30 protein-coding genes, 1 tRNA gene and 1 pseudogene are annotated in these 43,384 nt (G+C 66.4%); 17 read left to right on the top strand and 15 right to left on the bottom strand.

The window, feature by feature from the left end:
• Both JNL31_RS17025 and JNL31_RS17020 read left to right on the top strand, forming a co-directional pair.
• A partial coding sequence (locus JNL31_RS17025; protein ID WP_294975839.1) for an EamA family transporter occupies window positions 1–203 on the top strand: 203 nt, incomplete at its 5' end.
• 31 nt (window positions 204–234) lie between these two features.
• Entirely contained in the window at window positions 235–645 is a 411-nt protein-coding gene (locus JNL31_RS17020; RefSeq protein ID WP_294975837.1) for a VOC family protein, read from the top strand.
• Here JNL31_RS17020 and JNL31_RS17015 read toward each other — a convergent pair.
• The 3 genes from JNL31_RS17015 to hisB form a co-directional block, all read right to left on the bottom strand.
• On the bottom strand, window positions 642–1,550 hold the full coding sequence (locus JNL31_RS17015) for a glutaminase (RefSeq protein ID WP_294975833.1): 909 nt from the start codon (window positions 1,548–1,550) through the stop codon (window positions 642–644). The genes JNL31_RS17020 and JNL31_RS17015 overlap by 4 nt on opposite strands.
• Window positions 1,547–2,185: an imidazole glycerol phosphate synthase subunit HisH gene (hisH, locus tag JNL31_RS17010; protein WP_294975829.1), complete on the bottom strand. Its 639-nt coding sequence runs from the start codon at window positions 2,183–2,185 to the stop codon at window positions 1,547–1,549. The genes JNL31_RS17015 and hisH overlap by 4 nt, the downstream gene beginning before the upstream one ends.
• A gap of 69 nt (window positions 2,186–2,254) precedes the next feature.
• A complete protein-coding gene (hisB, locus tag JNL31_RS17005) occupies window positions 2,255–2,842 on the bottom strand; it encodes an imidazoleglycerol-phosphate dehydratase HisB (protein WP_294975827.1) in 588 nt (195 codons plus the stop codon).
• 226 nt (window positions 2,843–3,068) lie between these two features.
• Here hisB and JNL31_RS17000 point away from each other — a divergent pair, with 226 nt between their 5' ends.
• The 4 genes from JNL31_RS17000 (at window position 3,069) to JNL31_RS16985 (ending at window position 7,259) form a co-directional block, all read left to right on the top strand.
• Complete coding sequence (locus tag JNL31_RS17000; protein WP_294975825.1) at window positions 3,069–4,514, top strand: mannose-1-phosphate guanylyltransferase/mannose-6-phosphate isomerase; 1,446 nt, start codon at window positions 3,069–3,071, stop codon at window positions 4,512–4,514.
• Between the two features lie 38 nt (window positions 4,515–4,552).
• The gene (locus JNL31_RS16995; protein WP_294975822.1) at window positions 4,553–5,401 is read left to right on the top strand and encodes a hypothetical protein; all 849 of its coding nucleotides are present in this window, start codon (window positions 4,553–4,555) and stop codon (window positions 5,399–5,401) included.
• Window positions 5,402–5,426: 25 nt separating this feature from the next.
• Complete coding sequence (locus JNL31_RS16990; RefSeq protein WP_294975819.1) at window positions 5,427–6,008, top strand: isopropylmalate isomerase; 582 nt, start codon at window positions 5,427–5,429, stop codon at window positions 6,006–6,008.
• Window positions 6,009–6,566: 558 nt separating this feature from the next.
• Window positions 6,567–7,259, top strand: a complete 693-nt coding sequence (locus tag JNL31_RS16985; protein WP_294975816.1) for a sugar transferase — start codon at window positions 6,567–6,569, stop codon at window positions 7,257–7,259.
• A 413-nt stretch (window positions 7,260–7,672) separates the two neighbouring features.
• Here the strand turns inward: JNL31_RS16985 and JNL31_RS16980 are convergent, their stop codons facing one another.
• Window positions 7,673–7,993 (bottom strand): hypothetical protein, encoded by a 321-nt coding sequence (locus JNL31_RS16980; RefSeq protein WP_294975813.1) that lies wholly within the window; start codon window positions 7,991–7,993, stop codon window positions 7,673–7,675.
• Window positions 7,994–8,317: 324 nt separating this feature from the next.
• Between JNL31_RS16980 and JNL31_RS16975 the strand changes: the two genes are divergently transcribed.
• On the top strand, window positions 8,318–10,141 hold the full coding sequence (locus tag JNL31_RS16975; protein ID WP_294975810.1) for an ABC transporter ATP-binding protein: 1,824 nt from the start codon (window positions 8,318–8,320) through the stop codon (window positions 10,139–10,141).
• A gap of 7 nt (window positions 10,142–10,148) precedes the next feature.
• Here JNL31_RS16975 and JNL31_RS16970 read toward each other — a convergent pair whose 3' ends face one another.
• Window positions 10,149–11,651, bottom strand: a complete 1,503-nt coding sequence (locus JNL31_RS16970) for a hypothetical protein (RefSeq protein WP_294975808.1) — start codon at window positions 11,649–11,651, stop codon at window positions 10,149–10,151.
• A gap of 179 nt (window positions 11,652–11,830) precedes the next feature.
• Here JNL31_RS16970 and JNL31_RS16965 point away from each other — a divergent pair, with 179 nt between their 5' ends.
• Entirely contained in the window at window positions 11,831–12,802 is a 972-nt protein-coding gene (locus JNL31_RS16965; RefSeq protein ID WP_294975806.1) for a glycosyltransferase, read from the top strand.
• A 125-nt stretch (window positions 12,803–12,927) separates the two neighbouring features.
• Here the strand turns inward: JNL31_RS16965 and JNL31_RS16960 are convergent, their stop codons facing one another.
• Together JNL31_RS16960 and JNL31_RS16955 are read right to left on the bottom strand one after the other, a co-directional pair.
• Window positions 12,928–14,163, bottom strand: coding sequence for a glycosyltransferase (locus JNL31_RS16960; RefSeq protein ID WP_294975804.1), 1,236 nt, complete (start codon window positions 14,161–14,163; stop codon window positions 12,928–12,930).
• A 21-nt stretch (window positions 14,164–14,184) separates the two neighbouring features.
• Complete coding sequence (locus JNL31_RS16955; protein ID WP_294975801.1) at window positions 14,185–15,000, bottom strand: glycosyltransferase; 816 nt, start codon at window positions 14,998–15,000, stop codon at window positions 14,185–14,187.
• A gap of 265 nt (window positions 15,001–15,265) precedes the next feature.
• On the opposite strand from JNL31_RS16955, the gene JNL31_RS16950 reads away from it, so the two are divergent.
• Complete coding sequence (locus tag JNL31_RS16950; RefSeq protein WP_294975799.1) at window positions 15,266–16,060, top strand: WecB/TagA/CpsF family glycosyltransferase; 795 nt, start codon at window positions 15,266–15,268, stop codon at window positions 16,058–16,060.
• An 83-nt stretch (window positions 16,061–16,143) separates the two neighbouring features.
• Window positions 16,144–17,052 (top strand): glycosyltransferase family 2 protein, encoded by a 909-nt coding sequence (locus JNL31_RS16945; protein ID WP_294975841.1) that lies wholly within the window; start codon window positions 16,144–16,146, stop codon window positions 17,050–17,052.
• A 54-nt stretch (window positions 17,053–17,106) separates the two neighbouring features.
• Here the strand turns inward: JNL31_RS16945 and JNL31_RS16940 are convergent, their stop codons facing one another.
• The 6 genes from JNL31_RS16940 to JNL31_RS16915 form a co-directional block, all read right to left on the bottom strand.
• A complete protein-coding gene (locus tag JNL31_RS16940) occupies window positions 17,107–18,447 on the bottom strand; it encodes a hypothetical protein (protein ID WP_294975797.1) in 1,341 nt (446 codons plus the stop codon).
• A gap of 7 nt (window positions 18,448–18,454) precedes the next feature.
• The gene (locus JNL31_RS16935; protein ID WP_294975795.1) at window positions 18,455–19,054 is read right to left on the bottom strand and encodes a polysaccharide biosynthesis/export family protein; all 600 of its coding nucleotides are present in this window, start codon (window positions 19,052–19,054) and stop codon (window positions 18,455–18,457) included.
• A 166-nt stretch (window positions 19,055–19,220) separates the two neighbouring features.
• A complete protein-coding gene (locus JNL31_RS16930) occupies window positions 19,221–20,168 on the bottom strand; it encodes a hypothetical protein (protein WP_294975793.1) in 948 nt (315 codons plus the stop codon).
• The gene (locus JNL31_RS16925; RefSeq protein WP_294975792.1) at window positions 20,168–20,815 is read right to left on the bottom strand and encodes a 4'-phosphopantetheinyl transferase; all 648 of its coding nucleotides are present in this window, start codon (window positions 20,813–20,815) and stop codon (window positions 20,168–20,170) included. The genes JNL31_RS16930 and JNL31_RS16925 overlap by 1 nt, the downstream gene beginning before the upstream one ends.
• Window positions 20,812–25,356, bottom strand: coding sequence for a MupA/Atu3671 family FMN-dependent luciferase-like monooxygenase (locus JNL31_RS16920; protein ID WP_294975791.1), 4,545 nt, complete (start codon window positions 25,354–25,356; stop codon window positions 20,812–20,814). The genes JNL31_RS16925 and JNL31_RS16920 overlap by 4 nt, the downstream gene beginning before the upstream one ends.
• 13 nt (window positions 25,357–25,369) lie before the next feature.
• Window positions 25,370–31,705 carry a type I polyketide synthase gene (locus JNL31_RS16915; RefSeq protein WP_294975789.1) on the bottom strand — a complete coding sequence of 2,112 codons (6,336 nt, stop codon included), beginning with the start codon at window positions 31,703–31,705 and terminating at the stop codon, window positions 25,370–25,372.
• A 413-nt stretch (window positions 31,706–32,118) separates the two neighbouring features.
• On the opposite strand from JNL31_RS16915, the gene JNL31_RS16910 reads away from it, so the two are divergent.
• Genes JNL31_RS16910 through JNL31_RS16900 form a run of 3 tightly spaced genes read left to right on the top strand, consistent with a single transcriptional unit; the run spans window position 32,119 to window position 35,557 of the window.
• A complete protein-coding gene (locus tag JNL31_RS16910) occupies window positions 32,119–33,198 on the top strand; it encodes an AAA family ATPase (protein WP_294975787.1) in 1,080 nt (359 codons plus the stop codon).
• A complete protein-coding gene (locus tag JNL31_RS16905) occupies window positions 33,188–34,747 on the top strand; it encodes a Wzz/FepE/Etk N-terminal domain-containing protein (RefSeq protein ID WP_294975785.1) in 1,560 nt (519 codons plus the stop codon). The genes JNL31_RS16910 and JNL31_RS16905 overlap by 11 nt, the downstream gene beginning before the upstream one ends.
• Window positions 34,748–34,753: 6 nt before the next feature.
• A complete protein-coding gene (locus JNL31_RS16900) occupies window positions 34,754–35,557 on the top strand; it encodes a CpsD/CapB family tyrosine-protein kinase (RefSeq protein ID WP_294975784.1) in 804 nt (267 codons plus the stop codon).
• 87 nt (window positions 35,558–35,644) lie between these two features.
• On the opposite strand, the gene JNL31_RS16895 is transcribed toward JNL31_RS16900, so the two are convergent.
• A tRNA-Gly gene (locus JNL31_RS16895) sits at window positions 35,645–35,719 on the bottom strand.
• A 299-nt stretch (window positions 35,720–36,018) separates the two neighbouring features.
• Between JNL31_RS16895 and JNL31_RS16890 the strand changes: the two genes are divergently transcribed.
• Both JNL31_RS16890 and JNL31_RS16885 read left to right on the top strand, forming a co-directional pair.
• A complete protein-coding gene (locus JNL31_RS16890) occupies window positions 36,019–36,270 on the top strand; it encodes an EF-hand domain-containing protein (RefSeq protein WP_294975783.1) in 252 nt (83 codons plus the stop codon).
• Window positions 36,271–36,432: 162 nt separating this feature from the next.
• Window positions 36,433–36,630: a CsbD family protein gene (locus JNL31_RS16885; RefSeq protein WP_294975781.1), complete on the top strand. Its 198-nt coding sequence runs from the start codon at window positions 36,433–36,435 to the stop codon at window positions 36,628–36,630.
• 154 nt (window positions 36,631–36,784) lie between these two features.
• On the opposite strand, the gene JNL31_RS16880 is transcribed toward JNL31_RS16885, so the two are convergent.
• Complete coding sequence (locus tag JNL31_RS16880; protein WP_294975780.1) at window positions 36,785–40,225, bottom strand: pyruvate carboxylase; 3,441 nt, start codon at window positions 40,223–40,225, stop codon at window positions 36,785–36,787.
• A gap of 200 nt (window positions 40,226–40,425) precedes the next feature.
• Here JNL31_RS16880 and JNL31_RS16875 point away from each other — a divergent pair, with 200 nt between their 5' ends.
• Window positions 40,426–42,813: an ATP-dependent helicase gene (locus tag JNL31_RS16875; RefSeq protein WP_294975777.1), complete on the top strand. Its 2,388-nt coding sequence runs from the start codon at window positions 40,426–40,428 to the stop codon at window positions 42,811–42,813.
• Between the two features lie 183 nt (window positions 42,814–42,996).
• Window positions 42,997–43,384: pseudogene (locus JNL31_RS16870) on the top strand (nucleoside/nucleotide kinase family protein); the annotation flags it as partial.

Raw genomic sequence — 43,384 nt, 5'->3', positions numbered from 1 at the left:
TGGCCTATCTGATCTTCTTCCGCATCCTGGCCGAGGCGGGGGCGACGGCGGTGTCGCTGGTGACGTTCCTGATCCCGTTCTCGGCGGCGGCCCTGGGCTGGCTGGTGCTGGGCGAGAGGCTGGAACCCCGGCACTGGCTGGGGCTGGGGCTGATCCTTGCAGGGCTGGCGATGATCGACGGGCGGATTTTCCGGCGGCGTTGACCGGGGCTGGCCATAGGCGCAGGATCGGGGGATGCGACCGGAAGCGATCCTTGAGACGGCCCTTTACGCGCGCGACCTTGTGGCGGCGAAGGGGTTCTATGGCGATGTGCTGGGCCTGTCGGTGATTGCCGAGGTGGCGGGGCGGCATGTGTTCTTCCGGGTGGGGGCGGGAGTGCTGCTGGTCTTCGATCCTGCGGCGACCGAGGTGCCTTCGCACAACCCCGCTCTGCCCGTTCCGGTGCATGGCGCGCGCGGGCCGGGGCATGTGTGCTTTGCGGCGTCTCGCGAGGAGATTGCGGTCTGGCGCGCGAGGCTGGCGGCGGCTGGCGTGGCGGCGGAGGCGGAGTTCGACTGGCCGAACGGGGCGCGGTCGCTGTATGTCCGTGACCCGGCGGGCAATTCGGTGGAGTTCGCCGAGCCGCGGCTCTGGGCGGAAAGCTAGCCGAAGATCGACCAGCCGGTGCGGCGGGCCAGCATCTCCAGCGCCTCGGTGCCGAGCTGCGAGTTGCCCTGGGCGTTCAAGCCGGGCGACCAGACAGCGATCGAGGCGCGGCCGGGCGCGATGGCGAGGATGCCGCCGCCCACGCCGGACTTGCCGGGCAGGCCGACGCGGAACGCGAATTCGCCCGAGCCGTCGTAATGGCCGCAGGTCAGCATCAGCGCGTTGATGCGGCGGACCCGCTCGGGCGCAATGAGGTGCTGGAGACCGGCCAGGAAGCGGCCGGAGCGCGCCAACTGCTCGACGGTCATGGCGATGGCGCATTGGTGGAAATAGGCGCCGAGGACATGGTCGGGCGGGTTGGTCAGGTTGCCCTGCGAGGCGAGGAAATGTGCGAGCGCGAAGTTGCGATGGCCGGTCAGGGTTTCGGACCGGGCGACCGATTTGGCGATGTGGATGTCCTCGTCCCCGGCGGCGGTGCGGATGAAGGTGAGAAGCTCTGCCAGATATTCGCGCGGGGGACGGCGGCCGAGGGCTGCATCGGTGGTGACGATGGCGCCGGCGTTGATGAAGGGGTTGCGGGGGATGCCGCCTTCGCTTTCCAGCTGGAGGATCGAGTTGAAGGCAAGGCCCGAGGGTTCGCGCCGGACCCGGGTCCAGAGCTGGTCACCGAGACGGCCGAGCGCGATGGCCAGGCCGAAGACCTTGGAGATCGACTGGATCGAGAAGGGCACGGCGCTGTCGCCGACGGAATGCTGGCTGCCGTCGGCGAGGAGGACGGAGATGCCGAACTGGCCGGGATCGGCGGCGGCAAGCTCGGGGATGTAGCCGGCCACCTGGCCGCGGTCGCTGCGCGATGCCATCTCGGCCGCGATCTCGGCCAGATGTTGCGCGATGTCGCTGCTCACGGCGTCCAGCGCAGGAAGTTGCCGATCAGGCGGAGGCCCGCGGCCTGGCTTTTCTCGGGGTGGAACTGGGTGCCGAGGATGGTGTCGCGACCGACGATGGCGGTGATCGGGCCACCGTAGTCGCAAAAGGCGAGGCGATGGGCCGGGTCGGTCACGCGGAAGTGGTAGGAGTGGACGAAGTAGGCGTGCTCGCCGGTTGCGATGCCGTCGAGGACAGGATGGGGCCGTTCGACGATGAGGTCGTTCCAGCCCATGTGCGGGACTTTCAGCGCGCGGTCTGCGGGTTCGATCTTCACCACGTCGCCCGGAATCCAGCCGAAGCCATCGGTCAGGCGGTATTCGTGGCCGCGGCTGGCAAGCATCTGCATCCCGACGCAGATGCCGAGGAAGGGGCGGGCCTTTCGGATCACAGCGTCTTCGATGGCTTCGAAAAGCCCGCCGTAGGCGCCGAGTGCCGCGCGGCAGGCCGGGAAGGCGCCGTCGCCGGGCAGGACGATGCGGTCGGCGCGGGCCACGTCGTCCGGCTTCGAGGTGACGAGGATTTCGCCGCCGCCGACCTCCACCGCCATGCGCTGGAAGGCTTTCTCGGCGGAGTGCAGGTTGCCGGAATCGTAGTCGACGAGGACGGTGAGCATGTCTTTATCCGGTGCGCGGGCGGAGGGTGCGGGAGCCTCCGGCGGGGATATTTGGGCCAGTATGAAAGGCTAGAGCGCGCCCTTCGTGGAGGGGAGCGCGTCGCCGAGGCGGGGGTCGGGTTCGACGGCCTGCCGCAGCGCGCGGGCAACGGATTTGAACGCGGCCTCGGCGATGTGGTGGCTGTTGAGGCCGTGCAGCTTGTCGACGTGCAGGGTGATCCCGCCGTGTGTGGCGAGGGCCTGGAAGAATTCGCGCACCAGCTCGGTGTCGAAGGTGCCGATCTTCGCGGTCGGGAAATCGACGGTCCAGATCAGGAACGGCCGCGCGGAGAGGTCGAGCGCGGTGGCGATCTGGGCATCGTCCATCGCCAGCCGGAAATGGCCGTAGCGGCGGATGCCGCGCTTGTCGCCGAGCGCTCTGGTCAGGGCCTGGCCGAGCGCGATGCCCACATCCTCGACCGTGTGGTGGTCGTCGATGTGCAGGTCGCCCGTGGCACGCACGGTCAGGTCGATCAGGCTGTGCCGGGACAGCTGGTCGAGCATGTGGTCGAAGAAGCCGATGCCGGTCCGGCAGTCGTGCTTGCCCGTACCGTCAAGATTGAGGAAGACGGAAATGTCCGTCTCGGCGGTCTTGCGGGTGACGGTGGCTTCGCGCATGGGCATCCCCTTGGTGTCGCTGCCTTATAGGGCGCGGGGGCGGCGAGGGGAAGGCGGTTCCGGGGGGCCGGGCGTCCGGCAGGTCCGGATCGCGCGGTTGCAATCACGGGGCAAATGCTATCCCCTTTGCCCGAATCTGGGCATAATATGGCCCAGACTTGCCGCGAAACATTGGTATGGGCCGGGACCAGTCTTGTCCGGGCGAAAGTTGGAGTTGCTTCAGGGCATGCCTGAGATTTTCCCAGTTCTTCTGTGCGGTGGGTCGGGCACCCGCCTGTGGCCCGTGTCGCGAAAAAGCTTTCCCAAGCAGTTTGTGCCGCTGGCCGGGCAGGGGACGCTGTTCCAGGCGGCGGCCAGCCGGATGCTGGGGGCGCCGGGCGTGGAAAGCCCGCTGGTCATCACCAACGCTGATTTCCGCTTCATCGTGGCCGAGCAGCTGGCGGTTGAGGGCATCCGGCCCGGTGCGATCATGATCGAACCCGCGGCGAAGAATACCGGCCCGGCGATTCTGGCGGCGGCGGTGTACCTGGCGGCGCACCATCCTGACGCGCTTTTGCTGGTCATGCCGACCGATCACAGCATTCCCGACAGCGATGCCTTCCGGGCAGCGGTTCAGGCCGGGGTCCCGAGGGCGGCAGCGGGGCAGATCGTGACCTTCGGGGTACGGCCCGACCGGCCGGAAACCGGCTATGGCTGGATCGAGGTGCGGGGAACGCCAAAGGATGGCGAGGCCCGGCCGGTGCAGCGCTTCGTGGAAAAGCCGCCGCTGGAGCGGGCCGAGGCCATGCTGGCCGAGGGGCGCTACCTGTGGAACGCGGGCATCTTCCTGGCATCGGCCGCGACGCTCGTGGCGGCCTTTGCCGAGCAGGCTCCCGATCTGGTGGCGCCGGTGCAGGAGGCGGTGGCCGGGGCGCGGCAGGATCTGGATTTCCTGCGCCTGGCCGAAGCCCCCTGGGACGGGCTGCGCGACATCTCGGTCGATTTCGCGGTGATGGAAAAGGCGAAGAACATCGAAGTCGTTCCCCTGGGCACGGCCTGGTCCGATCTGGGCGACTGGAATGCCGTCTGGCGCGAGAATCGCGGGGCGCAGGGCGATGTGGTCGCGCAAGGGGCGGTCACGGCGATCGACTGCGAGGGCAGCCTGATCCGGTCCGAGGTCGAGGGCCAGCATGTCGTGGGCATCGGTCTTCAGGATCTGGTCGTTGTCGCGATGCCGGATGCGGTGCTGGTCGCCGACCGGGCGCGCAGCCAGGAGGTGAAGACGGCGGTCGCACAGCTCAAGGCGCGCTCGGTGCGGCAGGCCGAGGTGTTCCCGCGCGATCACCGGCCCTGGGGCTGGTTCGAGACGCTGGCGCTGGCCGACCGCTTCCAGGTCAAGCGGATCGTGGTCAAGCCGGGGGCCGCGCTCAGCCTGCAAAGCCACCTGCACCGGGCGGAGCACTGGGTCGTGGTGTCGGGCACGGCGCAGGTGACGGTGGGTGACGAGGTGAAGCTTCTGAGCGAGAACCAGTCGGTCTATGTTCCCCTTGGCGCGATCCACCGGCTGGCCAACCCCGGCAAGGTGCCCGTTGTGCTGATCGAGGTGCAGACCGGCGCCTATCTGGGAGAGGACGACATTGTCCGGTACGAGGACGTCTATGCCCGGGGCGATGAACAAGGCCCAGCACGCTAACGCAAGGGAAGAGCAGGCAGTATGCAGGAGCAGGCGGTATGAAGGATCAGACGGTGGCGTCCCCCGATATTCTTGAGCGGCTGGCCGTGGTCATGGCGCATCCTGACGACGAGATCCTCTGGGCCGCGTCCGTGCTGCGCGAAGCTGAGCGGATTGTCGTGGTCTTTGGCGAATTGCAATGCAACCAGCCTCTGACAGAGGGTCGTCGGGCGGCGATGGCGGCCTTTCCGCTGCAGACGCTGGACTGGTACGCGATGATCGAATCCGGAATTTCCGACAGCGCGTCCTGGCCCAACCCGAAGGAAACCGCCTATGGGCTGTATCCGCACCGGGCGCTGCGTCATCTGCCCAGCTTTGACGCCAGGCGCTACCGGGCGCAGTTTGCCGAGCTGCAAGGTCGGCTGCGGGTCAGCCTGGCCGGGATGAAGAACGTGATCGTGCATAGCCCCTGGGGCGAATACGGCCACGAGGATCATGTGCAGGTGTTCCGCGCGGTGGCAGGGCTCGCGGGGGAGATGGGCTTCCGGGTCTGGGTTCCTGGCTACATGGCGCACAAGACCGAGGCGCTGATGCACCGGAACCTGCGCTTTCTTGGCCGCCCGACCCCGCCGATGCCGGTCGACGCGGCGCTGGCCGAGGAAATCAGCCAGGTCTACAAACGGACCGATACCTGGACCTGGTTCGACAACTATGTCTGGCCCGAGTTCGAGCGGTTCCTGCCATGGTATCCGGAAGGAGCCCCCGAAGGCGGTGCCGCGACCGCGGCAGACATCCAGCCCATCGTCTTTCCGAAGGTCGATGCGTCCACCCATCCCTGGAAGCGGAACTGGAAGCGCGACGTGATGCGGTCCTTCCTGAGCAGGCTGAACGGCCTGCGCGCCGGGTAAGGGCGGGGGAGCGGGAAAACAGTGGATGAAGACGGTCCTGAGGTGCGCCTTCTCCGAATGGGGGCCCGGACTGGGGGACAACAATGTCATGGGCTGGGTGACGGTCGTCGTCTACCTGGTTGCCGCGCTCGGTTCGTTCCGGCTTCTTGCGGCGCTTGATCGCGCCGATCCGGATACCCCGCGTGAACGCCTGTTCTGGGGCATCTCGGCCGCGGTCATGTTGTTTCTGGCACTGAACAAGCAGTTGGATCTGCAGTCGTTGCTGACCGCGGTTGCCCGGTGCCATGCGCGATTGTCTGGCTGGTATGACTCGCGCCTTGCGGTGCAGGAGTTGTTCATCCTGGGAGTAGCGGCCGCGGGCGTGGTCGGACTTGGGCTCATGGCGCTGCTGATGCGCAGTATCCTGGGCCGGGTCTGGCTGGCGCTTCTGGGCCTGGGCTTCGTCTGTGCCTTCGTCCTGATGCGCGCGGCGAGCTTTCACCACATGGATGCGCTGATCGGCACTTGGGTGCTGGGAATGAAGATGAACTGGCTGCTGGAACTGCCCGGCCCGGCCCTGGTCGCGCTGGTTGCGATGCGCCGTCGCCGTGCGGTTCTTGCCGGGTAGCGAGCGGCCGGACGAATCGACCCAGCAGTCCCCCGTCCGGCCCGTCACGCCCGATCCTGCCACCTTTTTCAGCGGCGACAGGTCGTCACAGGGGGAAAGGGGGAGTTTAACGAAAAATTCACCGTTTCGAGATTCCGCACAATTTCGTGCTTAGAACGAGTGCTCATTTCCGAGCCGTGTTCGTGCCCAAGCGATCGTGCTGCAAAGAGGGGCGAGGCCGGATTTGCCAGGATCGCTAAAAAGCGAAGGAAATCATGACTGTGGTGCCGCAGCGTAAGTGTTGGTCCCGACGGACGGTTCCAGTCCGTTGAAATCTGCCCGGTTGACGCTGTCTCCTCAGCGACGCGAGGATACAACCATAGCGTGTAACCCAATGAGAAGTAACCACTTTCTGTGCGTTATGTCACCGAGCGCCACATTGCGGCATTGGCGCCCGGATGGTAGAAGTCTGACGTGGTTGTTGAGTGGCGAGTGCGACGGTTTGCTGCGGGCTGGCGGAATATGGCCGGGTCCGGGAAATTTCGCTTTGCCATTGGTACCTTTGCGGAGGCGTTGCAGATGGACGTTCGTTCCGGAATAGACGAGCATGAATTTGAGCGGCCGTCTGTCACCGTAAACTCCGGTTGGGTTCGCGCTCGGAGAGAGCCGTTTTATCGTCGCACCCTGAAGCGCTGGATCGACGTCGGCTTCGTGCTGATGGCCGCCCCCTTTGTCGTGCCCGTGCTGCTTGTTCTGGTGGGTGTGCTGAAGGCGACAGGCCACACGCCGTTCTTCACGCAGGAGCGGGTGGGGAAGAGCGGCCGCAGTTTCAAGCTGTGGAAGCTGCGCACCATGGTGCCCGACGCCGAGGCGCGCCTGCAGGAATACCTGCAGAAGCACGACGCGGCGAGAACCGAGTGGGAGGCGTTCCAGAAACTGTCACGCGATCCGCGGATCACCGAGTTTGGCCAGTTCCTGCGCAAGAGCTCGCTCGATGAGCTGCCGCAATTGTGGAACGTGCTCGTTGGCGACATGAGCCTTGTCGGGCCGCGCCCGATGATGATGGATCAGAAGGAGCTGTATCCGGGCAGTGCCTATTATGCGCTGCGTCCGGGCCTGACCGGAACCTGGCAGATTTCCGACCGCAACCAGTCGACTTTTGCACAGCGGGCCGAATTTGATGCCGAGTACGAACGGAACCTGTCGTTCTTCAGGGATTTGAAGATCCTGCTGGCGACTGTGGGTGTGGTGCTCCGGGCGACCGGGAAGTAAGCAACTGCCCAGAGGGAGCGTCGGGCGGATTCTGCCTGATCCATCCGACCATGGCCACGCCTGGAAGCAGAATGAGCGTTCCGGTCAGCGGGTAGGCCAGAACAATGGCCCAGATGGGAAAATCATAGGCATAAAGGAACACCGACGCGCTGGCAGCGCCGAACATCGCGATCAATACCAGCCCCAGCGCCATTCCCGTCTCCCTGGTCGGAGCAATCGTTCTACAACTTTCCCCGTCTCGACTTCAGATTATGCGTCTCGGGGCACAGCGTCGAGACTGAAGAGTGACTGATCGTTTTACCGTACATGTTTCGTTCAAGACTTGGCGAAACTTGGCCGACCTTCCCAAGCTTAATATCGCGCTTTCCGCCGACTGGCGGCTTCCCGCCTCGAAGTCGGCCGACGGCGCGAGATCAGGCCTGCGGCCGCAGAAATTGGGCGGCTTGCGCGGACTGGGTTGCGCGACGCGAAAGGATCGCCGCACTGGTGAGCATCATGAGGCTGCAAATCGCCGGGTAGAGGGCCAGGGCGACCCAGGCCGGAACCGCCAAGGTGAAGGCCACGCCCATCCCCACCAACCCGACTGCTGCGGACAAAAGAACCAGACCTGCAAGCATGTGCTTCAACCCCCACGCGAAGAACATCACCAGATTGCAAGCCCTGCGTGGCAAGATTGTGGCTGCGTTTGGGAGAATCTGCGTTTCATGGATCTGCCAGCGCGGTGTGGCAGGCATGCCACGGGAGCGTTCTTGCGGCTGACAACTCTGGCGAAACTGGACTTTGCAATCATGCAATCCGGGGTGGTGGTGGCCACCGCCCGCGGGGACATGCTCCATAACCCGTTGTAATGGGCTTCATTTCATGGCAATCGAGCTTCGATTTCGGGTGCGGGACCGGGTCCGGAAACAGAGAAACAGGGGCCGCGTCGGACCACGGCCTTGCGGGATGTCGACCTGGGGCATCGGTCGATCGTGGAAAGCGGTTGTGGCGCCGGATTGCCTTTCTTTTGTCATGCCGAAACAGCAAGGTGCGGTGGCCGCAGAGCGTGAGGACAACGAGTGATTGAGACGTACCAAAAGTTGTTCGCCCTGCTCGACGCCCGTGAGAGGCGGAATTTCTGGTGGCTGGCGGTCATCATGCTCCTGGTCGCCGCTGCCGAAATCGGCGGCTTTTCGGCGGTTCTGCTGCTGCTCAACGTTATTTCTGCGCCGGAGAAGATCCAGACAGTGTCCGCGCTGTCCTTCGTCTACACCCGGTTTGACTTTACCAGCCCCTTCGAGTTCCAGATTGCGCTTGCGCTGGTTGTGTTGGGCGTCGTCATTTCCGGACTTGCCATCAAGGCGGCCGGCACCAATGCGACTATCCGCTTTTCGGCAATGCGGAACTGTACCATCTCGACCCGGCTGTTGTCGGCCTACCTGCGGCATCCCTATCCATGGTTCCTGCAACGCAACAGCGCCGAACTGGAAAAGAACATCCTGAACGAAGTTGACGGGCTGATCGAGCGGGTGATCGCTCCCAGCTTGCGACTGGTGTCGAACAGCATCCTGGCGATCTCGATCCTGGGCTTCCTTCTGATCGTCGACCCGCTGGTGACGCTGTTCTGCGGTGGCGTGCTCGGGTTGGTCTATGCACTGATCTACCTGCGGATCCGCGGACAGATGGTGCGCGTCGGCAATGACATGAAGGACGCGCTCGAGGCCCGCTACCTGGTCACGAAGGAGGCGACCGGAGGAATCAAGGACGTGAAAGTCATGGGCCTGGAAGAGGTCTATGTCCAAAGCTATTCGGCCGAGGCCCACAGGTCCGCCAAGGCAATGGCGCGGATGAGGCTGGTCGCGGAAATTCCGCGCTTCATCCTGGAGGCGATCACCTTCGGCACGTTGGTCCTGCTGATCCTGCTGCTGCTGTTCCGCAACGGAGGCAACGTGACCGAGATCGTGCCCACGCTGGGGGTGATCGCGCTTGCCACGATGCGGCTCTTGCCCTCGGTGCAGCAGATCTACTCCGGCATGGTCACCATTCGCAGTGCCCGGCCTGTGCTGGATGCCATCGTCGCCGATTTCGCGGCAAGCCCGCCGCCCTCGCCGACGCCGGCGACACAATCGCCACCGATGCCGCTGGAGCGCGAGCTTGCGCTTGAAGGGGTGAGTTTCGCCTATGACGGCACGGACAAGCCGACGCTGCACGAGGTCAACCTCACCATCCCCGCCCGGACCACGATCGGCATCGTCGGGGGCACCGGCGCGGGCAAGACAACACTGGTCGATCTGATCCTGGGGCTCCTGTCGCCGGACGCGGGCACGATCAGGGTGGACGGTACGGCGCTGACGGCCGCAAACCGGCGGTCCTGGCAGGCGTCGATCGCCTATGTGCCGCAAACCATCTTCCTGACCGACGACACCATCGCCGCCAACATCGCCTTTGGCGTGCCGAAGGCCGAGATCAACCGCGAGGCTGTCGAACGTGCGGCCAAGGTGGCGGCCCTGCACGATTTCATCCTGTCCGACCTGCCCGGCGGATACGACACCCGGGTGGGCGAACGTGGCGTGCGCCTGTCGGGCGGGCAACGCCAGCGCATCGGCATTGCCCGCGCCATGTACCGCGACCCGACGTTGCTGATCATGGACGAGGCAACTTCGGCGCTGGACAATATCACTGAACGCGAGGTGATGGAGGCGGTTCAGCGCATCCGGGCCGACAAGACGATCATCCTGATCGCGCACCGGCTGTCCACCGTGCGGCGGTGCGACACGATCTTTCTGATGGAACGCGGGCGGTTGCGGGCAGAGGGCAGCTATGACGCGCTTCTGTCCACGAGCGAGGTATTCCGGCGCATGGTGGCGGGCGGGTCCCCCGCGGCAGCGACCGAGGTGGGCTGATACGGGGTCAGCGTCGGCCGCCCGTCCGGTGGTCGTGGCGGCCTTCCCTGCCGGTCGGTCCGGTGTCAGGCATCAACCAGGCCGCACGGGGCGGTGCGCCAAAGGGCTGCATGTCGGCTTGCCCGACAGCGCCACTCCTGGCTGCCGCCTCGGCTTCGGGGCCCCGCCACCACAGGACGTGGCCCGCCACCGCGCCCGCCATGAGCCAGACATAGTTGACCAACCCCGAATTCGGCAGGAGGTCGATCAGCGTGGCGCTGAGCGTGACGATCAGGCCGAAGGGAATGAAGGAATCACCCACCGACCGACGCCTGAGGGCGAACAACAGGATCGGCGCGGTCAAGAGCCCGAATCGGCCGAAATAGCCAAGCCAGCCGAAGCCGCAGATCACCAGGAGCCAGATGCCATCGACGACGCTGGTCAGTGCGCCGGTATTCGGATCGTGCAACAGCCCGCGTCCCCAGGTTCCCCAGCCGAGCAGAGGTTTTTCGCTGGCGCGCAACAGGACGGCCTCCTCGTTGTCCAGCCGGAACTTCAGCGAGGCGGCGCGCTCGGTATCGATCGACTGCACGTAGTCATAGACAGCGTCGACGGGAATCCAGCCCGCTCCGCGCAATATCGGGTAGAACATGACCACGGTCGCGACCGCCAGCCCGATGATGAGTTGCGGTCGACGTCCGAGCAGGAAGATCGCCGTCGTCAGCACCAGCGCTATGATCATCGCGCCGAAGTTCTTTGACACGAACAGCACCCCCAGGAGCCAAAACGTCGCCAGGAGCCAGTAGACCGTGGGGCGCCCCTCGCGCCGGGCCTCACGAAAAAGCGTGACGGCGGCGAGCGTCGCGATGCAGAGATAGATACCGATCAGAAGCCCGTGCGACAGGAAGACCACCGGGCGGAAGCCGTCCTCGCGCATGTGCTGCTGGAAACTGTGCGGGAAGAAGCCATAGATCCAGGTGTGCAGTTGCGGGCTGAAGCGCACCTCGAAGAGGATCGGGATGGTATAGGCCAGGCCGCTGATCGCCAGAACCTGGAGGATGGCGTTCAGCCCCGCGCGCGAGTTCAGGTAGCGCAGGCCAAGCCAGAGCGGGATGAGCGACACCAGAGTGTCCGAGATTATGCTCATCGCATCGTACAGGCGCAGGCCGGGCAGGTAAGTGCGGCCGTCGATGACCGGTGCGGTATTCTGTATCACGGTCAGCACCGGCGAGGTGATCACGACCGCGAACAGAAAAAGCAGAACATGCCGCCCGGATCGGGCCGAAGCTGCCGGGTTCGGCGGCTGCGGCGGAGCCATCAGGAAGCAGAGGAGCAGTGCCGGAAGGCTGGCCACCAGCGTTTTGTCGATCGGTGGCACCATAGGGAACTTTATGTAGGTGGCGGTGGGCAACAGCAGGTATCCGCCGATGATCGTCCAGACCAGGGCCTTCTGGAGCGGCAACAGCCGGAACAGCACGATCGCGACAATGGGCCAGATGAAAAGCGCCAGATAGGCAACGATGTTCGGCATACCGACGGGCCTTGCGGAAAGGGGTTGATCCGGTTGTAGCGGGTTCGGCGGTCGAGGAAAATGCAATCCGCGTGCACAATCACGCCGGATCGTGCAGAAGCGCGATCCCGCTTTCCCTTGGAGACAGGCGGAATCTGTGCTTCTTGCAATGAAATGGACCGGAAGTCTGGAAGCGCAGATTGATACAGCGTGATTTGGCGGCGGGCAGTATTGGCGCGGTGGTCATTGGTCGCAACGAAGGCGCAAGGCTCGTGGCCTGCCTTGAGTCGCTCTCCTCCGGGGTCTGGCCGCTGGTCTATGTCGATTCCGGCTCGACCGACGGTAGTGTGGCGGCGGCCAGAAGGGCGGGCGCCGTGGTGGTTGCACTGGATACGTCGATCCCGTTCACGGCGGCGCGGGCGCGCAACGCGGGTTTTGCGAGGCTTCTGGAAGAGGGCACCCCCGAGTTCGTGCAGTTCGTCGACGGAGACTGCCTCGTGCAGCCGGGCTGGTTGCCGGCGGCCCGCGCTTTTCTGGCGGCGCAGCCAGAGGTGGCTGTCGTCTGCGGCCGACGGCGCGAAATGCATCCCGAGGCGTCGGTCTGGAACCGGCTATGCGATGCCGAATGGGATACGCCGCCGGGAGAGGCAAAGGCCTGCGGCGGCGATGCGCTGATGCGCAGTGCGGCGGTGCGGCAGGTCGGGGGCTACGACGATGCGCTGATCGCTGGCGAGGAGCCAGAGCTTTGCCTGCGGCTGCGGGCGGCCGGATGGCGGATCTGGCGGCTTGATGCGGAAATGACCCTGCACGATGCGGCGATGTACCGGATCGGGCAATGGTGGAAGCGCACGCGGCGCGCGGGATTCGCCTTTGCCGAAGGCGCGGCCATGCACGGCGCGGCGCCGGAGTTCCACTGGGTTGCCGAAACCCGGCGGGCGCTGGCCTGGGGACTTGGGTTGCCGGTGACGGGCCTTCTGGGCATGTTCTTCAGCCCCTGGGCGGCGCTGATCCTTGCCGCCTATCCGGTGCAGGTCCTGCGGCTTCAGCGGCGGTTTGGTCTGGAGCGCGCCTTCTTCCTGGTGCTGGGGAAGTTTCCCGAAGCCATCGGTGTCTTGCAGTTCTGGCTAAACCGGCTCTTGCGCCGTCGTGCGGCGCTGATCGAATACAAGTGACAGGCCCCCGAGGTCATGGCCTGACGGGCCGGTCGACCCCGGGGGACGGCAAGGCGCGCACCTTTCCCGGCACCGGGCCTTCCCTGTTTGCCAGCGCGGTCCGGTTTGCGGGTCTCTGGTCGGCATCAGGGCCGCAGCTTGCCCTCGGGCCCGCCTTGCCGGAAGATTTGCGCGAGCCAGGCCCCTTCGTGGGAAATGTCGAAACCGGCTTCCACGGCCTTGCGCCCCGCCTCGCCCATGGCCTGCGCGGCGGAGGGGTTCGCCATCAGCCGCAGGATGCGGTCAAGGATGGAGGCGATGTCGCCCGGCGGCACGGTGTAGCCGGTGACGCCATCCTCGACCAGTTCCTGCACCCCGGCGACACGACTGGCCACGACCGGGATGAGCGAGGCAAGCGCTTCCATGTAGACCACCGGCAAACCCTCGGCAAAGGAGGGCAGGACCAGCATGTCGGAGGTGGCCAGGAGATCGGCAACCTGGCCCTGGGTCATGAAGCCCGCGAAGCGCACCGCCGCTGAAATGCCAAGCTCCCTCGTCCGGGCCTCGGCGGGGGCGCGGGCGGGGCCGTCGCCGGCAAGGGTCAGCGTGGCGTCGGGGTGGACTTTCAGCACTTCGGCCATTGCTTCCACCAGAAGCAGCGCGCCCTTCACCGGGTCGAGCCTGCCGACGAAGGCCACGCGCTTGCCGGTTCCGCCCGGATCGCGACGATAGGCCGCCGGATCGACGCCGCAGTGGACGATGGCGATCTTGCCCCAATGCTTCGGGTCGGAGAACAGCATCAGCTGCGACCGGCAGAAATGCGTGATCGCGACGACGAACCTGGCGCGGGCGATCTTTTCCGGCAGCGCCCAGCGGTCGACCTCGAAGAAGATCGCGGGGCCATGTTCGGTGAAGCTGAAGGGGATGCCGGCCAGTTCGGCAGCAAGGACGGCGACCGAACAGCTGGAGTTGCCGAAATGGTTGTGCAGGTGCTGCACTTTGTTGCGACGCAGGTGGTCGGCCAGGACACCGGCCTCAAGGAAGTAGAACAGCTGCCAGATCAGGGCTTTCAACCCCGGGGACCGCATCCGGATGGCGAGGGCGAGGGTCTTTGCCCAGGTTGCAGGTGAGCGCCGGAAGGCCCGGCCATGCGCCGCGAGGGTGCGCAGCGGGTTCTTTGCGGCGGCTTTGACGTAGAAGGTGCGCGCAACCTCGTCCTGTTCCTCGCGGCCCGGCAAATCGGCGGGCGCGGGCCTGCGGATCGAACAGGGAATGACCTCCACTCCCCGGGCGCGCAACTGCTGGACCTCGCGCAGGATGAACGTGTGCGAGATCTTCGGGTAGTCCCCGGTGAGATAGGCGATCGGCCCGGCATTCGTCACGGTGTTCCGATCCTTTCCTGCCTAGCGCCCGCGTGTCCATTCGCCCGTCGCCGGGCGCAGGCGGACGGCAATGTGAACCGCCATGTACACGAGGAACCCCATTGGCACGCGCAGGGCGATCCCGAGAAGGCCCGGAATGGTCAGCGGTGCCTTGGCCTCGTTCCGGAACAGCGCCGGGTAGCGGTGGCGCAATTCGGTCACGCCGGCATCCTGACGTCGGCGCACCCGGACAAGGTTTCCGAAGCCTTCGACCATGGGCCAGTGATAGCGGGCGGGAACCTCGACCCGTTCCGCGGCTGAAAACTGCAGGCGGACGAAGGTGTCATCCGAGATGATCGCCGGAAACGCCGTCCAGCGCTGCCGACCGCCCGGGTTCACCGCAAAAAGCCCCGCGCCGACTGCGCCCCCCCGGACAAAGGGCAGGCGGCGCCAGACCGAGGCGTAGCAGCGCGTGACCCAGGACCTGGCCCGCGCGATGGCCAGGGTTCCGGTCGCATAGCGCGGGACATCGACCGACAGCGCAGTGCATATCTGACCAAGCAAGTCGGCATCGCAGGTGATGTCGGCATCAAGATACATCCGGCTTCGCCCCTGCGCCGCAGCGTCGCCAAGGTTCAGCGCGTTGAGCTTGCCGCCCTGCGGAACCTCGATCACGCGGAGCGCCCATCCCCGCCTTTCGGCCGCCGGACCATAGCCGCGCGCGATGTCTGCCGTGTGATCGGTGCAGGCATTCGCGACAACGATGATCTCGACGGACCGCGCGGAATCGTCCTGTTGCATCAGGGAATTCATGCAGCGATCCAGCCATGCTTCCTCGTCATGGGCGGGGATGATCACGCTAATATCGCGAAGGGTCGTCAAAAGTGTTGTCCAGGTGCAAGCAAGTGGCCAATGCTGAACGAAAAGCGGAGTGGGATCAAGGCAGCAAAGGCGAAAGCCTTGGACCGCAATGCAATTTTCCATTAGAGATTCGGCTGCTCAAGGACCAGGCGGGCGTCCGGAACGGTGGTCATCCAAGGTGGTGCCGTGGATGGACGCGGTGCGCTGACGGTCGTGTCGCTTGGGTGTCGCAGCGCGGTGGATACGGCGATCAGGAATGGCAATGACGCATGGAACGATGTCTCCGACCGGGCTTGGCCTTCCGTCGGACATGATCAACTTTCCCGACAGCGCGAGCCTTCTGGATGACATCGCCCGCTGCCTTGCGGAAGGGCGGGGCTTTGCCATCGCGACGCTGAACCTGGACCATATCGTGAAGATGCGCCGCAATGCCGATTTCCTGCGCGCCTACCGGGCGCACAGTCACGTCGTGGCGGATGGCAATCCGGTCGTCTGGCTTGCGCGCCTGGCCGGACGTCCGGAGGTGAGCCTCGTTCCCGGTTCGGAACTCATCACGCCGGTCGCCGACCTGGCCGCCCGGATGGGCACGCCACTGGCTTTCCTCGGCTCGACCGAGACGGTGCTGCAGGCGGCCGCTGCGCAGCTCAAGGCGGACCATCCGGGGCTGGTGGTCGCGGCCTGCCTGGCGCCGCCCTACGGGTTCGACCCCGAAAGTCCGGCAGCGGATGCGCTGCTGGACCAGGTCGCCGCGTCCGGTGCGCGCATCTGCCTTCTGGCGCTCGGGGCGCCGAAGCAGGAAGTGCTGGCCGCCCGCGGGCTGGCACGCCATCCGCAGCTGGGCTTCCTGTCGATCGGGGCGGGGCTCGACTTCATCGCCGGGCATCAGACCCGCGCGCCGGTCTGGGTGCGCAGGATCGCGATGGAATGGTTGTGGCGGATGCTGTCGAATCCGCGTCGGCTTGCCCGGCGCTACCTCGACTGCGCGCTTGTGCTGCCCTCGCTGACCGGGCAGGCGCTGGCATCCCGCAGCGCGCGGAAGCAGGGCACTGCCGAGTGAAGGCATCCAGGATGGACAGTGTGAGCGAACCCATTGCAAACCCGACGGTTCTGACCGTCCTTCTGAACTGGCGCACCGCCGAAATGACGCTGCGCGCCGCAGATGCGGCCGAACGCGCGATGGAGGGGGTCGCGGGCGGCATCGTGGTCGTCGACAACGATTCCGGTGACGGGTCGTTCGAACGCATGCGCGACGCCCTGAAGGACCGCCCGCGGTTTCGCGTGGTGCAATCCGGGCGGAACGGCGGCTTCGGTGCGGGAAACAACGTGGGTATCCGGCTGGGCCTGCCCGACGGCAGCCGCCCGGACTATGTCTACATCCTGAACTCGGACGCCTTTCCGGCACCGGATGCGATCCGCCTGCTGCTGGACTATCTGCAACGGCACCCGACGGTCGGGATCGCGGGAAGCTACATCCATGGTCCCGACGGTGAGCCGCATGTCACCTGCTTCCGATTCCCCTCGGTCGCGTCCGAGTTCGAGGGCGCGGCACGGACCGGGCCGATCTCGCGGCTGCTGGCCGGGCGTTCGGTGGCAATCGGCGTGCCCGATGCCACCGGTCCGGTGGACTGGCTCGCCGGGGCAAGCATGATGATCCGCGACGTGGTGCTGCGCGAGATCGGCGACTTCGACGAGACCTTCTTTCTCTATTTCGAGGAAACCGACCTCTGCCGCCGGGCAGCCGAAGCAGGTTGGCCCACGCATTTCGTTCGCGAAAGCCGCGTGGAGCATATCGGTTCGGTCTCGACAGGCATGAAGACCTGGAAACGGGTGCCGGGATACTGGTTTGACAGCCGCTGGTACTACTTCCGGAAATCAGGCGGAACGCCGCGGGCGGTTGCAGCGACGATTGCGCATCTGGCGGGCGGGCTGATCCTTCAGGTACGGCGCCTGGCCCAGCCGAAGATTCCCGCCGGTCCGCCGCATTTCCTGCGCGACCTGAGCGGTCATGCCGCCCGGCAACTGGTTGGGTCCGGAAAGGCGCGACCCTAATGCACAAAGGCGGCCAGACGTGCTGGCCGCCCTTCTGTCAGCGTCAGTCAGCCATCAGGGCCGGAACTGGAAATCGCGGCTCAGCGCCACGAAAAGGTTCGGCGATTCAGAATGGCCGTCGGCATCGTGCCGAACCCGATAGCCGATCCCGCTGTCCAGGGTCCAGGCGTCGGTCAGCCGGTGGCTGTAGCCCGCGCCGAGCGTCACCTGTTCGATCCGTTCGGTCGGCGAGTCGCTCAACTCGTAGCTGATGTCCAGCGAGATCGCCGAGAAGTCGTTGATCGACTTTGCCCAGTTCACGCTGGCCCGCGACGATACGACTTCCTCGTCGTCATCATCGTCAAACGCGACGCTGCGTTCGAGGCTTACACCGATGGAGCCATCCGGCAGCGGGTGACGAAGGCTCAGGCTGCCGATCATGTCGGTGCCGGTCGGATCGGCATGGGTGATGCCAAGCCGGGCCGAGATGACGTTCGCCGGGGTTTCCAGCTCGCGGCCGATTTCGAACGTCTCGCGCTGGCCTTCGTCGGCATCGGTGGTGACACGAAACAATGCCGTCGCAATGCCGACGGGCATGTCATAGGTCAGCCCGAGGCTGAGTTCGGGACCGTCCGCCTTGTCGAGGATGCCGAATTCCTCAATCTCAGAGGTGACGTAGCCGATCTCGGCGGACAGATCGAGCCGCTCGCTGACGGCGTAGTCCAGTCCGGCAAAGGCGGTCCGTTCGTCAAGCCTGTAGTCGCCGACGCTTTCTTCCTCGCGATGACGGTAGCGCAGGCCCACGCGGCCCGTCGTGGTTTCGGTCGCGTGGAGTAGCACCGCGAAATCGGCGCGCGTCTCGGTGGAGTCGACCAGATCCGGATCGCCCGTATCCTGGTAGTCGGTGGTTTCGTGGGCCACCCCCATGGCAAGGCCGATGGAGGAGGTCCGGCCCGTTTCAAGTCGTGCCGACACGCCAAGGTCGGTGCGGGTCCCGGTCTCGTCATCCTCTTCCAGATCGTCGAAAGCGTCGACATTGTCGTTCCGGAAAGTGGCAGTAACGTCGAGCACCGCCGCTGGCACTTCGCGATGGTAGTCGAGCGTCACCGCGGCCCGGCCGAAATCCAGCGCGGTCCCGGAACTGTCGGCGGTGTTCTCGGCGATCAGCGCGCCCGATGCCGAGAAGGCAAGACGGTCAATCGCCGTCTCGCTGATCAGCCCGAACGACAGCACGGTGACGTCGGCAACATCGGTACCGCTGGATGGAACCGCAAGGTCGTCATTACGGACGATCTCAAGCCGGTTCTCGATCCCGAACGTCAGAAGTATCCCGCCGTCCTGCGCCAGGACGGCCGAGGACGACAGGAGCGCGCAGGCGGAGCAGACACCGCCAAGGGCAAGGCCAGTGCGGCGCATGACCCGATTACTCGAAGAGCTTGCGCTGCGGGATGACGATCACGTCGCCAGACATCAGACGCGTGGAACCACCGGCGGCGCCGCGCTCGATCGCGTCAAGGTCGAACTTGTAGACCTTTTCGACGCCGGACTTGTCGACCCGGCGCAGCTGGATGCGCTTTTTCGCAGCGAAGGGAGTGACGCCACCCGCCACGGCCAGTGCCTGCAGCAGCGTGGCACCGGGCTTGACCTCGACCTTCCCAGGCGTTGTCGCGGCGCCGAGGACGTAGATATCCGTCAGGCGCGGCGCGGCAGCGGGTGCGCGTTCGGCCAGCGAGTTGAGGGTCACATAGACGGTGGGCGGGGTGGCGAAGTTCGGGGCCAGGCGGGTGGCCAGATCGGCCTGCACCTGCGCCAGGCTGCGACCGGCAGCTTGGACCGACCCGGCCAGCGGCAGCGATATCTGTCCATCCGGCAGCACGATGGCGGTGCGGTTCAGCGTCGCGTCTTCCAGCACCTCGATCTGCAGGACATCGCCCGCGCGGACTCGGTAGTCCTGAGCCCAGCTGGCGACAGCCAGAATTGGGACAAGGAGCAGGGCGGCGGCGAGGCGGTGAAAGATAGACATCGAAAACACTCCTTGGCGTCCAGTGAAAACGGGCGCGACTGCGACGCGTCAACAGTATTTGTCCCGCACCGGTTCGGAAAGAGGAAATGCATCCGCGAATCGGTGGTTTTGCGGTGCGTGGGTGGCCTGAGGAACGAATGACCGGCCAGGTGGCCTAAATGTCACATCAGGCGGCAATGCCTGACAACCCCAGGGAGACGACGATCCGGGCCGTCGTTTCCTGCATCAGCCGCGCTGCCCGCGCGCCCGGCGCGAGGGCGGGGGTACCATCGGCTTTCCGCAGCGCGGTTGGAAGCCCGACGGGGGAAGCATGGTAGAGCACGGTGAAATGCACCAGTGAGACAAGGTAATTACCCATGTCGTTCAAGTGGATAGGGTCAACTGCGCCATCGCTGCCGCGCGCGAAGAGATCAGTCCGGTCGCGGATGTTGTCGACCCCACCCTGCGCTTCGATCACGCGGACAAAGGCAGCCAGGACCTGGCCCGCGGGAATCAGGTTGATCCGTGTGCCTTGCGGCAGTTCCTGCAGTGCCGGGCCAAGGACCTGACGCAGCCAATAGCGGTCGAGGTCGCGGTCCAGACGTTCCAGCCAGTCGTCGGGATCGTCCAGCCGGTGCCAGGTCTCGTAGAGATACAGCCGGACATCGGGCCGCGCCGCAATCGCCTTTTCCGCCCAGAGCGCCAGATAGGTTGCGCTGTCGAAATAGCGGATCGCATCGCGGATCTCGACCATCTCGGTCAGCACGATGGCGTCATACTCGCCGCTATCCACCGCCTCATGCGCCGGGCGAAAGCGGGAATGGGCGTTCTCGGCCTCAAATCCGTCAATCTCCGCATCGCCCCAATGGGCTTTCAGCGAGGTGCCCCAGCCAAGCTGGCTGTCATAGCGATGGCCCGGCGGGGCCAGTTGGGCAAGCATCGCCGGCATGTCGCGGTTCACGAGACTGTGGCCGAGATGGTAGACCGAAATCGGCCCGGTTGGCGAGGCCAGCTCGCCCGCCAGCCGTTCGCGAACGGCTGCCGCCGAGGGTCGACGCGTCCAGAGATGGTAGATCGCACCGGCGCCAGCAATCGCTCCAAGGCCGCCCACTATCGCCTTGCGCCGGGACGCCATCACCACCCCACCCCCGCCAGAATCATGTCGTCACAGAGTGCAAGGCGGCCCTGCAGGACCTGACCTGCCCGGAACGCCCCTGCATCATCAAGGAAATGGGCCTCGAACCCCCCTGTGACAAGTGTGACCGACACGACGTCGAAGCCGAACATCGCGCGGCGGCCGGTGTCTTGTGCCTTGAACACCGCCTCTTTTGCCGCAAAAATCTGCCTGACAAGGTGTCCGGGCTCCCTGCCAAGCCGCGCCAGCTCTTCTGCCCGGCAAAGGGTCGGCCAGAGGTCGGGCGGGATCGGCGCGTCCTGTTCAAGGTCGACACCAAGCGGCGCGCCGCGCCGGGCGACGGCCATGGCATAGCCAGCGGCATGTGTGATGGAACCGGAGATTCCGGTCGGCCAGTGCGGGGCACGATCCGGACCCATCGGCAAGGGCACGGGCGGCAGACCCAGATCCGCCAGCGCCCGCCGCGCGGCGGTCCGCCCGGCGACGAACTCTGCCACCCGCGCGGGAACAGCACCGGCCATGGCCGCCGCTTCCTCACGCCAGAGCGGGGCATTCGTGCCGCCAATCGGGACCACGGCCGTCGCCACCCCTGGCGGAAACAGCGATCGCAGCGCGGCTTCCAGCGGGGCGGTTCGCCCCCCGGTCATCCCAGGGCCTTTTCCCGCGCCTCGCGCATGGCACGGCGCCGGGCCATGGCATCCATCCGGCTGTCGGCGCCCGACTCGCCCGCTGCGGCCGCAGGGGTGGCCGCGCCGGCAGCCGGTGCGGGAAGCGACTTGCCGATATGCGCGGCCAGCGCCGAGACGACGGGGAAGCGGAAGATGTCGGTTATCGCCAGCCGGTCGGAGTTCAGCACCACCTTCATCTCGCGATGCGCCTGCACCGCCAGAAGCGAATGGCCGCCGAGGGTGAAGAAGTTGTCCGACCGCCCGACCTGCGGCACGCCAAGAACGCGGGCCCAGACAGCGGCGATGGTTTCCTCGACCCCGCCTTCCAGCGCCACGACCGGTTTGGCCGCAGAGGCAGCGGTAGCGAAGGGCGCGGGCAGCGCCTTGCGGTCGACCTTGCCGTTCGGGGTGAGGGGCAAGGCCTCAAGCCGGACGATATGCGCCGGGACCATCACTTCGGGCAGATGTGCGGCCAGCTCGGCGCGCAACGCCTGTTCGTCGACCGGCCCGTCGGCGGTGACATAGGCCACCAATCGCACGTCGCCCGGTTGATCCTCGCGTGCGATGACGACGGCCTGGCGGATGCCGCCGGTCGCTTCAAGCGTTGTCTCGATCTCGCCGAGTTCGATACGGTGGCCGCGGATCTTCACCTGGAAATCGGCACGGCCCAGGTAGTCGAGCTTGCCATCGGCCCGTCTGCGCACCAGATCGCCGGTCCGGTACATTCGCCCGGCGCCTGCGAAGGGATCGGGACGGAAGCGGTCGGCGGTCAGGTCGGGGCGCTGGAAATAGCCCTGCGCCACGCCCTCGCCGCCGATCCACAATTCTCCGGCCTCGCCGTCGGGGGCGGGGGAAAGCCGGTCGTCCAGGACATAAAGCGCCGTGTTGGCAATGGGTTGTCCGATGTTGACCACACCATCCGCGCCCGTCGTCGCCTCGACCGAGGACCAGATCGTCGTCTCGGTCGGGCCGTACATGTTCAGGACCGGCGCGCCGATCAGGCCCGCAAGATCACCCGCGAGCCGCCCCGTCAACGCCTCGCCGCCGACCAGCATCCGCTTCAGTCCCTTCAGCGCCGCGCGGGCCCCGTCGTCTTCCGCCAGCATCCGGGCCATGGACGGCGTGCATTGCAGGTGGGTGACGCCGTGGCGCTGGATCAGCCCCGCCATCGTCTCGTCCGCGCCGGAGCCGGAGCCGGAGTTGGTCAGCCGCAGGACCTCGGCCACAGGCTTCAGACCTTCCAGAACCACTGCGGTCGGGATGCCGTAGTCGATCAGGCAGGCGACCTCGTCGATGTCGATGGCTTTCAGCTCCTCGACCCGCTTCACGGCATCCTCGACCGTGCCGAAGAGGCCCGAATCGTCGAAGTAACGCAGGAAGGCGAAATCGAGGATCGCTTCCAGTTCATCCGGGGCCAGCGACCCAAGGTCGATGTCCATCGGGTTCGTCATGCCCTGCGGCTTCTTGAAGGCGGGGAAGGCCCAGGCGTACTGCTTGATGAGGCCAGCGGCGGAGCGCAGGTAGCTCTTCATCGGTTCGCGTGCAACTTCCCGCGCCGTCTCGCGGTCCGCGGCGAGGTAGGTGTGCAGCATCAGCGTGACCTTGAAACGGGACGGGTCATGCCCGGCCTCGGCCAATGCCTTGCGGTAGAGCTTCACCTTGCCCTCGACCTCGGCGATGGACTGGCCCAGGAGGTGGGTCAGCACGTTGGCGCCCGCGCGACCGGCCTCGCGCCAGGTCTCGGGGTTGCCTGCCGTCGTCACCCAGGCTTCGACGTCCTTCGACACCGGGCGGGGTTGGGTCTTGACCGCGAAGGGCGTGCCGTCCTTGCGCGGAAACTCCACCGCCTCGCCGCGCCACAACCGGCGGACCTGGTCGAGGGCATCGAACAGCGCCTGCCGGTTCGCGGGGGGCGTATTCTCGGGGCGCAGCACGAAGTCATCCGGCTGCCAGCCCGAGGCGAAAGCCATGCCTGCGCGCCCGTTGGTCAGGTTGTCGATCACCGCCCATTCCTCGGCGATCCTCGCGGGATGGTGCAGGGGGGCGACGATGCTGCCCGCCCGGACGCCGATATTCTTCGTGACGGCTGCCGCCGCCGCGCCGGTGACTGCGGGGTTGGGGTAGGGGCCACCAAAAGCATGGAAGTGGCGTTCCGGCGTCCAGACCGCGCAGAAGCCGTTCGCATCGGCGAATTTGGCGCCCTCCAGCAGCAGCTCGTATTTCGAGGGGCCGGGCAGGTCGTCATTGCCCCAGTAGTAGACCGAGAACTCCATCCCCCGCGCGCTGACGCCAGAGGCACCCGCTGTCCCGCCCGAAGGCCGCACCCGGGCTGAATCGTCGGCGAGGACGACGGTGAAACCGTTGGTCAGGGTCCAGAACAGCTCCAGCACCGAGATGTCGAACGAGAGCGAGGTGACGGCCAGCCAGGTTCCGGGGTCGGTGCCGACGACATCGTCCATCCCGGCGCAGAAATTCATCACGTTGCGGTGGGTGACGACCACGCCCTTCGGTCGTCCGGTGGAGCCGGAGGTGTAGATCACATAGGCCGGGTCTTCGGCGGTTGGGCCATGACCGGGCAAGCCCACGGCAGCGGCAAGCCGGGGATCGCGGTCAAGGACCAGAAGGGCAGGCCCCTTCGGCAGCGTCTCGGCCACGGCCGCTTCGGTGACGATCACCGGACACCCCGAATCCTCGGCATAGAGCGCCAGGCGGTCGGCGGGATAGGCCGGGTCCATCGGCACATAGGCCGCCCCCGCCAGCTGGATGCCAAGCGCGCCCGCCACCATGTCGATAGTCCGGCGACAGGCCAGGCCGACCAGACTGCCCTTGCCGACGCCCATCGTGGCAAGGGTGTTGGCGATGCGGGCGGCACGGGCGGCAAGCGCGGCGTAGGTGAGTTTCGCCTCGCCCGCGATCACGGCCACGGCGTCCGGCGTCCGCGCGGCCTGAGCGAGGATCGCCGCGGGGATGGTCAGGCTGCGGTCATAGACGCGAGCGGTGGTCCGGAGCGCACCCTGATAGACCTGCGTTTCGGCCTGCGACAGCGGGCTGAGGTCGGCCAGGTCGGCATCGGGCCGGGCCGCCATCTCGGCCAGGAGGCGGGTGATCCGCTCCACCAGCGTCGCGGCCTCGTCGGGCGAGACTTGGGTCGCGTCATGCCAGAGCGCGTCGCCTGCAAGCGTCACCGCCGTGCCCGCCAGCGGCCCCGCGCCTTCGCTGACCGCCAGACCCGACGGGGTCAGCCCCGTCAGGGCCGGTTCCCGCAAGCCGAGATCGGCGGCAAGGCCGGTTGCGGCCTTCGCGGCGTCCAGCGCCCGTGCGACCCGTTCCTCGGCGGCGATGACTGTCCCGGAGGCATCAAGGCGCACCGGCACCCAGGGCAGCACAAAGCCCGGCGCCGGGTCCTTGCCCGAAGCAAAGGCGATGTCGCCGCCGCTGCGGCCCAAGGCGCGGATCGCGGCGAGGGCAAGCCAGCTGGCCCCGGCGGCGGGCAGGGGAAGCTGCCGCCAGTCGGGGGCGTTGGCTGTCGAAGCGGTCAGCGCCGGATCGGGTTTCAGGAGAAGGCCACGCAGCCGGGCTTCGGCCTCGGCGACCGGAGCAAGTTCGGCATCGAGTGCCAGCGCCTCGTCCGGGGTGAGAGACACCAGGCTTGCCCCCGCGCGCCCTGTGTCGATCGGCAGGCCCTTGAGGCAGGTCAGTGCAGAAAGACGAACCGCGCCCTCGCCGCAGGCCACGGTCAGGCTGTCCGCGTCGCGGGCAAGGACCGCGCCTGCCGCGCCCGATCCGGGCACGACCTCGGCCGCGCCGACGGCCCAGACCTGACCCGGAGCCTCGACCTTCGCAACCGAAAGCGGGTTGCGATAGCCGCCGTGGTCCAGAGCGCGGACCGTCCGCGCCACCGTCTCGGCGGATTGGGTGAAATCGAGCCGCCCCGCCGCGCGGGGCCGATCAGCCCGGCGCCAGATTTTGCGCTGACCGGAGGCTTGCGGGTGGCGCGGCTGACCCCCGGCCTCCATCGCCGTGATGACTTCGGAGAACGACTCCACTGCTGCGGCAAAGCAACGGGCGTTCAGGGAGAAGGCGCTGTCGTCGGCTTCGATGGGAAAGCTGCGCGTCGCAAGCACGTCGCCCTCGTCGATGCCACCGGTCATCAGGTGCCAGGTGATCGCGTGGGTCGCCTCGCCGTTCAGGAGCGCCCAGACCGGGGCGTTCAGGCCCGCGTAGCCGGGCAGGGGGCCATCGTGGAAATTGACGCCGCCCGCCCGTGCCAGCGCCAGCACCGGTGCGGGCACCACCGAGAGGTTCGCGACCGACAGCACCCAGTCGACGACAAGACCGGTGGTCCGCGCAGCCAGCCCGGCGCCCGGCGCGATGACCCTGAGACCGGCATGAGAGGCCCAGGCGGCCACTTTAGGTTCACGCGTGACGACGGCGGCAAGGGCATGTCCCCGCTCCAGCCAGCGCTTGCCACATTCGACCGTCAGGCTTTCGTTGCCGATCAGAAGGGCGGTCAGGGTCATGGGAAATCTCCGGTCACTCGGCAGCAAGTCTATGATCAGGATGGCGGACATCGCCAGCCTCGGCCGCCTGGATCGCGGCCTTCATCCGTGCGGCCAATACGCGCACGTTCGGTTCCAGCACCATGGAATCATGGTCGCCCGGCACTTCCACCACGTCCAGCCGGGGCGCGAAGGGCGTCCACAGGTTGTCGGGGTAGACATATTCCCGGGCGTTCGAGACCCAGTTCCCACCCGTCACCTTGAATCGGCGGTCAAGCGGCGGACGGTAGAGGACGACCTTGCCGTCCTCCCAGCCCTTCAGGTCGTAGACCCCGATGGCGTGGCGGAAGGCGGCCTCGATCGAGGCGTTGTGGAACGAGGGGACGGTCGGGTCAGGCTCGTTCGCGGCCTTGGCCCGGCGCGAGCGTTCCCATTCCCAGCGGCGCCTGGCCCATTCCGCGAGGAACTGCGGGCCGCCTGCGCGGATTTCGGCCAGCTTGATCATCGCCTTGTCGGGCTTCGTCAGGAAAGGCCGTACTGGCAGTGGCGTGTCGAGCAGCACCATCAGCGCCACCTCCTCGCCTTCCGCGCGCAGCTGCCGCCCGATGTCCCAGGCGGTGAGGCCGCCGCCGGAGAAGCCGCCGAGGAGATACGGTCCCTTCGGCTGCACCTGCCGGATTTCGGCGAGGCAAGAGGTGGCGGCTTCCTCGATGGTCATATGCGGCTCGGCATCGCCGAACAGGCCGCGCGCCTGAAGGCCGTAGAACGGCCGGTCGGTGCCGAGGAGGCTCGCCAGGTGGCGCAGGTTCAGGACGTTGCCGAACATGCCCGCGACCAGGAAGAACGGGGTCTTCGGCCCGCCTTCGCCCCGGTGCATGGCGACCAGATGGGTGAACTTCGGCCCCGCCGGGTCGGCCAGCTTGGCCGGGGCGTCGGCGGTCTCTTCCTCCGGCCCGATGCGATCCGCGATCAGGGCGGCGCAGCGGGCGATGGTCGGGGCCTCGAACAGGACCGAGATCGGGAAATCGACCTTCCATTGCCGCCGGATCATCGCGAAGAGCCTGACCGCGATCAGCGAGTGGCCGCCAAGGGCGAAGAAGTCGTCCTCCACCCCCACTTCGGCGACGCCCAGAAGCTCGGCCCAGAAGCCCGCGAGGGTGCGTTCCACGCTGTTGCGCGGGGCCACATAGGCGGTTTCCAGTTCGGGCCGGGCAAAGCCGGGGCCTTCGGCATCTGCGACGATGGGGGCGTTCGCCTGCCGGACGAGGGCATCAAGGTCGAGCGAGGAGACGAGGACCTGCGCGCCGTCGGCGGCGATGGCGCGGAGGAAGGCCTCGGCCCCTTCGGCGGGGCGGATGCCGCCCTGAAGCGCCTGCGCCAGCCGCTGTTCGGCGGGGGAATGGCCGCGCTGATCGTCGTCGCGTTCCACCTCGCGCGGGTTCGGGGGCGCGGGGCGGGCGAGGGCCTCCTCGAAGGCGACCTTGCGGAAGGTGATGCCCTCGACCTCGACCAGCACCTTGCCGGTGGGGTCGGTAAGCGTCACATCGAAGCTCGCCACGTCCTCGGCCGGGTCGCCCGCCAGCCGGACCCAGCTGCGGATTTCGGCGGGAAGCGCGCCATGGATTCGGATGGAGGTCGTCATCACCGGGGCCCAGACGAAGCCTTCCTGCACCTTGGGCAGTAGCGCGATGCCCCAGCCGGTGCCGATGTCGTAAAGCGCCGGGTGGAGCGTGCAGGTCGCGGTGTCCTGCACGGCTTGCGTCGGCAGCGCCAGCGTCGCCAGCCCCTCGCGGTTTCCAAGCGCGGTCGCGCGCAGCACCTGCCAGCGTGGGCCGAAGGCGATGCGGTCCTCTTGCGCCGAGGGCAGGTTCTCCCCCCCGGGCGCTGTGGTCTTGTCCGGGCAGCGGGCGGCGATGGCGGCTAGGTCGATTGTATCCGCCGGCGCAGTCAGGGTGGCGACGCCCATCTCGGCGGTCAGCGCCCAGCCTTGCGGCTCAAGGGCGCGGGCTTGCAGGCGCTGGTTGCCGTCCCGGCCACGGGTCAGGTTGACGCGCAGGTCGCGGGGCAGGTCGGCCTCCAGCCGCAGGGGCCGGAAGACCGTAAGGTCGTTCAGCTGCACTCCCGCCTTGCCGCCTGCCGCCATCAGCGCTTCATGAGCTATCTCGGGCCAGGCGGCGCCGGGCAGGACCGCCGTGCCGTCCAGAAGGCGGTGATCGTCCATCACCCAATGCTCTTTGGTCAGGGTTGCATGAAACCGGGTTTCATCCCCGCCCTTCTGCATCCGCTCCAGCACCAGCTGGCCGGGCAGCGGGGCGCCCGCGTCCTTGCCCTGCCGCTTTGCATCGGCGTCGGCGGCCATGCCGATCCCCGACCAGATCCCCCAGTTGATCGCCGTGACCTTGGTCATCCCGCCCGCCCGGCTGCGGGCGAAGGCGTTAAGATATTCGTTCGCGGCGACGTAGTCCGCCTGACCCGCAGGCGTGATCACGGTGGAGGTCGAGGAGAACAGCACGATCCGGTCGACACTGCCATCGGGGAGGAGCGTGTCGAGAAGCTTTGTGCCATGGACCTTGGGCGACAGGACCGCATCCGCGCTGCCGGGGTCCTTGCCCAGAAGCGGGGCGTCGTCGACCGTCCCCGCCGCATGGACGACGCCGTAGATCGGCCCGAACTCGGCGCGCACCCGGTCGAAGGCCGCGCGCATGTCCTCGGGGTTGCAGACATCGGCGGCGACGGCCATGACCCGGCCAAGGCGTTCCAGCCGCGACAGCACCCCGGCGCGGACGGAACCCGCTTCGGGCACATGCCGCCCGATCAGCGCGACCTTGGCATGGCGGTCGCGCATCAGGCGTTCGGCCACCGTCACCCCGATGCCGCCGAAGCCGCCGGTGATGACCCAGACCGAGCCTTCGGGCACCTCGGCCTGCGGAGGCAGGGGCGAGGGCACCAGCCGGGTTTCCAGCCGTCGGCTGCCCCGGATCGCCGCCACCGTGTTACCCGGCGTGGCGAGCATTTCCTCCAGCACCGCCGAGACGGCTTCCGCCGGGATCGCCGCCTTGCGGTTGTCCGGCAGGGCGACGTCGAGGAGGCTGGCCGTCAGACCCGGCAGTTCGCGCGGCATCACCCGCACGGGGCCAGCCACCGTTGCCTTTTCCGGGTAGGGCAGGGCCTCGGTCCGCACCTGAGCGGCGCCTGAGGTGAGGATTGTCAGGTGGGGCAGGGGCTTCAGCCCGATCTCGCCCATCGCCTGGCCAAGGAAGAACAGGCTCCAGAACCCCTGTTCCAGATTGCGCTGGAAGAAGCTGGAACCGGGGCGGAAGGTCTCCCCTTGCGTCACCAGCCAGAAATGCGCGATCCGCGCCGGGGTCAGGTCGCGCTGTGCCAGGTCGGCAAGGAGGGCGTCATAGCCCTCGCGCCCGTGTTCCGGCGCCAGCGTGTAGGTGTCGTCCGACGTCCGCGCGAAGGCGTCGCCCGCGTGGACCGTCACCACCCGATGCCCGGCGTTGCGCAGGCGCTGGACGGCAGCCCGCGCCAGCCCGGCCTCGTCGGCGAAGACCAGCCAGGTCAGGGGCGCCCCCAGTTCGGTTTCCACATCGACCGGGCAGTCGGCGGGCATCACGCGCCAACCGACCCGGTAGCCGAAATCCTCCACCTTGTCGTGCCGCTGCACGGTCACGTCGGCCTCGGTCACGACCTGGGCCTTGCCGGGGTCGATGAAGTAGCGCGAGCGCTGGAAGGGGTAGGTCGGGAGCGGCACGCGCCGCCGCTTCGCCTCGCCCCAAAGCTGATGCAGGTCGGGCTCAACCCCGCAGGCCCAGAGACGGCCGAGGGTGGCGATGAAATGCCGGTCGTCGCTGACGGTATCTTCCGGGTGGCGCAGGCTGGAGGGCACCGGCTGGCCCCCCATCGCGCCGTTGGCTTGCGCCAGCGAGGCCATTGCCCGGCCGGGACCGACCTCCAGATAGACCCGGTCCGCCTTCTGCCGCAGCGTCGTCGTGCCGTCGGCGAAGCGCACGGTGTTGCGCAGGTGGGCGACCCAGTAGTCGGGGCTGGTGGCTTCCGCATCGGTCAGGATCTGGCCGGAGCGGTTCGAGATGATCGGGATTTGCGGCGGCGACAGCTGCATCCCGGCGAGATGCGCGCGGAAGGCGGCAAGGATGCCTTCCAGCATCTTCGAATGCGCGGCGATGTCGATGGCGATGCGGGTGGTGTCGATGTCGTCGGCCTTGAGCCGTGCGGCAAGGTCCTTCAACCCCGCGTCGGAGCCGGACACGACCGTCAGTTCAGGCGCGTTGATCGAGGCGATGTCGAGATCGCCGAGATATGGCTTAAGCGCGGCTTCCGACAGCGGGACCGAGAGCATCCCGCCCGCGGGCACCGTGTCGAAGAGCTCCCCGCGCAGGCGGACGAGGCCGACGCAGGCCTCAAGCGTCATGACGCCCGCCACACAGGCGGCGGCGTTCTCGCCCATGCTGTGACCGATCAGCATGGCGGGCTTTACGCCCCAGCTTTCCCACAGCTTCGCCAGCGCGACCTCGACGATCAGGATCAGCGGCAGTTGCTTCGACGGGCGGCGCAGCGCCTCGGCGGCGGTGGCCTCCTGCCCCTCGGCGGGTAGCCAGAGGGCGCGCGTCTCGGCTTCCGCATCGCCAAGGGCGGCAAGCCCCCGGTCCATCCATTCTGCGAAGACGGGCTCGGTCTCGTAGAGGTCGCGCGCCATGTTCGGGTACTGCGCCCCGCCGCCGGGGAACATGAAGACGACGTCGGGCGTGTCGCCCAGACGACGCTGGGTGAAGACGCGGCGCGGATCGCCCGCCTCCAGCATCCTGGCGGCTTCCTCGTGGCTTTCGGCCACCAGCACGCGGCGATGTTCAAAGGCGCGGCGGCCCTGTTTCAGGGTCCAGGCGACATCGGCGAGGTTCTGAACCGGGTTTGCCCGAAGATGCGCAGCCAGCCGCGAGGAGGCCTCGCCCAGCGCCGACTGGCTGCGGGCGGAAAGGGTGATCAGCTGGAACGGCCAGTCCGACGGTTCAGAGGCTGCCACGGCTGGCGCCTCTTGCACGACGACATGCGCATTGGTCCCGCCGACGCCGAGCGAGTTCACCCCGGCCCGGCGCGGACCCATGCGGCGCGGCCAGTCGGACAGCTTGTCGTTCACCCGGAAGGGGCTGTTGTCGAAGTCGATGGCGGGGTTCGGGGCCTCGAAGTTCAGGCTGGGCGGCATCTGGCCGTGGTGCAGCGCCAGCGTCGTCTTGATCAGGCTGGCAACCCCCGCCGCCGTGTCGAGGTGGCCGATATTGGTCTTGACGCTTCCGATGCGCGCGAAGCCCTTGGCGTTGGTTGTCCGGCGGAACGCCTCGGTCAGCGCGGCGACCTCGATGGGGTCGCCCAGATAGGTGCCGGTGCCGTGGCATTCGATGTAGTCCACCGTCTCGGCGGGCGTCCCGGCCACGGCGAGCGCAGTCGCGATGCAGTCGGCCTGACCCTCGACCGAAGGGGCCAGATAGCCCGCCTTCGCCGCCCCGTCGTTGTTGACAGCGCTGCCCTTGATCACCGCCCAGATGTGGTCGCCATCGGCCAGCGCATCGTCCATCCGGCGCAGAAGCACCGTCCCCGCGCCAGAGCCGAAAACCGTCCCCTGTGCCCGGTGGTCGAAGGCGTGGCAAACGCCATCGGGCGACAGGACCTCGCCCTCCTTGTAGATGTAACCGCGGCCCTGCGGCAGGTCGATGGTGACACCTCCCGCCAAGGCCATGTCGCATTCGCCGTTCAACAGCGCCTGAATCGCGTAGTGCGTGGCGACGAGCGAGGTGGAACAGGCTGTCTGCAAGCCAAGGCTTGGCCCCTTCAGGTCAAAGACATGGCTGACGCGGGTGGACAGGAAATCCTTGTCGTTCCCGGTATGGCGCAGAAGGAACATGCCGGTGCTTTCGACCAGCGCGGGGTTCGAGCAGAGGTTGAAGTAGAAATAGCTGCCCATGCCGCAGCCCGCGAAGACGCCGATCCGGCCCTTGAAGCCCTCGGGCGTATGCCCGGCGTTTTCCAGAGCTTCCCAGGCCACCTCAAGGAACTGGCGGTGCTGCGGATCAAGGATCGCGGCTTCCTTGGGGGAGAAGCCGAAGAATTCCGCGTCGAAGCGGTCGAAACCCTCCAGCAGAGCGGCCGCCGGGACGTAGTTCGGGTTGCGCAGGGCCGCAGGGTTCTCCCCCGAGGCCAGTATCTCCTCCTCGGTCAGGCGCCGGACGGCCGTGCGCCCCTCGCGCAGGTTGTCCCAATAGGCGCTGATCTCCGCCGCCCCCGGCAGATGCGCGGCCATCCCCACGATCGCAATATCGGTCTCTGCGGGAAGGTCCTGCACCACGTCCTTCATGCGATTGCCCTCTCGACATCCTTCTGGCGGCCAGACCCATCGTCGCCGACCGCAAATTGCGGCGGCCCGGGATGATCTTCCAGCCCGATCCGGGGCAAGAGTGCAGAATGTCTCAGCACAAACTCACCTGTTCTGCACCTTCCCGAAATCCGGGACCCGACCGGGACCATCAACGATTCGTGCGCCGTCAAAATTTCCTTGAGCTTTCCTACATGACTCCGTCTAGATACGCACGGATATTGGGTAAGAAAGTGGCCATACTTGGGGCAAAACCAGCCCTAGCCTGCTGATTTCCATACTTTGTTTCCAGCCCGGCACCAGTAGTCTGGAAGGCGTCGCCATGCCGGGGAAGTTTGCTTATTAGAGAGGGGGCAAGACCCTGTGAGTCCGGGGAATTGCTTTAAGGTGAGTAGATGACGCAGAGCAGATCCCGCAAGTTGTTGTCCCGCATCCTATGGTTCGACCCGGATGCCGGGAACGGGGCGGAGTCTGCACCCGCGCTGCCCGATCCGGTCCTTCAGGCCGAGCAGGTGGACCCGCGTTCCTATGAAATGACGGCCGCCGTCGAAGCCCCGCCGCGTCCCACGACACGGGTACGGACCCGTCTCTTGTCCGAGCCGCCCGTGACCCGCACGCAGGAAATCTATACCGAGCATTTCGGCCTGACGACCCGGCCCTTTGCCCTGACGCCCGACCCGGATTTCCTGTACTGGCCACAGTCGCACCAGCGCGCCTACACGATGCTGGAATACGGCGTCCGCGCCAATGCCCCGATCACGCTGATCACCGGCGAGGTCGGCGCGGGGAAGACCACGCTACTTCTGCATCTTGTCCGATCGCTCGGCTCCGAGATGACCGTGGGCCTGATCTCGAACCCGCACGGCTCGCGGGCCGAACTTTTGCGCTGGGTGCTGCACGCGCTGGACCAGCCGGCCGAACTGGACGAAAGCTACGTCGACCTCTTCTCGCGATTCCAGAACTTCCTCTTGTCGGAATATGCGGCCGGGCGCAGCGTCGTCCTCATCTTCGACGAAGCGCAGAACCTGACGGCCGAGGCGCTGGAAGAGCTGCGGATGTTCATCAACATCAACTCCGGCAAGGACGAGGTGCTGCAACTGGTGCTGATCGGCCAGCCCGAGCTGCGCGACCTGGTCTCGCGTCCCAAGATGCGGCAATTCGCACAGCGCGTCGCGGCCAGCTACCATCTGACGGCGATGGACCTCAAGACCGTGCGCGGCTACATTCCGCACCGTCTGAAGGTTGCCGGCACCGAGAAGCGAATCTTCTCGGCCCCTGCCGTGAAGCTGATCTACGACGTGACAAGGGGCGTGCCCCGGCTGGTGAACCAGCTCTGTGATCTGGCCATGGTCTATGCGTTTACCAGGGGCAAGCAGGTCGTCAGCGCGCAGACGGTCCAGCAAGTCATTGATGACGGTGTATTTTTTTCGGCGAATGCCGCATATGACGTGAGTGAGACCTCGAATGACGCTTGATCTGCGTTTCTATCTGTCCCTGATTTTGCGTCGACTGCCCATTATCGTCGCCATCATCTTTACGGCCACAATGGCCGGAATCCTTTATGCCGTGTCCCTGCCGCCGGTCTACCGGGCCGAGGCGAGGCTCCTGATCGAGAACCCGCAGATCCCGGATGAACTGGCGGCTTCGACCGTGCGCTCGACGGCGGACGAGATTCTGCTTGCGATCCGGCAGCGGATCATGACCCGCGACAACCTTCTTGCCATTGCCGAACGGCACAACCTGTTCGTCACGACGCCCAACCTGTCCCAGGAACAGATGCTTGACGCGATCGGGGACCGCGTCTCGATCTACATGCCGACGACCCAGGGCAACACGGGCGTTGTCACGGTGTCCTTTGCCGCGGGCGAGCCCGAACTGTCGGCAAACATCACCAACGAGATCGCCGACCAGGTCCTGCAGTGGAGCGCGGAGCTGCGTACCGAGGCTTCGGGGAACACGCTGGATTTCTTCGAACAGGAAGTCCGGCGCCTCACCGACGAACTGTCGCAGCAGAACGCCAAGATTCTGGAGTTCGAACAGGCGAACCGCGACGCGCTGCCCGAGAGCCTGGAGTATCGGCGTACGCGGCAGGCCTCGCAGCAGGAGCGGCTGTTGCAGGTGGATCGCGAGCTTGCTGCGCTGCGTGACCGGCGCGAGCGGTTGACCGAGCTTTACGACCGCACGGGCGCCATGGTCACGACGCAAGACGACCGTACCCCGGAGGCCGAGCGCCTGGAGCGGGCCAGGCAGGAACTTGCCTCGGCTCTGGTCGTGCTGTCACCGACGAACCCGCGGGTCAGCGCTCTGCAGAAGGAAGTCGAGGCGCTGCAAGAGGTGGTGAAGTCGCAGCTCAGCGCGACCGGCGGCGGGCGGCTTTCGGCCTTCGAAGTGCAGATGCTGGATATCGATGGACAGATCAACTTCCTGGCCGAACAGAAGACCCTCCTGGAAAAGGATCTTGTCACGCTGGAAGCCTCGATCGATGCGACGCCGGGCAATTCGATCCATCTGGCCGAGTTGCAGAACAACTACGAAACCCTGCGCGTGCAGTACGAGCAGGCAGTGGCCAGCCTGTCCGAGGCGCGGATGGGCGACCGTATCGAAGTCACGGACCGCGGCCAGCGGATCACTGTGATCGAGAAGGCCGTGCCGCCGAACTTCCGCGCGGAACCGAACCGCAAGCGCATCACAGTTGCCGCGTTCGGGGCAGGCGTGATCCTTTCCACCGGCCTGCTTCTCCTCCTGGAGATTCTGAATCAGACCGTGCGCCGTCCGTCCGATCTGGTGAAGGTGCTGGGCGCGCCGCCATTCGGAACGGTAGGCTATATTCCCGGCGGCACGAGCCGCACACGCTGGTCGGCCAACAGGCTTGCGACGCTGGCGCTTCTTGCGATCAACATCCCGCTCCTCGCGCTGGTCGTCCATATCTACATCGCCCCGATCGGTACCCTGCTTGGCCTCGCGCCCAAGTCCCCCGCAGCCAGCGAAGCCGTCCAGGGCGCGGCCGCCAACAAGACCGAGTAGACCAGCATGGAACGGATCCAGTCAGCACTCGCCAAGGCGCGTTCGGCCCGCGATCGCAAGCTTCAACCCTCCGGCGCTGGCGGCAAGGCCTCACCCGGCTCCAATCCCTGGCAAGACCTGAGCGAGGTCGCGCTCGACCCGAAGGTCCTGGCACGCAACCTTGTCGTGACACACCAACCGGGCGCGCGTGCCGCCAACTTCGACGTCATGCGCACCAACCTCCTGCGCACGCTGCGCACGAACGGCTGGACCCGTGTCGCCATCACCTCGCCGACTCCGGGTTGCGGCAAGTCCACCGTTGCGCTGAACCTGGCGTTCAGCCTGGCGCGGCTGACCGACAAGCAGGTGCTGCTGGTCGAGCTGGACCTGCGCCATCCTTCGCTTGTCGAGATGCTGGGTATGTCGCCGGACCAGAATTTCATCGAATCGCTTGGCGAGGGCAGGCTGGACTATGGCCAGATCAGGCGGGTCGGCCCGAACCTGGCCCTGGCGCTGAACTCGCGCTCTGTCGCCAGCCCGGCCGAGCTTCTGTCGGCTCCGCGCACCGCGGACCTGATCGACGAGGTTGAAGCCCGGCTGCGCCCGGACGTCATCCTGTTCGACATGTCACCGATGCTGGTCAGCGACGATGCGCTGGCCTATCTGGACCAGGTCGATTGCGCGCTGATGGTCGTCGCCGCCGAGGAGACGACGGCCGCCGAGATCGAGAAATGCGGCGCCGATCTGGGCAAGCGCACGCAGGTTCTGGGCGTTGTGCTGAACAAGTGCCGCTACATGGAAGAGGACGACACCCGCGTCTATCCGGAGTGATGGGGCCGGGCGGGCCGCCCGTCGCCCTCTGTCCGGCGGGGCCGGAATGACAAAGGGACCCGCAAGGGGCCCCTCGTCTGGTCCGGATGGAGCGGGCGATGAGATTCGAACTCACGACCCTAACCTTGGCAAGGTTATGCTCTACCCCTGAGCTACGCCCGCACCGTCTGGACGAGAGGGGATGTATAAAGAGCGACGGGGGCCTGCAAGAGGGAAAGTGCACGTCGGCGAAAAATTCTCGCACATTTGCCCACGACGGACCGTTGGCTGAAATATCGGCCCGCCGCCACGGTGCAATCGCAGCATCCGACGATTTTGCTGGCGCAGTAAACTCGCCGTGAGGTTTGCGCAACCAAGAGCAGAATCGACTTGGATTCGGAAATGTTTTGAATAGGTTGCGCCTCGAAGGCAAAATCGCCTTCTTGCGTGGCTGCGCATGCTGCGTTGCCGCAAACTGGAGAATGACCATGACCAAATTCGCCCTCGTTCTGGCCGCTTCGGCCCTGACCGCCACCGCCGTCTTCGCGGAAGATGCGGCCCCGGTTGTCGCCGACACCGACGCCAACGGGACCTTCTCGCTGGCCGAAGTGCAGGCCGTCTACACCGCCGTCACCGAAGAGGCCTTCAAGGCCGCCGACACCGACGCCTCGGGCGAACTGTCGGCTGACGAGCTGAAAGCCGCTGTCGACGCGGGCGCCTTCACCGCTGCCTGATCGACTGCGTTTCGCGCACAGGGGGCCGTCCTTCGGGGCGGCCCTTTCCTTTGGCAGGGCTCCGCCGATCCGCATCCGCTCGGGGAACCATCTCGCGGCGCCGACCGTTGTTCCCGCATGAAGGCAGCGCCCATCGCGCCGCCATCCATCAGGAGAATGATGATGAACCAGGACCAGATCGCCGGCCAATGGAAGCAGCTGAAGGGCGAGGCGAAAGTCATGTGGGGCAAGCTGACCGACGACGAGCTTGACCAGGCCCAGGGCCAGGCCGAAAAACTCGCCGGGCTGATCCAGGAGCGCTACGGCAAGACCAAGGAAGAGGCGCAGACCGAGGTCCGCAAGTTCTTCGACCGAGTCTGACGGACGGGTGGGGCGGGCGCAAAGCCCGCCCTTATTCAACCCAGCCCAATTGTTGCCAAGTCCTTAACGCCCGCGCGCAAGCCATTGATTTCGCTGGTGCGAAAAATCTGTCCACCGTGGACATCGTCTTGCACCCACGGCCCGGCCGCCCGGATCACTCCAGTTCGATCAGCAGGTCCTTGGCCTCGATCTGGCTGCCCGGATGGACATGGATCGCCTTCACCGTGGCCTCGCGGTCGCAGTGCAGGCCGGTTTCCATCTTCATCGCCTCGATGTTGAGGAGAAGGTCGCCCGCCCGCACCTTCTGACCGACCGTCACCGCGATGGAGGCGACCGCCCCCGGCATCGGCGCGCCGATATGGGCAGGGTTGCCCTCCGCAGCCTTCGGGCGTGCCGCCGTCTTGGCCTTGATCGCCCGGTTCGGCACCCGGATCACCCTGGGCTGGCCATTCAGCTCGAAGAACACCCGGGCATCGCCTTCCTCGGTCGTCTCCCCCACCGCCTGCAGGCGGATTTCCAGGATTTTGCCGGGGTCGATCTCGACCGAGATCTCGTCGCCGGGCTGCATGCCGTAGAAGAAGGTCGGCGTCGGCAGGGTGCGCACCGGCCCGTATTGCCGGTGCCGACCCATGTAGTCGAGGAAGACCTTGGGATACATCAGATAGCCGTTCAGGTCCTCGTCATCGACGGTGATGCCGTTCATCTCGGCCGAGACCTTCTGGCGCACCGCTTCCAGATCGACGGCGGGCATCGACTTGCCGGGCCGCTCGGTCAGCGGCTTCTCGCCCTTCAGCACCTTCTTCAGGATACCCTCCGGCCAGCCGCCATGCGGTTGCCCGAGGTTTCCTTTCAGCATGTCGGCGACGCTTTCGGGGAAGGCCACGTCGACCTTCGGGTCCTCGACCTGCGCCCGGGTCAGCCCCTGCGCCACCATCATCAGCGCCATGTCGCCCACCACCTTCGACGAGGGCGTGACCTTGACGATGTCGCCGAACATCCGATTGGCATCGGCATAGGCTTGAGCTACCTCGTGCCAGCGCTCCTCCAGCCCCAGGCTACGGGCCTGCGCCTTGAGGTTGGTGAACTGGCCGCCGGGCATCTCGTGCAGGTAGACTTCCGAGGCCGGGGCCTGCAGTCCGCTTTCGAAGGCGGCGTATTGCTTGCGCACTGCTTCCCAGTAGTCGGAAATCTGCCGGATCGCGCCGATGTCGAGGCCGGTGTCGCGGTCGGTATTCCGCAGCGCCTCGACGATGGAACCGAGGCAGGGCTGCGAGGTCCCGCCCGAAAACGCATCCATCGCCGCGTCGACCGCATCCACCCCCGCATCGCAGGCCGCAAGGACGGTGGCCGCCGCCGCGCCCGAGGTGTCATGGGTGTGGAAATGCACCGGCAGCCCGATTTCCTGCTTCATCGCCTTGACCAGCACCCGGGCGGCGGCGGGTTTCAACAGCCCCGCCATGTCCTTCAGCCCCAGCACATGGGCGCCCGCGGATTTCAGCTCTTTCGCACGGTCGAGGTAGTATTTCAGGTCATACTTGGACCGGGCCGGGTCCAGCAGGTCGCCCGTGTAACAGATCGTCCCCTCGCAGACCTTGTTCGCCTCCAGCACCGCATCCATCGCGACGCGCATGTTCTCGACCCAGTTCAGGCTGTCGAACACGCGGAACACGTCGACCCCGGTCTTGGCGGCCTGCTTGACGAAGGACTGCACCACGTTGTCGGGATAGTTGGTGTAGCCGACCCCGTTCGAGGCCCGCAGCAGCATCTGCGTCATCAGGTTCGGCATCGCGGCGCGCAGGTCGCGGAGACGCTGCCACGGGCATTCCTGGAGGAAGCGGTAGGCCACGTCGAAGGTGGCACCACCCCAGCATTCGACGCTGAACAGCTGCGGCAGGTTCGCGGCATAGGCGGGCGCGACCTTGATCATGTCGATCGACCGCATCCGGGTGGCCAGCAGCGACTGGTGCCCGTCGCGCATCGTGGTGTCGGTCAGAAGGACCTTGGTCTGCGCCTTCATCCAGTCGGCAACCGCCTGCGGGCCCTTCTGCTCCAGAAGGTTCCGCGTGCCCATCGACGGCGATGCCTTCGGCGCGGGCGGTTTCGGCGCCTTCGCCTCGGCCGGGGGCTTGGCGCGACCCGCCGTCTCGGGGTGGCCATTCACCGTGATGTCGGCGATGTAGAGGAGGATCTTTGTCGCCCGATCGCGCCGCTTCTTGAAGGCGAACAGCTCGGGCGTCGTGTCGATGAACTTGGTGGTGTAGGTGTCGTCCAGGAAGGTCTTGTGCTTCAAGAGGTTGATGACGAACTCGATGTTCGTCGCCACCCCCCGGATGCGGAACTCGCGCAGCGCCCGGTCCATCCGGGCAATCGCCTTTTCCGGTGTCTGGGCATGGGCTGTGACCTTGACCAGCAGCGAGTCGTAATAGCGGGTGATCACCGACCCGGCATAGGCCGTCCCGCCATCAAGGCGGATGCCGTTGCCCGTCGCCGAACGGTAGGCCGTCAGGCGGCCATAGTCCGGGATGAAGTTGTTCAGCGGGTCTTCCGTCGTCACCCGGCATTGCAGCGCGTGACCGTTCAGCTTCACATCCGCCTGGCTGGCAACCCCGGTCGCTTCCTGCAGGGTCTTGCCTTCCTCGATCAGGATTTGCGCCTGCACGATGTCGATCCCGGTGACTTCCTCGGTGACAGTGTGCTCGACCTGGACCCGGGGGTTCACCTCGATGAAGTAGAACTTGCCGGATTCCATATCCATCAGGAATTCGACGGTGCCCGCGCATTCATAGCCGACATGGCCGCAAATACGCTTGGCCATCTCGCAGACTTCCTCGCGCTGGGCCTGCGTAAGATAGGGGGCAGGGGCGCGTTCAACGACCTTCTGGTTGCGGCGCTGCACGGTGCAGTCGCGCTCCCAGAGGTGCCAGCAGTTGCCCTGCTTGTCGCCGAGGATCTGCACCTCGACGTGGCGGGCGCGGGTGATCATCTTTTCCAGATAGCCCTCGCCGTTGCCGAAGGCCGCCTCCGCCTCGCGCCGCCCTTCGCGGACTTTCCCTTCCAGCTCGTCCTCGGACAGGATCGGCCGCATCCCGCGACCGCCGCCGCCCCAGGAGGCTTTCAGCATCAGGGGATAGCCCACTTCCTTGGCCTGGCGTTTGATCAGCGCCATGTCGTCGCCCAGCACCTCGGTCGCCGGGATGACCGGCACTCCGGCCTCCATCGCCACCCGCCGGGCACTGGCCTTGTCGCCAAGGGCCCGCATGGTTTCCGCGCGCGGCCCGATGAAGGTGATCCCCGCCTTGTCGCAGGCATCGACGAAATCCGGGTTCTCCGACAGCAGCCCATAGCCGGGATGGATCGCATCCGCCCCCGCCATCCGCGCCACCCGGATGATCTCGGGGATCGACAGGTAGGCGCCCACCGGCGACAGCCCCTCGCCGATGCGGTAGGCCTCGTCCGCCTTGAAGCGGTGGAGCGACAGCTTGTCCTCCTCGGCAAAGACCGCGACGGTCTTCTTGCCCATCTCGTTTGCCGCCCGCATCACGCGGATCGCGATCTCGCCCCGGTTGGCGACGAGGATCTTCTTGAACTCGGGCATGCGGGCCTCCCCAGGCAGCAGGACGGGTGCACATTAGGGGTGCTGCGCTGCAGCGCAAGAGACTTTGACGGCCATTTCCAACAGAATTGCGACATGGGCGGGTGTCGCAACCGGTGCTGCACGGGGAAGCGACGACCCACAAGAACAATGAAGGAACGCTGGCCCTTTCCCCCCGCGCCGATCCCGCTATACTGCCGGTCATGACCGGATGGGACGAAGACCAGGCCTTCGAGGCCGCCGCAACCCCCGTGCCCCTCTCGCAGCGGGCGTTGGCCGGGCGGGCGCAGGTGTCGGCGCGCGAGGATTATCTCGACGGCCTGAACCCCGCGCAACTTGAAGCCGTCCGCGCGCTGGATGGCCCGGTCCTGATGCTGGCGGGGGCGGGGACGGGCAAGACCCGCGCGCTGACGGCGCGGATCGTGCACCTTCTGCACCTGCGAAAGGCCCGCCCGAACGAAATCCTCGCCGTGACCTTCACCAACAAGGCCGCGCGCGAGATGAAGGAGCGGGTCCACCGGATGCTGGGCGAAGTGGCCGAGGGGATGCCCTGGATGGGCACCTTCCACTCGCTGTCGGTGAAGATCCTCCGCCGCCATGCCGAGCTGGTGGGGCTGAAACCGAATTTCACCATTCTCGACACCGATGATCAGATCCGTCTTTTGAAGCAGCTGGTCCTTGCGGCCAATATCGACGAGAAGCGCTGGCCTGCGCGGATGCTGGCCGGGCTGATCGACGGCTGGAAGAACCGGGCCTGGACGCCCGAGAAGGTGCCGTCCTCCGAAGCCAGTGCCTACAACAACCGGGGGACGGAACTTTATGCGGCCTATCAGGACCGGTTGAAGACCCTGAACGCCACCGACTTCGGCGATCTCCTCCTGCATTGTGTCACCATCTTCCAGTCCCGGCCCGACGTTCTGGAACAGTACCAGCGCTGGTTCCGCTACATCCTTGTCGACGAGTACCAGGACACCAACGTCTGCCAGTATCTTTGGCTGCGCCTCCTCGCCCAGGCGCACCGGAACATCTGCTGCGTCGGTGATGACGACCAGTCGATCTATGGCTGGCGCGGGGCCGAGGTCGGCAACATTCTGCGCTTCGAGAAGGACTTCCCTGGCGCGCAGGTGATCCGGCTGGAGCAGAACTACCGCTCGACCGGGCATATCCTTGCCACCGCCTCCGGCCTGATCGCCAAGAACAATGGTCGGCTGGGCAAGACGCTCTGGACCGCCGGAGAGCCGGGCGAGAAGGTGCGGCTGATCGGCCATTGGGACGGCGAGGAAGAGGCGCGATGGATCGGCGAAGAAATCGAGGCGATCCAGCGGGGCACGCGGGGGATGGAGCCCAGGGACCTGAACCATCAGGCGATCCTTGTGCGGGCCTCCCATCAGATGCGGGCGTTTGAAGATCGGTTCCTCACCATCGGCCTGCCCTACCGGGTGATCGGGGGGCCAAGGTTCTATGAACGGCAGGAAATCCGTGATGCGATGGCCTATTTCCGGTTGGCGGTTTCCCCCGACGACGATCTGGCCTTCGAGCGGGTGGTGAACCTGCCCAAGCGGGGTCTGGGGGATACGGCGCAGTCGAAGATCAACGTGCTGGCGCGCGGGGCAGGGGTCTCGCTTCTGGACGGAGCGCGTGAGGCGCTGGCGAAGGGGGTGATCCCGGGCAAGGGGGCGTCTCAGTTGCGGGCCTTCGTCGACGGGGTCGACCGCTGGCACGCCGCGACCTTCCACCCGGATTACGACCATATCCGGCTGGCCGAAACGATCCTGGACGAGAGCGGCTACACCGAGATGTGGCAGAACGACAAGACGCCGGAGGCTCCGGGGCGGCTCGACAACCTCAAGGAGCTGATCAAGGCGCTGGAGCAGTTCGACAACCTGCAGGGGTTCCTGGAGCATGTCAGCCTGATCATGGACAACGACACCGAGGGGGCGGAGGAGAAGGTCACGATCATGACCCTCCACGCGGCGAAGGGGCTGGAGTTTCCCGTGGTCTTCCTGCCGGGCTGGGAGGACGGGCTGTTCCCGAGCCAGCGCAGCATGGACGAGAGCGGGCTGAAGGGGTTGGAGGAGGAGCGGCGGCTGGCCTATGTGGGCATCACGCGGGCGGAGGAGCTGTGTACGATCAGCTTCGCCTCGAACCGGCGGGTCTATGGGCAGTGGCAGTCGCAGTTGCCCTCCCGCTTCATCGACGAGCTTCCGGTTGAGCATGTCGAGGTGCTGACGGCCCCGGGCCTGTATGGCGGCGGGTTCGGGGCTGCGGCTTCGGTCGGGTTCGGGTCCAGCCTGGAGGACCGGGTTTCCAAGGCCGACGTCTACAATTCCCCCGGCTGGCGGCGGTTGCAGGAGAACCAGTCCCACCGCCCCGTCCGCCAGCCGCAGGAGGCACGGAATGTGGTGATCGATATGGAGGCGGTGTCTCCCTTTGTCCTGGGGGACCGGGTGTTCCACCAGAAGTTCGGCTATGGCGAGATCATGGGGATCGAGGGCGACAAGCTGGACGTGGAGTTCGATCATGCCGGGTCGAAGAAGGTGGTCGCCCGCTGGGTGATCCCGGCGGAACAGGTGGACGACGTGCCGTTCTGAGCGGGGTGTCCACGGTGGACAGATTTTTCGTGTCAATGATATCAATGGGTTGATCGCGGACGTTCAGGATTTCTTAACTTCCGGCCCCGGGCTTGCCGGATGCCAGGTGGGCGACATTCGGGCCAGTCTTGCGTTGGGCGCGCGGCTTGCGCATGGTATCGGAAAACGCCGGGGGGAAATGGCATGGCGGGGAAGGCGACCGAGCTGACAGAGCTCGCCGACCTCTTGGAGGCCCGCGCGACCAGCGGGCAGCGGGTGATCGCGGCACTGGCCGGGGCGCCGGGATCGGGGAAATCCACCCTTGCCGACAAGCTGGTGGGCAAGCTGAACGGACGCCAGCCGGGCCTGGCCGCTGTCCTGCCGATGGACGGCTATCACTACGACGACCTGTATCTGGTGCCAGCCGGGCTGCGCCCCCGCAAGGGCGCCCCGATGACGTTTGACGTGGGCGGGCTTTACCACACGCTGCAACGGATGCGGGCGCGGGACGAGGCGGAAGTCGCGGTCCCGGTCTTCGACCGCAAGATCGAGATCGCCCGCGCCGGGGCCCGGCTGATCCCGCGCGAGGTGC

It is taken from the genome of Tabrizicola sp. (assembly GCF_016792905.1).
Lineage (GTDB): Bacteria > Pseudomonadota > Alphaproteobacteria > Rhodobacterales > Rhodobacteraceae > Tabrizicola.
The sequence above is the reverse complement of the archived record's forward strand: the minus strand, read 5'-3'. Positions and strand labels throughout refer to the sequence as shown.

Coding starts and splice junctions, on each gene's coding strand:
- JNL31_RS16900 (WP_294975784.1), top strand. CDS start 34,754: ATGGAACGGATCCAGTCAGCACTCGCCAAGGCGCGTTCGGCCCGCGAT.
- JNL31_RS16885 (WP_294975781.1), top strand. CDS start 36,433: ATGAACCAGGACCAGATCGCCGGCCAATGGAAGCAGCTGAAGGGCGAG.
- JNL31_RS16880 (WP_294975780.1), bottom strand. CDS start 40,225: ATGCCCGAGTTCAAGAAGATCCTCGTCGCCAACCGGGGCGAGATCGCG.
- JNL31_RS16995 (WP_294975822.1), top strand. CDS start 4,553: ATGAAGGATCAGACGGTGGCGTCCCCCGATATTCTTGAGCGGCTGGCC.
- JNL31_RS17000 (WP_294975825.1), top strand. CDS start 3,069: ATGCCTGAGATTTTCCCAGTTCTTCTGTGCGGTGGGTCGGGCACCCGC.
- hisB (WP_294975827.1), bottom strand. CDS start 2,842: ATGCGCGAAGCCACCGTCACCCGCAAGACCGCCGAGACGGACATTTCC.
- JNL31_RS16940 (WP_294975797.1), bottom strand. CDS start 18,447: ATGCGCCGCACTGGCCTTGCCCTTGGCGGTGTCTGCTCCGCCTGCGCG.
- JNL31_RS16930 (WP_294975793.1), bottom strand. CDS start 20,168: ATGGCGTCCCGGCGCAAGGCGATAGTGGGCGGCCTTGGAGCGATTGCT.
- JNL31_RS16980 (WP_294975813.1), bottom strand. CDS start 7,993: ATGCCTGCCACACCGCGCTGGCAGATCCATGAAACGCAGATTCTCCCA.
- JNL31_RS16935 (WP_294975795.1), bottom strand. CDS start 19,054: ATGTCTATCTTTCACCGCCTCGCCGCCGCCCTGCTCCTTGTCCCAATT.
- JNL31_RS16875 (WP_294975777.1), top strand. CDS start 40,426: ATGACCGGATGGGACGAAGACCAGGCCTTCGAGGCCGCCGCAACCCCC.
- JNL31_RS16910 (WP_294975787.1), top strand. CDS start 32,119: ATGACGCAGAGCAGATCCCGCAAGTTGTTGTCCCGCATCCTATGGTTC.
- JNL31_RS16890 (WP_294975783.1), top strand. CDS start 36,019: ATGACCATGACCAAATTCGCCCTCGTTCTGGCCGCTTCGGCCCTGACC.
- JNL31_RS16905 (WP_294975785.1), top strand. CDS start 33,188: ATGACGCTTGATCTGCGTTTCTATCTGTCCCTGATTTTGCGTCGACTG.
- JNL31_RS16950 (WP_294975799.1), top strand. CDS start 15,266: ATGACGCATGGAACGATGTCTCCGACCGGGCTTGGCCTTCCGTCGGAC.
- JNL31_RS16990 (WP_294975819.1), top strand. CDS start 5,427: ATGAAGACGGTCCTGAGGTGCGCCTTCTCCGAATGGGGGCCCGGACTG.
- JNL31_RS16970 (WP_294975808.1), bottom strand. CDS start 11,651: ATGCCGAACATCGTTGCCTATCTGGCGCTTTTCATCTGGCCCATTGTC.
- JNL31_RS16915 (WP_294975789.1), bottom strand. CDS start 31,705: ATGAAGGACGTGGTGCAGGACCTTCCCGCAGAGACCGATATTGCGATC.
- JNL31_RS16985 (WP_294975816.1), top strand. CDS start 6,567: ATGGACGTTCGTTCCGGAATAGACGAGCATGAATTTGAGCGGCCGTCT.
- JNL31_RS16925 (WP_294975792.1), bottom strand. CDS start 20,815: ATGACCGGGGGGCGAACCGCCCCGCTGGAAGCCGCGCTGCGATCGCTG.
- JNL31_RS16945 (WP_294975841.1), top strand. CDS start 16,144: ATGACGCTGCGCGCCGCAGATGCGGCCGAACGCGCGATGGAGGGGGTC.
- JNL31_RS16920 (WP_294975791.1), bottom strand. CDS start 25,356: ATGACCCTGACCGCCCTTCTGATCGGCAACGAAAGCCTGACGGTCGAA.
- JNL31_RS17020 (WP_294975837.1), top strand. CDS start 235: ATGCGACCGGAAGCGATCCTTGAGACGGCCCTTTACGCGCGCGACCTT.
- hisH (WP_294975829.1), bottom strand. CDS start 2,185: ATGCTCACCGTCCTCGTCGACTACGATTCCGGCAACCTGCACTCCGCC.